At 53.2% G+C, this 57,671-nt stretch carries 49 protein-coding genes, 3 tRNA genes and 3 rRNA genes (2 of these 55 running past the window's edge); 26 read left to right on the plus strand and 29 right to left on the minus strand.

Annotated features, from left to right (window positions below):
• Window positions 1-290 carry the 3' portion of an insulinase family protein gene (locus IPH75_05065; protein ID MBK7141433.1) on the plus strand. The gene continues 1,162 nt to the left of window position 1, outside the view, so 290 of the gene's 1,452 nt are visible here — the last part of the coding sequence; its start codon lies beyond the left edge, outside the window; its stop codon occupies window positions 288-290.
• Window positions 291-342: 52 nt separating this feature from the next.
• On the opposite strand, the gene vanZ is transcribed toward IPH75_05065, so the two are convergent.
• Entirely contained in the window at window positions 343-1,305 is a 963-nt protein-coding gene (gene vanZ / locus IPH75_05070) for a VanZ family protein (GenBank protein MBK7141434.1), read from the minus strand.
• Window positions 1,306-1,647: 342 nt separating this feature from the next.
• Here vanZ and IPH75_05075 point away from each other — a divergent pair, with 342 nt between their 5' ends.
• Both IPH75_05075 and IPH75_05080 read left to right on the plus strand, forming a co-directional pair.
• Window positions 1,648-2,730, plus strand: a complete 1,083-nt coding sequence (locus IPH75_05075; protein ID MBK7141435.1) for an efflux RND transporter periplasmic adaptor subunit — start codon at window positions 1,648-1,650, stop codon at window positions 2,728-2,730.
• Entirely contained in the window at window positions 2,727-5,831 is a 3,105-nt protein-coding gene (locus IPH75_05080) for an efflux RND transporter permease subunit (GenBank protein MBK7141436.1), read from the plus strand. The genes IPH75_05075 and IPH75_05080 overlap by 4 nt, the downstream gene beginning before the upstream one ends.
• On the opposite strand, the gene IPH75_05085 is transcribed toward IPH75_05080, so the two are convergent.
• The gene (locus IPH75_05085) at window positions 5,828-6,505 is read right to left on the minus strand and encodes an SOS response-associated peptidase (GenBank protein MBK7141437.1); all 678 of its coding nucleotides are present in this window, start codon (window positions 6,503-6,505) and stop codon (window positions 5,828-5,830) included. The genes IPH75_05080 and IPH75_05085 overlap by 4 nt on opposite strands.
• 132 nt (window positions 6,506-6,637) lie before the next feature.
• Here IPH75_05085 and IPH75_05090 point away from each other — a divergent pair, with 132 nt between their 5' ends.
• The 11 genes from IPH75_05090 to IPH75_05140 all read left to right on the plus strand — a co-directional run bounded on the left by IPH75_05090 (window position 6,638) and on the right by IPH75_05140 (window position 20,003).
• Window positions 6,638-7,417, plus strand: coding sequence for a cytochrome c3 family protein (locus IPH75_05090; GenBank protein ID MBK7141438.1), 780 nt, complete (start codon window positions 6,638-6,640; stop codon window positions 7,415-7,417).
• 262 nt (window positions 7,418-7,679) lie between these two features.
• Window positions 7,680-8,270 (plus strand): hypothetical protein, encoded by a 591-nt coding sequence (locus IPH75_05095; GenBank protein MBK7141439.1) that lies wholly within the window; start codon window positions 7,680-7,682, stop codon window positions 8,268-8,270.
• 8 nt (window positions 8,271-8,278) lie between these two features.
• The gene (locus IPH75_05100; GenBank protein ID MBK7141440.1) at window positions 8,279-11,479 is read left to right on the plus strand and encodes a hypothetical protein; all 3,201 of its coding nucleotides are present in this window, start codon (window positions 8,279-8,281) and stop codon (window positions 11,477-11,479) included.
• 2 nt (window positions 11,480-11,481) lie between these two features.
• A complete protein-coding gene (locus IPH75_05105; GenBank protein ID MBK7141441.1) occupies window positions 11,482-12,393 on the plus strand; it encodes a hypothetical protein in 912 nt (303 codons plus the stop codon).
• A gap of 13 nt (window positions 12,394-12,406) precedes the next feature.
• Entirely contained in the window at window positions 12,407-13,369 is a 963-nt protein-coding gene (locus IPH75_05110; protein MBK7141442.1) for a hypothetical protein, read from the plus strand.
• Between the two features lie 8 nt (window positions 13,370-13,377).
• The gene (locus IPH75_05115; protein ID MBK7141443.1) at window positions 13,378-14,544 is read left to right on the plus strand and encodes a cytochrome c3 family protein; all 1,167 of its coding nucleotides are present in this window, start codon (window positions 13,378-13,380) and stop codon (window positions 14,542-14,544) included.
• On the plus strand, window positions 14,544-16,319 hold the full coding sequence (locus IPH75_05120) for a hypothetical protein (GenBank protein ID MBK7141444.1): 1,776 nt from the start codon (window positions 14,544-14,546) through the stop codon (window positions 16,317-16,319). Before IPH75_05115 ends, IPH75_05120 begins: the two co-directional genes overlap by 1 nt.
• Window positions 16,320-16,334: 15 nt before the next feature.
• Window positions 16,335-16,922, plus strand: coding sequence for a hypothetical protein (locus IPH75_05125; protein ID MBK7141445.1), 588 nt, complete (start codon window positions 16,335-16,337; stop codon window positions 16,920-16,922).
• Between the two features lie 10 nt (window positions 16,923-16,932).
• Window positions 16,933-17,511, plus strand: coding sequence for a hypothetical protein (locus tag IPH75_05130; protein ID MBK7141446.1), 579 nt, complete (start codon window positions 16,933-16,935; stop codon window positions 17,509-17,511).
• Window positions 17,508-18,479, plus strand: coding sequence for a hypothetical protein (locus IPH75_05135; GenBank protein ID MBK7141447.1), 972 nt, complete (start codon window positions 17,508-17,510; stop codon window positions 18,477-18,479). The genes IPH75_05130 and IPH75_05135 overlap by 4 nt, the downstream gene beginning before the upstream one ends.
• A 429-nt stretch (window positions 18,480-18,908) precedes the next feature.
• Entirely contained in the window at window positions 18,909-20,003 is a 1,095-nt protein-coding gene (locus IPH75_05140) for a hypothetical protein (GenBank protein MBK7141448.1), read from the plus strand.
• 158 nt (window positions 20,004-20,161) lie between these two features.
• On the opposite strand, the gene fusA is transcribed toward IPH75_05140, so the two are convergent.
• The 6 genes from fusA to IPH75_05170 form a co-directional block, all read right to left on the minus strand.
• Window positions 20,162-22,246: an elongation factor G gene (gene fusA / locus IPH75_05145; GenBank protein ID MBK7141449.1), complete on the minus strand. Its 2,085-nt coding sequence runs from the start codon at window positions 22,244-22,246 to the stop codon at window positions 20,162-20,164.
• A 191-nt stretch (window positions 22,247-22,437) separates the two neighbouring features.
• Window positions 22,438-23,043 (minus strand): YceI family protein, encoded by a 606-nt coding sequence (locus tag IPH75_05150; GenBank protein ID MBK7141450.1) that lies wholly within the window; start codon window positions 23,041-23,043, stop codon window positions 22,438-22,440.
• Window positions 23,044-23,199: 156 nt separating this feature from the next.
• Window positions 23,200-23,580, minus strand: coding sequence for a hypothetical protein (locus IPH75_05155; protein MBK7141451.1), 381 nt, complete (start codon window positions 23,578-23,580; stop codon window positions 23,200-23,202).
• A gap of 15 nt (window positions 23,581-23,595) precedes the next feature.
• Window positions 23,596-24,186, minus strand: a complete 591-nt coding sequence (gene rlmB, locus IPH75_05160; GenBank protein ID MBK7141452.1) for a 23S rRNA (guanosine(2251)-2'-O)-methyltransferase RlmB — start codon at window positions 24,184-24,186, stop codon at window positions 23,596-23,598.
• A gap of 53 nt (window positions 24,187-24,239) precedes the next feature.
• A complete protein-coding gene (locus IPH75_05165) occupies window positions 24,240-25,253 on the minus strand; it encodes a hypothetical protein (GenBank protein MBK7141453.1) in 1,014 nt (337 codons plus the stop codon).
• Between the two features lie 31 nt (window positions 25,254-25,284).
• Window positions 25,285-26,715 (minus strand): hypothetical protein, encoded by a 1,431-nt coding sequence (locus IPH75_05170; protein ID MBK7141454.1) that lies wholly within the window; start codon window positions 26,713-26,715, stop codon window positions 25,285-25,287.
• 259 nt (window positions 26,716-26,974) lie between these two features.
• Between IPH75_05170 and IPH75_05175 the strand changes: the two genes are divergently transcribed.
• The gene (locus IPH75_05175; GenBank protein ID MBK7141455.1) at window positions 26,975-28,072 is read left to right on the plus strand and encodes a T9SS type A sorting domain-containing protein; all 1,098 of its coding nucleotides are present in this window, start codon (window positions 26,975-26,977) and stop codon (window positions 28,070-28,072) included.
• Window positions 28,073-28,140: 68 nt separating this feature from the next.
• Here IPH75_05175 and IPH75_05180 read toward each other — a convergent pair whose 3' ends face one another.
• The 3 genes from IPH75_05180 to IPH75_05190 form a co-directional block, all read right to left on the minus strand.
• A complete protein-coding gene (locus IPH75_05180; GenBank protein MBK7141456.1) occupies window positions 28,141-29,334 on the minus strand; it encodes a hypothetical protein in 1,194 nt (397 codons plus the stop codon).
• A 105-nt stretch (window positions 29,335-29,439) separates the two neighbouring features.
• The gene (locus IPH75_05185; protein ID MBK7141457.1) at window positions 29,440-29,973 is read right to left on the minus strand and encodes a DinB family protein; all 534 of its coding nucleotides are present in this window, start codon (window positions 29,971-29,973) and stop codon (window positions 29,440-29,442) included.
• Window positions 29,974-30,062: 89 nt separating this feature from the next.
• Entirely contained in the window at window positions 30,063-30,626 is a 564-nt protein-coding gene (locus IPH75_05190; protein MBK7141458.1) for a PocR ligand-binding domain-containing protein, read from the minus strand.
• A 120-nt stretch (window positions 30,627-30,746) separates the two neighbouring features.
• Between IPH75_05190 and IPH75_05195 the strand changes: the two genes are divergently transcribed.
• Window positions 30,747-31,181 (plus strand): hypothetical protein, encoded by a 435-nt coding sequence (locus IPH75_05195; protein ID MBK7141459.1) that lies wholly within the window; start codon window positions 30,747-30,749, stop codon window positions 31,179-31,181.
• A gap of 52 nt (window positions 31,182-31,233) precedes the next feature.
• On the opposite strand, the gene IPH75_05200 is transcribed toward IPH75_05195, so the two are convergent.
• Window positions 31,234-32,121, minus strand: a complete 888-nt coding sequence (locus tag IPH75_05200) for a DUF4405 domain-containing protein (protein MBK7141460.1) — start codon at window positions 32,119-32,121, stop codon at window positions 31,234-31,236.
• A gap of 140 nt (window positions 32,122-32,261) precedes the next feature.
• A complete protein-coding gene (locus IPH75_05205; GenBank protein MBK7141461.1) occupies window positions 32,262-32,777 on the minus strand; it encodes a hypothetical protein in 516 nt (171 codons plus the stop codon).
• Between the two features lie 129 nt (window positions 32,778-32,906).
• Between IPH75_05205 and IPH75_05210 the strand changes: the two genes are divergently transcribed.
• Entirely contained in the window at window positions 32,907-33,527 is a 621-nt protein-coding gene (locus IPH75_05210; protein MBK7141462.1) for a LysE family transporter, read from the plus strand.
• Here the strand turns inward: IPH75_05210 and IPH75_05215 are convergent, their stop codons facing one another.
• From IPH75_05215 to IPH75_05245, 7 genes are all read right to left on the minus strand, one after another.
• Window positions 33,528-33,719: a hypothetical protein gene (locus IPH75_05215; protein ID MBK7141463.1), complete on the minus strand. Its 192-nt coding sequence runs from the start codon at window positions 33,717-33,719 to the stop codon at window positions 33,528-33,530.
• A gap of 92 nt (window positions 33,720-33,811) precedes the next feature.
• Window positions 33,812-34,174 (minus strand): hypothetical protein, encoded by a 363-nt coding sequence (locus IPH75_05220; GenBank protein MBK7141464.1) that lies wholly within the window; start codon window positions 34,172-34,174, stop codon window positions 33,812-33,814.
• A gap of 481 nt (window positions 34,175-34,655) precedes the next feature.
• A 5S ribosomal RNA gene (gene rrf, locus IPH75_05225) occupies window positions 34,656-34,772 on the minus strand.
• Window positions 34,773-35,015: 243 nt separating this feature from the next.
• Window positions 35,016-37,997: ribosomal RNA gene (locus tag IPH75_05230) — 23S ribosomal RNA — on the minus strand.
• Window positions 37,998-38,168: 171 nt separating this feature from the next.
• Window positions 38,169-38,241, minus strand: a tRNA-Ala gene (locus IPH75_05235).
• Between the two features lie 18 nt (window positions 38,242-38,259).
• Window positions 38,260-38,333: transfer RNA gene (locus tag IPH75_05240), tRNA-Ile, on the minus strand.
• A 151-nt stretch (window positions 38,334-38,484) separates the two neighbouring features.
• Window positions 38,485-40,036 (minus strand): 16S ribosomal RNA (locus IPH75_05245).
• Together the 16S, 23S and 5S rRNA genes with 2 tRNA genes alongside form the textbook arrangement of a ribosomal RNA operon.
• A gap of 1,046 nt (window positions 40,037-41,082) precedes the next feature.
• Here IPH75_05245 and IPH75_05250 point away from each other — a divergent pair.
• The 4 genes from IPH75_05250 (at window position 41,083) to IPH75_05265 (ending at window position 44,968) form a co-directional block, all read left to right on the plus strand.
• Window positions 41,083-41,757, plus strand: a complete 675-nt coding sequence (locus tag IPH75_05250; protein ID MBK7141465.1) for a hypothetical protein — start codon at window positions 41,083-41,085, stop codon at window positions 41,755-41,757.
• 162 nt (window positions 41,758-41,919) lie between these two features.
• Window positions 41,920-44,205: a hypothetical protein gene (locus tag IPH75_05255; GenBank protein MBK7141466.1), complete on the plus strand. Its 2,286-nt coding sequence runs from the start codon at window positions 41,920-41,922 to the stop codon at window positions 44,203-44,205.
• A 334-nt stretch (window positions 44,206-44,539) separates the two neighbouring features.
• Complete coding sequence (locus tag IPH75_05260; GenBank protein ID MBK7141467.1) at window positions 44,540-44,692, plus strand: hypothetical protein; 153 nt, start codon at window positions 44,540-44,542, stop codon at window positions 44,690-44,692.
• A gap of 202 nt (window positions 44,693-44,894) precedes the next feature.
• A tRNA-His gene (locus tag IPH75_05265) sits at window positions 44,895-44,968 on the plus strand.
• Between the two features lie 666 nt (window positions 44,969-45,634).
• On the opposite strand, the gene IPH75_05270 is transcribed toward IPH75_05265, so the two are convergent.
• The 9 genes from IPH75_05270 to IPH75_05310 form a co-directional block, all read right to left on the minus strand.
• Complete coding sequence (locus tag IPH75_05270) at window positions 45,635-45,991, minus strand: recombinase family protein (protein ID MBK7141468.1); 357 nt, start codon at window positions 45,989-45,991, stop codon at window positions 45,635-45,637.
• Window positions 45,961-46,464, minus strand: a complete 504-nt coding sequence (locus IPH75_05275) for a recombinase family protein (protein MBK7141469.1) — start codon at window positions 46,462-46,464, stop codon at window positions 45,961-45,963. Before IPH75_05275 ends, IPH75_05270 begins: the two co-directional genes overlap by 31 nt.
• Window positions 46,367-46,597 carry a recombinase family protein gene (locus IPH75_05280; protein ID MBK7141470.1) on the minus strand — a complete coding sequence of 77 codons (231 nt, stop codon included), beginning with the start codon at window positions 46,595-46,597 and terminating at the stop codon, window positions 46,367-46,369. The genes IPH75_05275 and IPH75_05280 overlap by 98 nt, the downstream gene beginning before the upstream one ends.
• A gap of 231 nt (window positions 46,598-46,828) precedes the next feature.
• Window positions 46,829-48,001: a hypothetical protein gene (locus tag IPH75_05285; protein MBK7141471.1), complete on the minus strand. Its 1,173-nt coding sequence runs from the start codon at window positions 47,999-48,001 to the stop codon at window positions 46,829-46,831.
• On the minus strand, window positions 47,934-48,296 hold the full coding sequence (locus IPH75_05290) for a hypothetical protein (GenBank protein ID MBK7141472.1): 363 nt from the start codon (window positions 48,294-48,296) through the stop codon (window positions 47,934-47,936). Before IPH75_05290 ends, IPH75_05285 begins: the two co-directional genes overlap by 68 nt.
• A 112-nt stretch (window positions 48,297-48,408) precedes the next feature.
• A complete protein-coding gene (locus tag IPH75_05295) occupies window positions 48,409-49,230 on the minus strand; it encodes a hypothetical protein (protein ID MBK7141473.1) in 822 nt (273 codons plus the stop codon).
• A gap of 538 nt (window positions 49,231-49,768) precedes the next feature.
• Window positions 49,769-50,662, minus strand: a complete 894-nt coding sequence (locus IPH75_05300) for a hypothetical protein (GenBank protein ID MBK7141474.1) — start codon at window positions 50,660-50,662, stop codon at window positions 49,769-49,771.
• Window positions 50,663-50,689: 27 nt separating this feature from the next.
• Window positions 50,690-51,109: a hypothetical protein gene (locus IPH75_05305; GenBank protein MBK7141475.1), complete on the minus strand. Its 420-nt coding sequence runs from the start codon at window positions 51,107-51,109 to the stop codon at window positions 50,690-50,692.
• Between the two features lie 21 nt (window positions 51,110-51,130).
• Window positions 51,131-52,564 (minus strand): AAA family ATPase, encoded by a 1,434-nt coding sequence (locus IPH75_05310; GenBank protein ID MBK7141476.1) that lies wholly within the window; start codon window positions 52,562-52,564, stop codon window positions 51,131-51,133.
• Between the two features lie 1,937 nt (window positions 52,565-54,501).
• On the opposite strand from IPH75_05310, the gene IPH75_05315 reads away from it, so the two are divergent.
• The 5 genes from IPH75_05315 to IPH75_05335 all read left to right on the plus strand — a co-directional run.
• Entirely contained in the window at window positions 54,502-54,705 is a 204-nt protein-coding gene (locus IPH75_05315) for a hypothetical protein (GenBank protein MBK7141477.1), read from the plus strand.
• 505 nt (window positions 54,706-55,210) lie between these two features.
• Window positions 55,211-55,609, plus strand: coding sequence for a hypothetical protein (locus IPH75_05320; protein ID MBK7141478.1), 399 nt, complete (start codon window positions 55,211-55,213; stop codon window positions 55,607-55,609).
• Between the two features lie 378 nt (window positions 55,610-55,987).
• Window positions 55,988-56,464 (plus strand): tyrosine-type recombinase/integrase, encoded by a 477-nt coding sequence (locus IPH75_05325; protein ID MBK7141479.1) that lies wholly within the window; start codon window positions 55,988-55,990, stop codon window positions 56,462-56,464.
• A 264-nt stretch (window positions 56,465-56,728) separates the two neighbouring features.
• Window positions 56,729-57,394 carry a site-specific integrase gene (locus IPH75_05330; GenBank protein ID MBK7141480.1) on the plus strand — a complete coding sequence of 222 codons (666 nt, stop codon included), beginning with the start codon at window positions 56,729-56,731 and terminating at the stop codon, window positions 57,392-57,394.
• Window positions 57,340-57,671: the 5' portion of a tyrosine-type recombinase/integrase gene (locus IPH75_05335; protein ID MBK7141481.1), read on the plus strand. 19 nt of this gene lie beyond the right edge of the window; 332 of the gene's 351 nt are visible here — the first part of the coding sequence; its start codon is at window positions 57,340-57,342; its stop codon lies off the right edge, out of view. The genes IPH75_05330 and IPH75_05335 overlap by 55 nt, the downstream gene beginning before the upstream one ends.

The following is a 57,671-nucleotide window of genomic DNA, read 5'->3' on the forward strand; positions in this document are numbered from 1 at the left end:
CCAAGAATGCGGCGATTAATCGCTTCGTTTTCAATTTCGACACCAGCGGAAAGATCGTGTCGAACCTGATGTCACTGGAATACAATGGCCTGCCGACTGATTTCTATGACAATTATCAGGCAAACGTCGCCAAGGTGACGCTTGACGATATCAAGGCGGTGGCGCAGAAGTATCTCAACCCGGATCAACTGACCCTTGTCGTGGTCGGGAAACCGGAGACATTTGACAAGCCACTTGACGAATTCGGTAAGGTTGAGACGATCGAATTGGTCGATCCAGTTCTGGAATAACCGAATGATGTCGTGATTATTCTTAGCCCGCTTTCGATCGAAGGCGGGTTTTTTATTGGAGTCGGATGCTGGAGAGATAGAGTGACAGGGAATCGGTCGGACGGTGCGCAAAAAGAACTATCGTCCCCATATCGGTAAGGTCCATAAATCTACCAGAAGCGGTTTTGCTGATCCGATCAAGCGGAAAAACGAGTTGATTCAGGCCGGGAGTGACTTTCAGGATGGTATTAAAGCGATCGTTGTATTTTTCATTGTGGTGCCGATCATTGACCCGAAATTCCATTACCAGAGTATCGGTTCGCGCGGAAAAGAGAGCAAAAGTCAGTTCGCGATAGCGGGACCAATCAGGAGACAGTTCTTTCAGGGTCAGTCCAGGGTAAACTCCGGCATAGAGCGTCAACATGGCGACTTTGGGCGGGGCGGCTGGCCAGTCGACGGGTGCAGGAACAATGTCAAGTCGGCCATTGGCGACGCGAGTGAATAGACGCATGACGCTTGAATTGAAGTCGAGAAGAACCGGCATTTGACGGTCGCGATAGATATAGGCTCCCCCCCATTTGATCGCCGGCCAGAAGATCAGGACGATCAGCACAGGCGCCAGAATACGAACGGTGTAACGCAGCCATTTCCCCGATCGGAAATCCCAGGTGATCTGGCGGTCAAAAGTCATGGCCAGGAAAAGAAAGGCAACGGCGCCCAGCATGTCGCGGTAGAGGTCGGATAGCTCGCCATCGCGTCCGACAAACGGCTGGATGATCTCGGTAGCGCCACCGACCAGGACGGCCAGGAAAAAGGCGATGATATAATGAGAGAGGCGAAAATGGATGCGTCCCCTGGCTACTAGCTGGCTCAGCCAGAGGCATGCCAGGGCACAGAGACCGAAAACCAGCGTGTGCCCAGCGGTGAATAGTTCAAACCAGAAGCGGGTGCGTTCGGGTATCTCCAGAAATATGACCAGCGCTGCCAGAAGCAGGATGGTGAGAGTGGCGAGAAGTAGCTGTGAGTATCGTCTCATTGCACGGTCCTGGCGGAAACTGTATCCAGAATAGCACCGCCGAATTGCCCTAACAAGTTAATAGTTCTTCAAATCGTATGGGCTAAATCAACTTCGTCGCAGCCATATGGTATAAAATAGTGGAAAGTGGAATTGCGGTTGGTGCTGGTTCGGAGCTATCTGCTCTCTCCCCTTCAGACTATACAGAGAGGTGCGGCCCATGGTTGCCCGGTTCCCGGTCAGGAACCAGCAATGGTGGTCCCGGTTACAGTAATAACGCAAAGCGGTTGCGTTTCAAGCGAGTATGCAGTATTGTCGGTGAGTTTATTATAGCCATTGATAAAGGGATGCCTTCGGCACGCCATGAAACTTCGCAATATCGTCCTGATAGCCATCGCCGTAGTCGCGATCGGCGGCCTGGTGGGTCGTCGCCTAATGTCCTCCAATTCAGTTCAGCCGGGTTCTCCCTCGGGCCAACGTGGCCAAGGGGCGCCACTGAATGTCAGCGCGTTGATCGTTGAACCACAGACGCTGAACACCCGCATCTCCTCGACCGGATCATTGCTGGCCAACGAAGAAGTGATCCTTCGACCAGAGACCTCCGGCAAGATCATCAAGATCTATTTCCAGGAAGGAAAAGTGGTCGAAAAGGGGGATCTGTTGGTCAAGATCAATGATGACGAATTGCAGGCCGGCCTCGATAAAGCGATTCACCGGAAAAAGCAGGTTGATGACCGGCTGAAACGAAATGAAGCGCTTTACAAGACTCAGGGAGTCAGCCAGGAAGATTACGAAGCGGCGGTGACAGAAGCAAACTCCCTTCAAGCCGAGGTAGATCTGCTCAAGGCTCAGATCGCCAAGACAGAGATCCATGCTCCTTTTCGCGGCGTGGTGGGGCTACGCAATGTTTCTGAAGGTGCGTATGTGACTTCGGAGACGCAGATCGCATCGTTTCAGGATATCAGCCGCCTCAAACTGGACTTCTCGGCGCCCGAGAGATACGGCCCGCTCCTCGCTGTGGGGACAGTAGTGACTTTCAAACTGGAGGGTCACCCGAGTGATCATAAGGCGACTATCTATGCGGTTGAGCCACGAATTGACCGGAATACCCGGACGATCCAAATCCGGGCACTGACCGAGCCCTCAGACAAGTCTATCCTTCCCGGAGCGTTTGCGAATGTCGATATCCCGTTGGAGCGCGTTGACAATGCGCTGATGGTCCCCACTCAGGCTCTCATTCCCGATTTGAAAAGTTACAAGTTGTTCGTCTATGAAGGGGGCAAAGCGGCTGTGCGCGTGGTACAGGCGGGAGCGCGGACCGAGCAGTCGGTTCAGATCTTAGAGGGATTACATCCGGGTGACACACTGATCACGTCGGGTCTGTTGCAGATCAGGCCGGGAGCCTCGATCCAGATATCCAATCTCCAGAGCGCGAGTAACGAATGAGCCTGTCAAACGTATCGATCCATCGTCCCGTGCTCGCGATCGTGATGTCGATCGCTATCGTCATTTTTGGAATGATCGGCCTTCGGTCGCTTGGCGTGCGCGAATATCCGAGCGTCGACCCGCCATTGGTGACGGTGACGACCAATTACACGGGTGCCAACGCCGATGTGATCGAGTCGCAGATCACTGAGCCACTGGAAACATCCATCAACGGTATCGCCGGGATACGATCGTTGACCTCGGCGAGCCGTGACGGTCGATCGTCCATAACAGTAGAGTTTAATCTCAATGCGGACCTTGAAGCGGCCGCCAATGATGTTCGCGATCGCGTGTCGCGGGCGACCGGTCAATTACCTGCGGACGCCGATCCGCCAATAGTTTCGAAAGCGGACGCAGATGCGAGCCCGATCGTCTTCCTCAGTCTCAAAAGCGACACCCGCGACCTGCTTTCGTTATCCGAAATAGCCAACAATCTGTTCAAGGAACGGATCCAGACGATCCCGGGCGTGTCGGAAGTTAGAATATGGGGCGAGCGGCGCTATTCCATGCGCCTCTGGATGGACCCTGCCAAACTGGCGGCATATGGTCTCACGGCGACGGATGTCCGAAATGCTGTCACGCGCGAGAATGTCGAACTTCCGACAGGGCGCATCGAAGGGGATGCAACTGAGTTAAGTATCCGAACCTCGGGACTCCTCTCCTCTGAGGATGAGTTCAATAATACGATCATCAAGGATCTTGACGGGCAACTTGTCCGCTTCAAGGATGTCGGGTATGCGATGCTCGGCTCAGAGAATGAGCGGACGATCCTTCGCCGCGATGGGATACCGATGGTCGGCATCGCCGTGACGCCGCAGCCGGGTTCGAATAATATTGCCATCGCCGATGAATTTTACCGCCGTATCGAACAGATAAAGAAGGATGTCCCTGCAGATATCGAGATGGGGTACGGATTCGATATTACGACATTCATTCGCAAGTCGATCACCGAGGTAGAGGAGACAATTCTTATCGCGTTCGCGCTGGTGATCATGATCATCTTTCTTTTCCTGCGTGACTGGCGGACCACGGTCATTCCGGCGGCGGCGATACCGATCTCCCTCATTGGCACGTTCTTCATCATGTACGTAGTGGGCTTCACGATCAACGTCCTGACTCTGCTTGGAATTGTGCTGGCGATCGGGATCGTGGTGGATGATGCCATTGTGGTGCTGGAAAATATCTACGCCAAAGTAGAGGCGGGGCGTTCTCCGATGGAGGCCGCGATCGTCGGCTCCAAAGAGATATTTTTCGCGATCGTATCGACGACGGCGGCATTGGCCGCAGTGTTTCTTCCGATCATATTCCTGCAGGGTTTGACCGGCCGATTATTCACTGAGTTTGGTGTGGTGTTGGCTGGGTCGGTCATTATTTCCGCGTTTGTCGCCCTGACGTTGACGCCGATGATGGCATCGCGCATCCTCAAACCACATGCGCAGCATAGTCGGTTCTATCGGGCGACCGAGCCGTTTTTTGTCCGGATGAATGCAAATTATGCGGCGAGCCTGGATTGGTTTCTGAAACATCGGTCGCTTGCCTTTGTGGTCATGGCCGTTACACTTGGATTGATCATTCTCGTCGGAGCAAATCTAAAGCGCGAGCTTTCGCCACTGGAGGATCGCAGTGCGATGCGCCTGCAGATAACCGGGCCGGAGGGCACTTCTTTTGAGGCAATGGACCAGATAGTTACTCAACTTGTGGATCTGGTTCGAGATACCGCGGGAGCAGAGGCGAAAGCGGTTGTATCAGTGACCTCTCCTGGTTTCGGCTCATCGACGGTCAACACCGGGTTCATTCGGTTGATGTTGGTTGACCCGGATCAGCGTTCGTTATCGCAACAGCAGATCGCCAACAAACTGGCTAGTGGCCTGACCAAGATGAATGATGCGCGTACGATCGTGGTGCAGGAACAGACGATCGGTGGCGGAGGGCGGGGCGGCGGCCTGCCAGTGCAGTATGTTATCCAGGCTCCTAATTTTGAACGGTTACGCGAGGTTCTCCCGAAGTTTCTCGAAGAGGCGCGCGCGGATGAGACATTTCAGTCGGTCGATGTAAACCTGAAGTTTAACAAACCTGAACTTCGGGTGGAGATCGATCGCGAGCGGGCGCGCGTGCTGGGGGTCAGTATGCTCGATGTTGCGCAGACACTGCAGTTTGCGCTCTCAGGCCAGCGTTTTGGTTACTTTATTCGCGATGGCAAGCAGTATCAGATCATCGGGCAGGTGCAGCGTTACAATCGGGATGAACCGCTCGACCTGAAGGCACTCTATGTCCGCAACTCACGCGGTGAACTGATTCAACTTGATAATATCGTGACGGTGACTGAGCAGTCGAATCCGCCGCAATTGTATCGTTTCAATCGATACGTTTCAGCGACAGTGTCGGCTGCATTGGCACCGGGACGGACCCTTGGCGAGGGGATCGCCGCGATGGATGCGGTGAAAGAAAAGGTGCTCGACGAAACTTTTCAGACGGCGCTTGATGGAACCTCCAAAGAGTTTGCCGAGAGTTCTTCCTCGCTTGAATTTGCCTTCATACTCGCTTTGATCCTGATCTACCTGATCCTGGCGGCGCAGTTCGAATCATTCAGGGACCCATTCGTGATCCTGTTAACAGTTCCGCTGGCGCTGGCCGGTGCCTTGATCTCGCTCTGGTATTTCAACCAGACGATCAACATTTTCAGCCAGATCGGCATGATCATGTTGATCGGCTTAGTGACGAAAAACGGCATCCTGATCGTCGAATTCGCCAATCAACGTCGTGAACAGGGGTTGACGAAATTTGAGGCGGTCAGGGAGGCCTCGATCGCGCGATTCCGGCCGATCCTGATGACCTCTCTGTCGACTACGCTGGGGACACTGCCGATCGCGCTGGCACTTGGCGCAGGAGCAGAGAGCCGCGTCTCGATGGGAATAGCGGTGGTCGGTGGATTGATCCTTTCGACTGTGATGACACTTTTTGTGATTCCCGCACTTTACACGTATGTGTCATCACATACGCTGAAGGCATCGGATCTGATAGAAGTCGAAGAACAAAGCGCGACAGCAGAACGGACAGCCTAAAGCAGGCTGGTCGGTTCGATGAGCGACGGTGAGTCATTGGCCGGAGAGTTGACCGCTTTTGAGACCTCAAAGGTGCGCATCTCCCCCGCGTACGGCGTCAGCAATGGCAGGAGCAGTTGCGGGTTGGTGATCTCCGGATCAAGCCAGATATCTTCGGACTTCCGGTCGAGGATCACCGGCATACGGTTATGCACTTTCGCAACTAGTTGATTGGGCTCGGTGGTGATGATCGTGTAGGTACGAAGCTCCGAGCCATCCGGCTGTTTCCAGCTATCCCATAATCCGGCAAACGCAAACAGATCACCCTGCCCGACGACAATCCGCATTGGGATTTTCGAGCGGCCATCGGGGAGCTTCTTCCACTCATAAAATCCGTCAGCAGGAATGAGGCATCGCTTTCGCTCAAGCGACTTGCGAAAGCTTGGTTTTTCGGCAAGGGTCTCTGCGCGCGCGTTGATCATCTTGTTGCCGATCGATGGATCTTTGGCCCAAAACGGTACCAAGCCCCAGCGCATCGTCTCAAGTCCCCTTCCATCGGAAGACTGTGTGATGACCAGCGCTGTCTGGGTTGGGCTTATGTTATAGCGTGGCGCAAACGCGGGAATCGAATTCTTGAGCAGAAATCGATCCTGGATAAGGTCAAGTTGAACTGCCAGGGTATAGCGACCGCACATTAGACATCACCTTCCTGAGTGTAGCTAATCTTACCCATTCGACTCCTCTTTTGTCAATCACAAAGAGGGGGCATCTGATAATGTGCAATTCTCGGACAGAACCGCAAGGCGGAGATTGCCGATAGACCAGATATGCGTAACTCCCGGGACAGGATCCGTTTTGAAATCGCAGGGATTCTATTAATAGTGGTTTTGGCGGCCACGTTTGTACGGGTCGGCAGGGCCGGTGATAGTCCACGCAAGGACCACTCGAAGATCGAGTGTAGTTACTGCCACGCGGCTGTGGCTGATATTGGGTCGGATGAGTTGCCGAATTTCGACCTTTCCCGGCAATGCCAGAGCTGCCACAAGGTCGGGTCGGGCAAGGAGTCCTCGCAGCTCTCATTCCACCGCACAAGTAACAAGCGGTGCGGTGAGTGCCACTCTTTCCATGAAACCGACCAGATATCTGCTTCCGGGCAGACGTTCCGATTCCGCTTTGACAAACATTCCTCGCAGATGGCGGTTTGTGCATCCTGTCATGGAGAGGGAGAGAATCCGACCATGTTGTCCGAGGGGCACAAACAGGCGGCGCAGTTGTATCATGCCGACTATGGTCGGTTTGCTGAGTTGAGCCCATCCCAAAGTTGTATGCTTTGCCACTCGGAAAGTGGTCCGGTAGGTGATCTGGCGGCGAGCCTGAAAGTCCCGCGTTTCCAGGATCACGGGGATCATCCCCTTGGCGTACAGGTAGTTGCTGGCTCCGGTGAACCTGGGAATCGAATCAAGGTCAGGATCGATTCACGGTTACGGCTGGTGGACGGAAAGATCGAGTGTCAGACCTGCCATACCCTCTCGGGGCAGACACATGCCCGCTTGCGCGATTTCACAAGTCTTACTGAACTCTGCAACGGCTGTCACTCGCTCGAGTAAGCAAACTTGCAGAACCCGTAGAACGCCAGATTCAGCACGCCCTCATATTATTCGACTTGGTCAGTCTCCATTCACGAAGTTAATCGACTGAAATGCGTACTGTTACGTAAAGTAATTTATATTTATCCTCTTTGCATTTTTTGTCGGAATCGGGACTGAAAGAGCGAGTGATTTGTCCAAATAGTGCTTGACAAGCAGACCGATTTTGTTATCTTTTTCACAATTTCGCACAACCTAAGTTGTGCCAATGTGTTGAGGTAACATGACAAAGCTCGCTCGATTCTACTTGCTGGTGTGGACAGTAGTCGCACTAATGGTCGTTCACTCTGCCGCCTTTGGGGAGTCAGATTCGACCAAATCCGACCCACATGCTCCGAAAATGCCGCCCGGCATGATGCCTTCGCATGGGAATGCTGGGATGCTTCAGCAGCCAGTACTACCGGACTCCCTTCGATTTCAGGATGGGCCGTTTGATTCGACCCTGTTAACGGCCACGTTTGTGATCGAAACCCGACATCGGCTCTACCCGAAGTTCTATCAACTGGACACTGTGCTGTTTGGTCAGAACTTTCCCCTGGGCGAGGATGAGGAGTTCTCGGCGAAGGTGACCCGTTTTAACCCGCACCTGATGATCACTACCAAAGGGGAGTACAAGAAGCTCTCCGATACGCTGTACAATCCATCGGTCAGGGTTCAGGTGATGCAGGGGGATTCGCTGGTGCAGGAGACCTGGGGGTTCTATTTCGTCGATGCCCCGCACTTCAGGGGGAACAATTACTTCGGATTCAAGCTGGTCAGCTTCATGGTAAATGACCAGAAGTATACCAAGGCCCCGGAACCCGTGAAAGAGTGACTAAAGCTATGCGACGTCTGCGTGATTCATGGATAGAGCATCTTGTCTGGGCAACATTTACTCTCGCGATAATGGCGGTCTCCCCTGTTGAGGCTGCCAAGAAGTGTTACGATTGCCATGACAAAGCGAAGGCTGAGTTCACTTCGAAAAAAGTGATGCATGACCCGCTCAAGTCGGAAAACTGCGAGGCGTGCCACAAAAGACATGGATTTGCCAATAATCTCGTTCTCAAGGAGAACGGGAACGAGCTGTGTTTCGGCTGTCACGCAGATCTGAAGGAGAAGTATGCGGTCGGGTCAGTGCACTTCCCGGTCGCCAACAGCAATTGCTGGGAGTGCCATGATCCTCACTCTTCTGACAAGAAGGCGTTACTCCGGAGCGGTCCGGCTGGCGCAGATGATCCGAATTTCTGCCTTGCCTGTCACGGTACCGATGTCCCCAAAGCAGGGACAGCATCGCACAAGCATGCTCCATATGAGAAGCAGGACTGCACGACCTGCCATTCAGCTCATAACAGCCCGCACAAGGGTTTACTCAAGACGGCCGCAACCGAACTTTGCCAGACCTGTCACGCGCTGGAGAGCAAGGCAGTCGCCGCGGCTCATGAAGGAAAGCATATCGCCGGGTTGGGCTGTGCCGATTGCCACTCCGGACATTCGAACAACAGTGCAGGGTTGATGTCGGAAAATGCGCACGCCCCGTTTGCAGAGGGGTCATGCGATGTCTGTCACTCGCTTCCGGATGAGGCCGGTAAGATAGCGTTTAGCGATGGAGTGACGGCTGGGAATGGGTGTCAGAATTGCCATGCCGACCAGGCCGCCGGTCCGACTCTGGCGCATCCACATGCGGCTGTTGAGGCAGACAACTGTGACAATTGCCATACGGCGCATTCCTCGACCCATGGCAAGCTCCTGAAGAAAAGCGAGAGCGAGATCTGCGGGGAGTGCCATACGGATCTGATCCATGACACGACAATCGTCGCCCATATGCCGGTGCTGATGGGTGAATGTTCGACCTGCCACGATGTCCATGGCTCCAACAACCCCAAGTTGGCCAAGGCGACCGACAACAGCCTCTGCCTCGGCTGCCATACCGAGTTTGTGGTGGCACGGGACTCCGCTACCACCGTGCACGCTGGAGCTGAGGATTGCAGCCAGTGCCATGCCCCACACCAAGGGGTCACTGATCATTTACTGAAAGATTCGCCGTCCAAATTGTGCAAGAGCTGCCATGATCTGGATTCCGCGGCATCCTCTTCCCTGTCGCAACATACGCCTTATATGGAGCAGGACTGCGCCGCGTGTCATGAGCCACACCATACCAAAACGAAACATCTGGTGCGCAAGGAAGGAACAGCCCTCTGCCTCAGTTGTCACGATGATGTCGCCCTTCGGCTGGCGATGCCGACGCAACATCCACCGGCACAGGATGGTTGCGAAGGATGTCATACTCCGCACTTCTCAGCCCAGACATCTTTGTTGACTGAAAAGACGGGACCGCTCTGTCTGAGCTGTCATGCCGCCGAAGATATCAATGCGAGCAAGTCGCATGTGCATACGCCGGTGGCGGATGGTGATTGCACCGGGTGCCACAACGCGCATGGCTCGGTCAAGGAAGGACTGATTGTCGGGCGGATGCGTCCGATCGCCACGCATGGCGTGATGATCATGCGCCCGCCGGCGTTGGGTGACCGGATCGCCGATCTCTGCTACACCTGCCATGAAACGCTGGAAGCAAAGTTCCGCGAAGGAACGATGCATACACCGGTGATCGCCGGCGAGTGCAACGCCTGCCATACTTCGCATGGTTCGGACCACCGGGGATTCATCGCGGACAAGCCATCGGCAGTCTGCGGTACCTGCCATGAACTGAATGCGGAATTGACGACCAAGCATAGCGGATACAACCTGACCGAGGCGGACTGCGCCGATTGTCATAACCCGCACAGCTCGAAGCGCCCCAGTTTGCTTCGAGAGAATGATCATCCGCCGTTTGCCGACAAGACCTGCGATGCCTGCCATACGCAAAACGCGGATGGTACGGTACAACTGGTCGGTGACATGAATACTATGTGCGGAACTTGCCACGATATGGTAGCGACGCAGAGTGCAATGCCAGTTCCCCACGCTCCCTTTGCGGCAGGTCAGTGCAATGACTGCCACATGGTCCATTCCTCAGATTTCACTCATTTGTTACGAGATGATGGCAACAAGCTGTGCCTGACCTGTCATGCCGACATGCGGGACATGAAGAAGTTGCCAGTACAGCACAAGCCGTTTGGCGACGGGAAGTGTCTCGATTGCCACAAGCCACATGCTTCGGAGTTTGCCTCGTTGACCAATAAACCGGCCGCCACCTTCTGTATCAGTTGTCACAAAGAGATGAAAGAGAAGATGGAAAAGGGGATCGTGCACGCACCAGCCCGTACGGGCGACTGCGGTTCGTGTCACGAAGCCCATGCCGGTTCGATCAAAGCACTTTTGACCAAAGAAAAACAGGCACTCTGTGGCGATTGCCACAATTCATCGAGTCCCGCGTTGGCGGCGGCACACCACGGCTTTGACATGACCAAGGCGGACTGTCAGAATTGCCATGAAGCGCATGCTTCCGCGAAGGGAGTTAAGTCGCTCCTGTTGCCGAAGGCGCATCAGCCGTTTGTCGGAAGAGACTGCAACCAGTGTCACCAGCCGACCGGTACACGTGAATTGACTGCACCGGGGAAACAACTCTGTCTCAGTTGTCACCAGGATTTCGAGAAGGAGATGATGCGAGCGGTGGTGCATGCACCGGTGGCCAGCGAAGATGGCTGCACGGGGTGCCACGGCGCGCATGTCGGCTATGGCAAATCGCTCCAGAAAAAAGATGGCGTGGAGACCTGCCTGACCTGTCACAATACTACCGAATTTACAGGTCAGTTCCAGCATGAGGTGGCGTTCCAGGATTGCGGCAACTGCCATGAGCCTCACTCTGGCAATTACAAGGGTCTGCTCAGTACTCCGGATATCATGGAACTCTGCATGAACTGCCACGATGATGTCAAGAAGACGCACTATCACCCGATGGGGAAAGAGGTGATCAATCCGCGCACGCAACAGCCGCTGGATTGTATTGGCTGTCATTCGCCGCATTCATCGAACTACAAGGCGATCCTGATCGCCGACAAAAACCGCAAGCTCTGTGTGAATTGTCATGATGTAAGCGAATCATAACGATGGGACGAACTACCAGATTATTGCGTTTGCTCGCGGCAACGCTGATTTTAGCCGGAACAATTTCTGTTCCGGCTCAGTCATCTCCTCCGGTGATGGAAGCATCACTGACGGGAGCCGGTCGTTATGCGTTTTCCCGGCTTTCCGCTCTGGCGGTCTCCCCTACCAGCGACCGGTTTGCGGTCGCCGATGAGAATCTGAATCGTGTCTTTGTTTTTCAGAGTTCCGGTCAACTGGCGTTTGTGATCGGGGAAACCGGATTCCTGAACGGACCATGCGCGCTCAACTTCGAAAATGATGCCTCCCTGTTAGTCGTCACCAAAGAGAAATTGGTGCTTCGGGTTAACGAGTCAACCCCGGAGCAGTGCGACACGCTGGCTGACCTGGCGGCAACGCTTAAGCCAAGTCAGATTCGCAAGATCTCCCACTTGGTTTTGGATAAAAGCGGGTATCTGCTCCTTGACCCGGAACTCGGGCAGGTGGTGCTATTAGACTCTACCTGGGGATACACAAAGGTCATAGTCGCACATGGGCATGGAGCGCGCGGCAAGGTCTGGGAACCAAGTGATCTGGAGCGCGATCTCTCCGGACGGCTGATCATTTCAGATCGAGGAGATTATCCGCTGCAGGTCTTTTCGACGAGCGGATCATTGCTGTTTACGGCCGACTGGAATATGCCCGACCGTCAGCGGACATGGGAGGCCGCGGCGGTGGCGATCACTCGGCAGGAGATGATCTGGGTGGTGGATGCCTCAAATCGCAAATGGCGAGTATACGACCAGACGGGAACAGCGGTTGATGAGTACGACCTCACTCCCCCAGGGATTGTTCCGCTGGCGGCCTCGGTGACGGTCGACAACAAACTGATCCTGGTGGATGAACGCGGCACCGTCTCCATCTGGAGCATCCTGTAAGGCGAGGTAGGATATGCGCAGAAGGCTTGCACTTGTTTCGATCCTGAGTCTGTTTCTTGCGGGGACAGTCGGGGCGGGACAATGGCACATTGCCGGGTCGCTCAAATGCGGAGATTGCCACCTGCAACATGCAAGCAGTCAACTTGAGCAGCCGGAAGGGGCATTCAGTTATCTGCTCAAGAAGAACTCGGTCAACGAGCTCTGCCTTTCCTGTCATGATGGGTCAGATCCAACCGCTCCGGATGTAGTGCAACCGATTACGATGTACAATAGTACGCTTTCCCTGCAGAGCAGTGCGGGTCATTTTGGGCTGATGGGGGTTGAGAATGCGAACGGCCATGCGATCGGAATTCCAGTCGTCATGCCCCTCCAGGGAATGGCCCAGTCTGTGGAGCTGAATTGCGCCAGTTGTCATGCTGTCCACGGAAATAACAATTTCCGGAATCTAAGCCATGACCCGGCGGGAGTTGGAGCGGATATTCAGGTGATCGAGGATCTGGATGTCATGACTGAGCAGAAACCGAGTGTGCCACCGAGCGCGGGAATCACCCCGATCGCATACGAGCGCGAAAACTCCGCTTACATCACCCAGCAGATGACTGCCTGGTGTGTTGCCTGTCACGACCAGCTCAGTCAGAATACGACCGGCGCCTTGCCGGCTCACTTCAACGGTCATCCGAGCAATACAGCGTTGAACGAATATGGATACGAACCGCACGCAGATGCATCTCACTGGGTAGGTGGTGTTGGCGAGGGCTTCACGCCCGGCTCGGGGGATGGCATAATGCGCGTCCCCTATCTGGCGCCCCAGGCGACATCATATATCACCGCCCGGATACCGCAGGTTACCAATCAGGTCGGATGCGTCAGTTGTCACAAATCCCACGGATCGGATTATCAGCGTGGGATGCTGTGGCCCTATATCGAAGGCGGGCTCGGATACATTGCCGGTTGCCAACAGTGCCACAATAAGTGAGTGAGATCATGAGACCAGGCAAAGAATACAGTCGTTTGAGAACCACCGGGATTGCGGCATGGTCATTAGTTACTGTGCTGGCGACAGTGGGTATGGCTGTGGCACAGGGGAGTTTCCGCGAGTCACCCCACGGTTCATCACTGAACGGCGTACAGCGTCTGGCGGCATTTCCGAAAGGGAGCTGCGTACAGTGCCATTCAGGACATGATGCAGGAATGGCGCGACCTTACGGGCTCTTTCAGGAGAACTCCAACGAACTCTGCATGGCACAGTCAGAGGGGGGCTGTCACGCAGATCAACCATCGGGTGGAACGACCGGTTATCCGGCGACCGAGATCAATCGGCTCCCGTTGGGCTCGACGGACCCCGGGTACTTTGAATACAATTCGGCTGGGACTCGGATACCGGGAGTAAACAATCTGGTGCGGTGGCCGGGACGCGTCGTGTGGCAGAATCCGATCTATTCACCGCATTACATTGACGTTGATATGCCGATCAGAGATGCATTCGGCAATGGCTCCTGCGATAATTGTCATGATGTGCACGGCGGCAGCTCGAGCCGCGATATGCTGGACAAAACATTCAACGGGATAGTTGGGTCACAGATAGGCGCGCGGGCCTCGAATTACGAACTTTGCCTGTCATGCCACGATATCAATGGCCCGCTCGGCATGGACGAATCATCAAAGCATATCGCTGATTACTATGATCGCTCAATCAATCCGGATGAACGAAGCGGACATGGTGTATCCGATGGAAATGGCTATGTTCCAAGCGGTGGCCGTCTCCCCTGCTATGATTGCCACAATCCGCATGGCTCGCAGGGATATGCAAATGGCGGAGCCAATGGTTTTCTCCTTTCGGATGAACGACCCGGCTGGTATGGCCTTACTGATATACAGAATGATAACGTTCAGGTCAGACGGTTCTGTTTCGGCTGTCATGTTTCCTCCGATGGTCAGGGCGGCAGTCCGGTGGAGGGAATCACCTTACAGCCACTTTCCGCCAACCCGATGCCCCATGCATACAGCCATCCTAAGCATTGCTATGATTGTCACGGTAGTGACTACAGTTCACCGACCTCGTACAATGTGCACCATCCAGATCCGGGGAATAACGCAGGGACGGTGATCGAGTCACCTGCCGCCGGGAAGATCGGGAGAGGGCGCCGCTAATGAGGCGAGTACTGCCTATACTCTTCCTGATCGGATTCTGCGCAATAGACGCTGAGGCAGGGCGGATCTATGGCACCGGCACGCTCTCCTGGCAGCATGTTGAGCAGATCGGAGATCGGCTGACGCTGGTGCAACGTCCGGGGACTGAGGAGTACGATGAAGTGATTCTGCCGGTGAACAGCTCGGATGACCTGAATAGTGAGACATTCCTGCTGAATTATGAGGATGTCCTCTGGTACAAAAACCGTCTACGTCTCTCCGCTTATCTCAATCGACGGGAGCTTGGCCTGACCGATGATCGGGAGTTTCGTCCGACATATTCGGCGGAACTTCGGTCGTTCGGCTATTTCCTCTCCAGCAGTTATAGCCCATATACGCAGATCGCGGTCACGCAGACCGGCGAAGGGCTGCGCCGAGTTGACATTATTCATCGCGAGTGGCGCAATACCCTGGCGTTGTCGTACCCAAAAGTACCATCGCTGGCTTTTGTGTACAATCGAAACGAATCGTGGGATAAAGAGCGAACCGGGCGGATCGATGGCGAGACGCGCAATTTTCTGGTGGAATCGAATTACACCATGAACCTGGTGTCGGCGCGCGTCAACTATGCGAACCTTCGGCAAGAAAGCCGACAAGCGTTTCCATTCACTAACGTGCAGCGCAGTTACACCGGCACGCTCAGTTCCAGCAAGCAGGTTGGCAACCTGGGATTTTATTCCGGAAACTACACCTACTACAATACCCGGAACAGCCGCGAGAATGGCGGAATCGAAGCGATCACCCGGAGCAACAATCATTCGGTAGCAGCAATGCTGGGGACTCAGGAGTGGAACCATCTAGTTGCATCTACTTCCTACAGCGGTCGTTTTGCCGAAAGTAAGATCGACCGGAGCAAATTTGAGTCGCAGAATCAGTCGTACGCAGGCCAGGTGAGTTACCGTCCACTCGGGTATCTTTCATTCGATGCCACCAAGTCATACCAGATCAATCGTGAACGTGATATCAATGAAGTGAATGAAAATCTGTCGCTCGCCGCGACGGTAACGAGAGGATTGCGCCGCGGAATCGACACGCGGATGACGGTTTCCCGGATCTGGGTGCAGCAGTCTCCGCAAGTTACTCTCTCGGGAGACGAAAAGTATACGCTTGATACCTACTACGCATCGCTCGGTTTCGAACCATATGGATTCATCCGTACGCTGGTCGATGCCTCGCTGGTTCATAATTCGGAGCCCTCGCTCCCTGAACAGCGCTACCAGATGAACAGCTCGATCAATTCACGTTTTTATTTTACGCGAACGCTTGAAGGGCGGATCAACATGACCGCGCTGTACCAGGGAGCCGAGCTGGCACTGGGGCACAGCTACTCGCAGAATATCAATATAGGCGCAAGCTATATGCCGCGAGCGAATCTCTCGTTCAATATCAGCTACCTGTATACTGTCTTGAACGCATCTTTCCGGAGCGACTCAGTCAATCAGGCGTTGGATATTGAATCCGGCACCTGGATCGGGTATGCTAGTTACTCATTCCGGCGGGCGTTTACGATCAGCCTGTCGGCAAACCGCCAGGAGCAGGAAGCGCTCACGACCGGTACAGCGGGACTTCCAGGGACAGTCAGTCTCGTACCGTACACGATCAATGGTCAGATACTGATGAATTTGTCAGCGCGGACGACATTAACGACCGCGTATTTATATACCGAGACGCCGACTCGTCAGGGGCTCAAGACGATCGACCGCTCGGTCCAGGTGATTTTTAACGTTCAATTATAAAAGGACCTGCAGATTATGAAACGGCTCTACCTGTTACTCCTCGCACTGTCGACCATGCTGGTCGTGTACTCCTGCGGAGGGCCGAGAACGTACGTGAACAGCGAAGCGGATTTCGGCTTTTATGAAAAGGTCGGCGTCCTGCCGTTCTCCAACCTGAGTGGTGACCGCAACGCATCCGAAAAGGTGACGGCCAGTTTTGTGACTGAACTGCTCATCGGCGGTGAGGTCGAGATGGCCAATATGGGTGACCTGCTCAAGTCATTCAAGACGACGGTCAAAGATGACCGCGCCAATCTCCCGGAGCAATTGACGATCGAGGAAGGGATGACGATCGGCCGCGATGCCGGGGTTCAGGGACTGTTTGTCGGAGCGGTTCGCGAGTACGGCATGGTCCGGGTGGGGACGGAAGAATTCCCGCTCGTGTCGCTCAACATACGGTTTATCGACTGTCAGACGGGCAAGGTTGCATGGACATACGAAACGACGAAACGAGGAGGTCCAAAATTCCCGATCTTTTCGTTTGGCGAAACCCATACGCTCGGCGAGATGACCTCGAAAGTCTGTCGCAGCGCGGCCGGCGATTTCCTGGGAAAGGTGAAGTGAGGGTAGCGTTATGCGTCGGAATCTCCTGATCGGGCTGGCGTTCCTCATGTTGCTGACCGGCTGTGCATCGCACATGGTCGCACGCAAAGGGAAAGCGGCCGAATTACGACAGAGTTCTCGGGTCGCGATCCTCCCGTTCGAAAACCTGAGCGGCAAAGAGCAGGTCGCCACTAAACTGACGGAATACTTTTATGTGCTGATGGCCGACGAGAAGAAATTCACGCTGGTCGAAAGCGGCAGTATTTTCGAGATCCTCCGGATGCATCGGATCCGCTCCTCTTCCCTGCTGACGGATTCACAGATCGACAGTCTGGCATCGACACTCAACGTTGACTACCTGATCACGGGCGCGGTGCTGGAGTTCGATGAATATGATGACAATTTCCTGGGGAAGGTCCCCCGCGTTTCATTCAACACTAAGGTGATCGACTGCCAGACGCATAGCACAGTCTGGGCTTCTGTGTCGCATGGCAGTGGAGATAATGCGGAGTTGTTGTTCGGGATCGGGGCGATCCGCTCTGCCGAGCAGTTGGCCGAAAAGATGGTGATGGACGTAACAGGCACCATTTCGGGGTTGTTTACGAAATGATCTGGCGCACTCTGGTCATGGCCCTGCTCTTTTCCCTAATGGTTGGGACAGGGGATTCGTTCGCCGAAGAAACCAAGACGTTGGCGGATTCTGTCTATTTTACCGGCTATACGTTTGAAAATGGTGTTGGCGGGAGACTACGGGCACCGCTTGGGATCTACTGCGACCCGCGGACTGACGAAGTTTTTGTGGCGGCCGGCCCACGGCTGATAATCTACGACCGGAATCTGAATGTCAAATTCACAGTAAGCCACTTTGTGACGGACCCGTTGACCGGACGGACTATTCCGGGTGAACCGAAGTCGATTGCTGTCACCCGGGATGGGAATATCTACCTGACAGACAATCTGGTCGATTACGTGGATTTCCTCGATTTTCGGGGTGAGCCGATCAGCCGGATCTACCCGAATCGAGTTTTGGCAGATACAACCCTGAAGCTGAAGGCGGAGGCGCTGGCGATCGACGAACTGGATCGGCTGTATATTTCAGTCTCCGGCGATATGCAGACTATTCTCCTCCTCGATCAGGACCACAAGTTGATCAGGAAGATCGGGGAAAAGGGGGAACGTCCAGAGAACTTCACCAACCAGGTTGGGATAGGGGTGGGCGAAGGTCTCGTATGTGTTTCTGACCTGTATGCGATGCCGGCAATTAAGGTATTTGACACTCTCGGGAATTTCAAGACAGGTTGGGGTGGGCATAATGTCGACCGGGAAGACTTCTCTCTCCCCTCCGGAGTGGTAGTGCATCGAGACAGTTATGGACGATTAAGGATATGGGTATCCGATGCCCTGCGGCATGTGATAAAGGTCTTTTCGGATGATGGAGAGTTTGTATCTAATATTGGGGGGTACGGGGAAAGATTGGGGGAATTCACCTATCCGATCGGTCTAAGTGTTGGGACAAAAAATACCTTCTTTATCTCCGAAAAAGTGCTCGGGCGAATCCAGCGGTGTGAAATCCGGTAAGTTGAGTTAGAATCAAATCATTACATACCAGTCGGTTAAATCAAACCAAAAATTGATTAAAAAGTCTAAAATATCCCTTGACATTTTTTTCCGTATTGCTATCTTTTTCACAAAACAGTTAAACCGGATTTAGGACTGTTTCAGTCCGCCACCCCCCGGGGTGGGAAGAGGATGGGTTGACGATTAAATGCTGGCTTGTGAAGTAAATCACAAAACTACTGGTTTAGCCGGATGCGGCTCTTCCTTACTTTATGTCAGCATGGCCCTTCTTCCCTGTCGTATCGCACCAACACGAATTGCTGATAGAGTCACTTATTGGCCAGTGAAAGGAGGCGGCACCGGCAGGAATTGAAGTCTCTTACGAAAACGAAAACTAACTTGGTATTTGTTTTTAGAAACACTTTTAAGGTAACGTTAAAGGTAACACGTATGAAGAAGCTAATCACTCTCGGAATCGCTTTCATGGCGTTCCTGGCGATCAACGCGACGGCTGGTGACTATCACTCCGGCACGACGTTGAACTGCGCTGAGTGCCACGTCATGCACTTCAGCGAAGCACACAACCTGACGGACGATGGCGTCTCCGGTCATGGTAATGTTGAACTCGGCGCTGGTGGCCCGTTCCACTATTTGCTGCGTAACCACGTGAACGAACTCTGCCTGACTTGCCACGATGGTAACTTCTGGGCTCCGGACGTTCTCGGCGCTCCGTCTGGTTCCGTCACCAACCGTTTGGGTGGTGCATTGAACAAGGCTGGTGAGGCTGTCACTGGTTATCACGAGTCCGATGGTCACTCTCTCGGCTTTATGGGCGTAGCTCCGGGTCAGACCGGCGCTTCCTCGACAGGCGCATGGACCAACGAAGACGGTCTGGATTGCACGGATTGCCACACCCAGCATGGCCGTAAGGCTGGCTCGGGCGCCACGGCGACCTCGATCTATCGTAACCTTTCATGGCCGGGCAGCAGCGCTGCCGCTGGTTACATGAGCTATGCCGTTGGAACCAACGACCTGACCAAAGACGTATTTGAGCGTTTCCCGGCTTCCTACAACAACGACGACGTTGATTTCAACGAGCCGGTCGCGACTGCGTCCGACTACGCCGCGTTCTGCTCCAAGTGCCACGGTGACTTCCATGGCAATGCCGCTTCCGCCAATATGCGGAATCAGGCTTCCACTTCCACTCTTGCTGAGTGGCTGCGTCACCCGGTCTCCAATGCTGACATAGGTGCTGCCGGCGGTGGCGGTTCCCGTATGTCCGCGTGGGGCGCTCGCACTTATCGCGTGAAAGCCATGTCTGCCTCCGGTAACTGGGGCACGCAGGGTACGGCTCTTGGCACGACCACTGGCGTCGGCGACTTTACGCCGAGCTGCATGACTTGCCACAAAGCCCACGGCACGCAGAATGCCTATGGTTTGATTTTCCCGAACTATGATTACAATACGGCCGTGACCCAGCCCATCACCGAAAACGGTGGCGGCACTGATTACATGGGCCTGTGCAGACAGTGCCACGGTCAGTGAGACCTTGACACGATCTGACTTCTTTGAGGAGAGCCCAACGGCTCTCCTCTTTTTTTGCGTATATATTGATGGAGGCCTAGTTGGGAAGGTCTCTGTGAGCAAAGAAAAACGGCGGGTACGGATACCCGCCGTTCTGATATACGCTCTGTGATATTGGTTTAGGCGTCGGCGGCAGCATCAGCCTTGGCTTCGGCGATGATCTTCTCTGCCGTATCACGCGGTACATCTTCGTAATGCGAGAACTCGACCGTATAGAGTCCCTGCCCTTGAGTCATTGACCGGAGGTCCACAGAATACTGGTAGAGCTCAGCCTGCGGAACCTGGGCGCGGATCTTCTGGTTGGGACCATCCGGATCCATCCCCTGTACCTTCCCGCGACGGGACGACAGATCACCCATCACATCGCCAGTGAACTCATTCGGCACGAGAACTTCGAGGTTGTAGATTGGCTCCATGAGGACCGGTTTGCACTCAAGGAAGCCTTCTTTGAAGGCCATCGAACCGGCGATCTTGAAGGCCATATCCGACGAGTCGACATCGTGGTACGAACCGAAATAGAGCGCGACTTTGACATCCACGACCGGAGCGCCGGCGAGACCGCCGTGGGCCATCTGCTCGACCACTCCCTTTTCGACTGCGGGGATAAACTTGCCGGGAATAACGCCACCGGTGATCTCGTTGAGGAATTCGAAACCGGCACCGCGGGTGTTTGGTTCAATACGGATGTAGACATCACCGTATTGACCACGACCACCTGATTGTTTCTTATGCTTGTACTGCTTCTCTACTTTGCCGCGAACGGTCTCGCGGTAAGCGATCTTTGGTTTCGCCAGTTCGACATCAGCGCCAAAGCGTTTTTGGAGCTTCTCCATCAGCACTTCAATATGAGTTGAGCCCTGTGCATACAGGACCAGTTGGTGGAGGGCGCCATCGTTATGGACGCGGAAGGTCGGGTCTTCCTCATGCAGTTTATTCAGACCAGTTCCGATCTTTTCTTCTTCGCCTTTGGCCTTCGGTCTGACAGCGACATCCATGACCGGGTTCGGATAATTGACCGGAAGGATACTGACTGAAAAGTCTTTTTCGGAAAGCGTATTGCCGGTATGGGTGTCTCTCAACTTGACCAGAGCACCGATATCACCGGCGACAGCGCCGTCGATATCAACGCGGTTCTTTCCCTGGAACGTATAGATGTGGCCGATGCGCTCCGAGGATGAGGTCTTCTGATTGACCAGTTCTGAGCCGGGATGAAGTTTCCCTGAGTAAACCCGGAAGAAGGACATATCCCCCATGTGACTCTCAGAAATGGTCTTAAAGACAAATCCAAGCGTCTTGCCGTTGGGGTCACACTTAACCATTACTTTGTCCGTGCCACCAGTCTTGACCGCTTCGACAGGCGGCGTCTGCATCGGCGACGGCAGATATTCGACTATGAAATCGAGAATCATGCGGGCACCGATATTTTTGGACATCGAGCCAAAGAGAACCGGGAAAAGCTGTCCATTAAGGATTCCGTTGCGGAGACCGGTGAGCACTTCAGCTTCAGAAAGAGTACCATCGGCGAAGAATTTCTCCATGAGAGCATCGTCGGTCTCGGCGGCGGTCTCAACGAGGGCCTCCCGCTGCGCCTCAGCATCGGCTTTAAGGTCGGCCGGGATGTCGATATCCTGGCGTTTCCCCTGAGCATCGAAGGTGTAAGCCTTCATATGCAGCAAGTCGATGATCCCTTTGAAAGACTCGGCTTCGCCAATCGGGATCTGAATAGCGACGGCATGTTTGCCGATGACGGTCTGAATGGAGTCGAGGGCGGCGCGCCATTTGACGTTTTCGCGATCCATCTTATTGACAAAAAAGAAGCGGGCCAATCCTTCATTCGGCATCGCCCGCCATTGAATCCGTGTCCCGATCTCCATGCCCGCGAGGGCATCCACGACAATCCCGACGGTTTCGCACACTTTCATGGCGGAGTACAACTCGCCCATGAATTCGATGTGGCCGGGACAATCGATCAGGTTGATCTTGGTCTCCTGGTGGACGGCGGCAAGGAGTTTCAGCGAGAGCGAGGTTTTGCGAGAGATCTCGGCCTCGGTGTAGTCGAAGAGTGACGAGCCTTCATCGACGCGTCCGACGCGGTTATTGGCTCCTGCCAGGAATGCCAGGGTGTCGGTCAGGCTGGTTTTCCCCGAGCCACGAGAGCCAGCCAGGCAGACATTTCTGATCTTGTCCGATGCAAATTCTTTCACCAGCTATCCTCCGTTATGTATGCCGCCAAACGGCGCTGTAATAGTCTATCATCTCCTCGAAAACTCTCATGATATAGCAGAACGGGGATTTTGTCAAACGGATTTGACCGGAGATAAGGCTTTGCGGGACAAAAAGAAGACCCGTTCCGAGGGGAACGGGTCAGAGGTTCATGCGGAGGCGCGAAAGCGGATTAGCCCTTGGCTTCCGGTTTCGGCTTCACAATCTGGAGTTCGACTGTGATCAGAACATCGTTACTGACCACCAAGCCGCCGCCATCAAGCGTCTTGTCCCACTTAACACCGTAGTCCATGCGATTGATCGTGGTCGTGGCAGTAAAGCCGGACCGTTCGGCCTGCGGAGTGTCGACGTATCCGTTATTGGTGCAGTCAAAGGTAACTTCTTTGGTGACACCGCGAATAGTCAAGTTTCCCACCAGTTTGTACTTTGAGTCAGAGACCGGGATCACCTGGGTAGAGCTGAAGGTGATATCCGGGAAGGAATCGGCCAGGAAAAAGTCACCGCTACGCAAGTGACCGTCGCGTCGCTCGTTGTCGGTATTGATCGAGGCGGTCTTAATCGTGAAATTTACGGTAGTTTTGGACATATCCCCACGATCGAGGTTGACCGCACCGTCAAAATCGGTGAACTGACCGTTCACTTTAGAGACCATCATATGCTTGACGGTGAAATTGACTGACGAATGGACTCTATCAACTTTCCATTCTTCGGCCTGAATACCGATAGCAGAGAGAGCAAGAAGCGCGAATGCGGCCGCAATTGAGCGGGCAGATTTCATGGGTCCTCCGAAACACTGTTTGGTTTGCTGTAAGTTTTGGTACTTGTTGAACTTAAACAGAACTTCGACTAATTGGTTCCAGAGAGAGGCCCTCGGACGCCGTACACCGCAAGGACTACTCTAACGACACCGCGTATGCTATTAGGAATCAGTCGCTTAGTCGACAAACAGAACCAGTGATGCCCCGGTGATGTAGGCGGCTACCCACCAGAGATAAGCGTAGCGGGAATACAAGTGGAGCGGGCGAGGCACCAGCTCCTCTCCATTTCGCAACCAGTGGCGCCAGATGAATACAGTGTCCACGGTCATAGCGGCCAGTGACGAGTAGCCGAGTATTCCGTGAAGCGTGAACGGTGAATTGGTCGAGCCGATTATCATGCAGGCTGTGGCCGTGATATCAAGGATGACGCCCGCGGTCAGGAAAGTCCGGACACGGGGAGTCACCCGGTGTTGGCGCTGTTCGGTGATTATCGCGATGCTGTAGGAGATCAGGGCGAGGTTGACTATCGTCGTACCGGCGATCAGGATCGGTTTCATGGAAGCCCGCAGTACTTACTTGCTGGAAGGAGACTGGCCGAGACGTTGGCGGACAGCTTCAAAGAGGCAGACGCCTGTGGCGACTGAGACATTGAGGCTCTCCATTGTCCCAAGCATAGGGATTTGCACCAGAAAGTCGCACTTTTCGCGCGTCAACCGACGCAGACCGGAGCCTTCAAAGCCGATTACTACTGCCAAGGGACCGGAGAGATCCGTGGTGTAGAGAGATTCGGTAGCTTCAGAGGCGGCCCCGACTATCCAAATGCCCCGTTCCTTAAGCTGATCGAGGGTACGAGCCAAGTTGGTTACCTGGACGAAGGGGAGCTTTTCGGCTGCACCCACGGCGATACGACTGACTGTTTCGGTGAGCGATACGGCTCGGTCACGCGGGGCAATCAGGGCATGAACACCGGCGGCCTCGGCAGTCCGCATACAGGCCCCCAAATTATGGGGGTCCTGGACGCCATCGAGTACCAAAAGGAAGGCCGGTCCTTTGATCCGTTCAATCAGTTCAAAGAGACCATTTTCGTCGAGGGTACGCCCTCTCCCCTTCGGAGCGGAGTGGGTGTGGCGACGTTGCTGAAGCGAGCGCGGATTTTGTCCCATGGGACTGAAGGTAGGGAGCCGACGACGAATTGCCAAGCTAATTTGCTATGAGGTCAGGGCATGAGCATGGAGATGAGAAACCTGACATCATCGTCGGTCGCCGGTCCGCGGATCAGGTCTTTGGGTTGCTTAAAGAGCGATTCGGGAAGCGGATCAAAATCGTAGCTCTGCAGGCGGATTGTGGTTATCTCCTCGGACCGCATCTCCTGAGGATGGATCTTTGACTTCTTGTCAATATACTCCAATTGATAGCGATCTCGCCTCACTACCGAACAGTAATTGAGGCTCGGGTTGTTCAGCGAATCTGCAATGAGCAAAGAAGTAAAGTTGCCGGGGATTCTGAACCAAAGCGGCAACACGCTGGTATCGCGCAGACCAGCATACTGGCAGTTCAGGCAGGAGCTCTCAAAGATGCTATCTTCCAAAAAGTTCAGATAGGCTTCCAACGTGTCGAGCAACGGAGAAGTATTGGACCATTGAGCGGTCCAGCGCAAGGACATGGAGTCCTGCCGTTCTTTACCATAGCGGCAGGAGAACGATCTCCACGAGGTATTACAACTATCTCCAAGCATAACCTGATCCGGTTGTTCTCCCCAATTCCACCAATACTGAAAGTCCTTTTGATCGGCGGGATCGAGCGTATCAGCTACGTTCTCTCCGCTAAAAAAAGCCAGGTGAGCGGTAATGGCCCGATTGTATTTTCTCAGGCTCTTCTTCAACTTCTTGTAGTCGATCCAGTGGAGTTTTCCGTTGTTTGGCTTAGCGAGCCATGCCTGCTTTTTGTCAAATCTGAGGACGGCGACGTACTTATCCGGCAAGTAATAAAACTTCTTGTCATAGGTGACCTCAGCGCGAATACCGACTGGGCTTACATACGTCACCATCTGCCCACTCAACGTGTACTTTGTCTCTCCATACGTAGCCTGTGAAAGGAACTCGCTGCGAACCGTAAAATCTGCTCGGACAATCGGAGCGAGACAGACACCGATCATCAAGGAAAGATAGAATATGCGCTGGATGAGAGCAAAGCATTGCATGCCGCGTGGCCCGGTACCAGATTTCCCCATGTCAATAAGATAGCATTTACCCCGCTGTTAGTCAAGCGATCGGAGGGCGTTGCAGTCGCATGATGGCGCGCACGTAGCCGGCGCAAAGGATTTGTATCAACACTTGAACCGGAAGCAATCCCCACCAGATCGGCTGAATGGCTCCATCCGAATATGTGCATTTCCACCAGACAAAAAGATCCCAATAAGCAAAGAGAATCAGGAGCGACGGATTGGCTGCCAGTGTACGGACTGTCGCGGCGAAGCGTGAACTGTTTTGATTCGAGGCAAGATCGAAAGAACCGATTCCAAGTCTGTTCTCCATCGCCTTCTCGCGAATCCCTGACGCCAGACGGTAATAGAGCGGATAAAACAGCAGGGGAATCACCAACAGAATGCTGTGCCGGGTGAGTCCGAGAGATGTCGCGGGCGCTGGCTCTCGTTCGATGTTTTCATGGAGCGATCCCAGCCATTTGAATAGCGAGTAGGCGGATGTAATCGAAATGACTGCCAGGACCTGAGCGGCAAATCCAGACTGTGATAGCAAGGATCTTTTGTCGATGCTCCATCCGTCGAGGAGTCTATCTAGGAAAACTCGCACACTTGAGTCAAGCGGAGGTAGCAACAGCCATGCGGCGATAGCCGTCATCGAAGAGATAGCGAGCATAGCTCGGATGACCCCGCCGGCCAAGTCGCGGGAATCACCACGGTCTGCGATCACCTCTTCCCTGTTCCGGTGGAAAACGCGGGCGGGTGTCGACTCAGGAGTAGCCTCGGATTCGGATGGCTCAGGTGCGGGTTGCGGTTCAGTTGGATCAGGTTCGGTGATCTCGTCCTGCTGCACCCCGAGGTAGACGGGCTTGTTGCCGCCGAGAAAATCCATATGATTAAATGGCTGGTAGAGCGGTTTGCTCGCGCGAGCTTGGTCGAAGGAAGTGATCAATTGATCGACAGTCACGCCCCGGAGGGCCAGTCGGCAGATGATCCGGTCGCTGGTTGCACGATTCAGTCCCGGGCCAGCCTCACTCAGGACAGAAAGAAGCTCCTGGTCAGAGAGTGAATCCGGAAGGGTCTGCCAATCAATAAGTGCATCATCGAATTCAGTGAGGATTCGTTCGTTCAATCGCTGAAGATTCTCAAAATCTGATCTCGGTTCGAGGTAGGCATATGGAATGGGCTGCTCAGTGCGACAATCGGGGCAGGTAAAATGCCCGGAATTGAGTTCGGCTTGATCGAGAGTCAGTTCGGAGTCGCATTTGGCACAGTGACAGTCCGCGTATTCAGCTTGAAGGAACCACCGTCGCCATTCGACCAGCAGATTCTCGGAAAGATCATGGGCATGCATCTGGCGCTGCAGGTCGGTCAGTTTATCCGGAAGGAAATCCGCCTGACAAAAGGCAAGCGTGTTGGCCAACTCGGCGCGAGCCAGTTCTCTTTCAGTCAGAACAAGGCGCAAGGTGCCGGCATTGGTGATGTGCTGCACGACAGATCCTCTCCCTTCTGGAGGTTACTCCATGTGAAGAAAATATGCCAAATGAGGCATTGAGGCAAACGAGAAGTGGCCCGATGCAATATAACCGACAGACTAATATTCCAAAATGCAAAAAACCGGGAATAATAGACGATTTTAGTCAACTCTCTGGCCGGAGTCACGTATATCTGCACAAATAACAGCTCTGGCTCTGCGGACCGGGCGGCGGAGCAGAGCAACCCTTATTCATTAGACTTTCGAGGAGAGACTGATGCGCATCTTGTTACTGACCGTTCTGACCCTGGTACTTCTGATCTCCAGTCAGGCTTCGGCCCAAATGATCTTACTGACCAATGGTTTCCAACCTGAGCCGGGGACACAGTTAGTCACCAAGGCGGACAACGCGATGGATAACGACTACTTCAATACGCTGCTGGATGGTGCCGGCGGTCCGATGACCTGGGATTTCTCGGACCGGACATATGCCACCGAAACGGTTTCAGAGATTGTCAATCCGGTTTCGACACCCCAAATCGGGATGTTCCCGGATGCGAATCTGGTAATGCGGGCTACATTCGCCAATGATACCAGTTGGACGGTATTCAGTTCTGAGTCGAGCCATTTCTGGCAGTTGGGCGAAGTGTCGCACTCGGCGGGTTCTGGCGAGGAAGTCATCATCTATCAGGATTCCACTCCGAACTATGTCTTCCCTATCGCTTTTGGCGATCAGTGGAGTTCTCACCGGTACTTTGAGCAAGGGGATGACCCTGACCTGTATATGGAGATATATGACACGACGTTTTACAATGTCGATGCCTGGGGGACGGTGGTGTACGGCAACAAGTCACTCCCGGCACTGCGAATCGTCTCAGAGCAACGAATAACCTACGTACAGGTTGAAAACGGCACACCTACGCCGATGTATACCTCGGAAAACACTACCGTTAGTTTTGTCACTGCAGGATTCAAGACCGCGGTGAGTGCATACAAAGCGAGCAGTCTTTTCATAGTGCAATTCGGCGGCGGCGCGAGCAGTGAGTTCCTTGATCAGTTGACGGATGTGGATCCTTCGGACGGATATCCGTTGCCGAAGTGGTACGCAATTGAGCAGAATTATCCCAATCCGTTCAATCCGCAGACCGAGATCAGATTCTCGGTGCCATCACGGTCGGATGTCCGATTGACGGTTTACAATGTGGCCGGTCAGCTTGTTCGTGAACTGATGAATGAAGAAGTTCCGGCGGGGACATTTGTTGCAAGCTGGAACGGTACCAACGAGCAGAACCAACCGGTCGGTTCAGGAGTCTATTTCTACCGACTCGAAGCGGGTGCGTTCAGTTCGACAAAAAAGATGGTGTTGCTGAAATAGAAGTAAATCCACAAGACAACCAACTGCCGGAACTGTAAGGTCCCGGCAGTTTTTTTGTGCTCGAAATACTACCACGTAACAGTTACGCCTCGACTTTGCAGAGCGGGGATGTGAACGCTCTTTGAGGAGTCCGAAAGTGGGTTGCCGGTGAGAGAGACCTCATCTCCATCTCCGATGCCCGAGTTGTCGACCAGCGGGCGGATATCGACAATGAGATTTGCGGCAAGAGAGAGCGAGCTGAGCGACGGCAGGTCTTTCAATACAGTGATATCAGAGAGATTGCAGTTGACCAGCACGAGCGCACTCAATTTGGTCGCTCCAGCGAGAACAGAGAGATCACTGACATCGTTGTGCGCCATGCCCAGCCGCTCCAGATTGGTAAGGCTCTGCAGAACCGTGAAGTCATCCAGGGGCAACTGATACATGGTCAAGTTGGTCAGGGAAGTCATTGACGCGAGTGGTGCCAGATCGGAAAGTGGATTGTAGCCGATATCGAGCCAGGTCAGTTCAGTGTGACCTTCCAGAGGCTCAAGCGATGTTAACTGGTTTGAATAGACGATAAGAGTGCGCAACGAATCGAGATGGCGCAATGGCTCCAGAGTGGTGATCGCGTTGCCCGGGATAGTGAGATCGGCAAGTCGCGGACAGTACTGTAATCCCGTCAGGTCGGAGACGCCGCTGTTGGCCGAGGTTACCGATCTGAGGGATTCTAAGTAGGATCGTCGAATGGGACCATCGGGCCTCTGAATTGCCAGTCGGACTGCCTGTTCCAGCATCGAGTCCGGAAAGTACACGATCGAATCAATGAGGCATTGGACGCGGATGCAGTCCGAGAGGTCGCTCCAGTTGTTGGCCTCATCGCGCGCGCGAAGAGCGACGTAATAGCTCAGTTCGCCATCAAGGCTCAACAGCTCAACACACTGCTCTTCTCCGGCCTCAATGGGGTTGCCGACCCAAACCAAACTAGCCGAATCAAAGTTGGCAGTGGTAAGGCTGTCATGGGACATCCGCATATCGTACGCCGTGGCGGTACCAGAATCACCGTCATCGCCCGGTGCAGACCAACAAACGGTGGCGCGCGCTATGCCGAACGTATCCAGATGAAGGTCGGCAATGACGCTCGGTTTGACGGTGTCAACCGGATCGGGGTCATCGTTATCGTTGCCGGTGATGTCGTGCGGTTTTTTCGGACAAGCCACGAGCAGACAGAGTGCGGCCAATCCGACCACAAGAAAGAGCGGGAAAATCGACCATCGATGCATAAAGCCCCACTTTACTCAGAGACAAACGACAGACATGACGAGTTATGATCTGCCGGCAAAATAGTCAATATGGACTTTTCTGTCAATTGTCTCGTGGGACGTCAATCAACCTTTCAAATATCGCTCGCGGATGATCTTGAGGTGATGGTCAAGGTGGCCGGCGATGATCCAGGCCATCGCTCGGACCGAAACCGGGTGTCCACTGGCGGTACCTTTTCGAAGCCAGGCGGTTTCATCGAAACTGGCGAATAGATCAAGACTCGAGGTACGTAGGTGATCGAATTCGAGCGCAATGCTCTCCAGCGTGCGGGCTGCATGTCCGCCGGATGCGGCAAACTTGTTTTCATCGAAACCGGGCAGCGGGGTCTCGTCTCCCCTGGCGATCCGGAGCGCACGATAGGCAAAAACGCGCTCACCATCGGTGACATGGCCGAGCACTTCCTTGATCGACCATTTTCCGGGAGCGTAGGCGAAGTCCGCCTCGGACTCGGAAATAGTCGAGATGAGTTGCAGTGCGGCGGCCTGCTGTTGGGACATGGTTTTCAGGATGTCCCCGGCAGGGACAAGGGCGGTGTACGTTCGGTAGTAGGCGGCGAACTCAGTGTCGGCCGGCGGGAGAGCGCGGAAAGATGTGGTCATAGATTGTCTCTCTCTATTTTGGGTCTGGACAATAAACAAACAAAGAGAGGTACTACTGGCAAGAAAAAATCAGATGGCGAAATGGCGGCTTAGGCTCGGCGAGACAGGGAGTGAGTGACCAGAAGATGCAGGAAATCGAGGATCTGCTCGAAGCGGGTGACGGAGACAGACGGCATGCGGTCATAGGCGGCAAGCATGGCGATGATGTCGGCGCCAATGATCTGGGCATGCAGGGCGATATCCTCGCGGTCGACGCCGAGGGCGTTACATTGTCCGACAAGCCAATAGCCGAGGCGCTCGCCATCGACAATCAATGGGACCGAACCATCGAGAAAGCCGCAGCATTGGCACATGTGATAGACGGGTTCATCGGTCTCGGCGGCGCGCTGGGAGCGTTCAAGGTTGCTGCGGTCGCAGGCATCTCTTCCCTGCTGGGTCTGACCGACCAGCCGGCAGACCTCGCTGAAATGGCTCGGTTTGGTGACGAGGCGGCCCTCCATATCAATGATGACGGTAGCAAGACCAACGACTGAGGCAAAGCTATCCTGCAGTTGCTGGAGTTTTTCCAGGTCAAGTCCGGCAAATTGAGTGATGATGTGGTTATCGAGATGGCCCGGCATGCTGAATTCGCACCTCTCCGTATCGTCGAGCATGTTATCCAGTTATCGGCAGAAAGGTCTGGGGCTTGAGATATCTGATTGAAGACCACATCGACCCAGTTACAAATGTTCTGTTTGGAAAAAATATCACCTCTCAGGTATAATTGGGGTGCAATGCGAATAGTCTATACGGTTGCAGCAATAATGGGGGTCGTCTGGAGTGGGATAGTCCTCGCCATCATGGGGGCTCGGGGGGTTGAGTGGTACTCCCTCTCCTGGTACCTTGCCGGGGGAATTGCGGGGATGACCGCGGGAAAGTTCACTGTCTGGTCGCGGATTCGGACTGACGGCGAAGAACGGTTCTGGCCCGGGTTGGCGACATTTTATGTGGGGATGGTTACGTTTTGGGGGAGTTGGGTCATAGTCGAGCGGAGCGCGATCTGTATTCGGCATGGCGGGTGGAGCGATTCTAATCTACAGGACCATCTTGGCCTGATCATCTGGTTTGTCGTGTACGGGACGCTGGTCTGGGGGGTTCTTTTGATTCCATTGACATTTGCAACCCGGTGGGTGGTCTGGCGAGTTTATCTGAGGTATGCAGACTACTGACAGCGAGTGACCCATTTTGAGGCGATGGGTCACTCGGGAGTCATCAGTTCGATCACCGAGTGATCTTCGGCAGGTAGCCGTCGATGAGCATAACTTTCATCAGTTCAAGCGCCTCAGTGCGGTTCGCGTTAGCGGCCTCGCGCATTGGCTGATCCAGAGTGACTTCAAGTCCGGCAGTGGCAATGCGCTGTTTGGCAAGCAGAGTGTCGAGACCGACTCGCTCGCACATCGAGGCGACAGATTTCATGCCAAAACCGGAGCCGGCAAATTCGAGCTCGATTGATTCCGGAGTGTAGGTCTTGAGTTCGGCTGGTGCGGGAGCGGGCTCGAATTTCTTGATGAAAACATAGATATCCATCGGCGAGACGCGATTGGCCAGGGCGATCTCCTCCAGAGTCTGTTCGGGCGCCGTGAATTTGATGCCGTTGGCAGTCAGTTCTTCGGTCGCTTTGGTCAAGTCGATATCCATCTTCTGGCAGAAGACTTTAAGAGAAAGCATCTCGGCGTGGCCGAAAGGTGGTTCGTATTGAGCTTCAACTACCCAGACAGTCTTGATCCAGGCGTTAAAATCGAGCAGGTATGATAAGGGTGGAAACGGCCAGATCGCGCTGACGACAACCCAGACAGTGACAATCGATGAGATGGCCAGCTCGCGGCGGAGATTGAGTCCCTGGCGCAGTTTGTCCCTGAAATAATTCATCAGCGGCTTCCAGTTGAGCCACGTATGAATCACACCGGCGACAATGAAAAGCAGGCTGGAGAGAATATGGATGCTATCCCAACTGGTTTTGGAGAGTCCGACGAAATCCCAGATGGTCCAATAAGCGACTCGTCCGGCGGGGGCCATATAGAGAACGAGGCCGGTGATGGACATGATAATGAAACCGAAGAGGGTGAAAAATGAGGTGAGTCCTCGGGTATGGATGCGCGATGTGGACATCGAAATATGGTCCTTTCCCTTCCACAATGATATTCAGTCTGGCCAGTATACACGAGAACCGAACGGGGGCAAGCGATAAGATGTAACAAGATAGCGGGTTAGGTTAAGGGGACTAACCGAAGGAGCGGAAGGCAAACTTGTCAGAGTTGGTATTTGTCGATAGTGGCGCGGATGGCGGCCCTGAACTCCTCGAGACCGAAAGGGGCTTTGAAGTAGAACTCTACACCTGCGGCACGCACGGCGGGTTCGTAACCTTCGAAGCCGGAATAGACAATGACCGGGATACCGAGCTTGGTGCGGATCTCGGCGATCACCTGTATGACGCCTTCGATGCGGTGGTTGAATTGGTATTTGTCGGTGTAAAAGAGGATGTTGTTCAAGAAAATGAACACGATCTTGGGCTGAGTGGATTCGGCTAACTCAAATAGACGGTCGCCAGTTTTGGTGGTAACGGAATTGACCACATTATATGGGCCGACTATTTCTGAGACTATGTCAGTGACGACTTCGGAAACAACCTGTTCGGAATCGCCAAACAGAATAGTGAAGTCTTTCTTGTCGGTGGACCGGGAGCAAAGGGAGTACTGCGGATCGAGAGCGACGGATGTGGTGGATGTTTCCTGGCGGTTGGTCGTGATTGTCAGTAGGGTGTCCATGGCATTCCTCTCCCCTCTTTTATCGGAAGGTTGGGGTCGGAACAATAGCGCAGTATGCATTCGAAGAGCGCGACTTATCTTGAAATCTTTTTGATTTCGGTCTGGACGAAAACAGGCTTAGCTTGTCGCATGATCACAAATATTCTCTTTGGAAGCGGGCTGGCGTTCAGTGCGGCGATTCAGCCGGGCCCATTGCAGGCATTTCTCTTTTCCAAGGTGGCCTCGGTCGGGTGGCGGCGGACTTTGCCAGCTGCGCTCGCTCCGGTTCTGAGTGACGGTCCGATCGCGGTAGTCATGCTCCTGGTGCTTGGTCAACTCTCCGTCACAATGCAGGTGATTCTGCGTGCGGCCGGGGGGCTGCTTCTTCTCTATTTCGCATACCGGTCCTTTATGCAGTGGCGGGCTGGCGAGGTTGTGGAATCTTCGGCCACCGACAAGTTGCCGCGGACGCTTTTTGAGGCGACGCTCGTGAATCTGCTGAATCCCAATCCATATATCGGCTGGGGGTTGATACTTGGGCCGGCAGTAGTGGCGGCCTGGCGCGAGGCGCCATCGGAAGGGGTCGCGCTGGTTGGGGCGTTTTATGCGACGATGGTGGTCACCCAGGGTCTGCTTATCTATATTTTTGGGGCGACTCGGTGGTTATCGCCGAAGATCCGTCGGGGGTTGTTGCTGGTGTCGGCGGTGATATTGGCGGGATTTGGGGTGTACCAGTTGGTGGTAGCGGGAGGGGGGCTGGTTGGAGGGTGATCAGAAGGATTCAAGTAGCCACATGATGGCCGCGAGGATCCCGGCCAAACCGAGCGGAATTCCAGAGTACTTCACCTGCGGAAAGAAACCAGTGACCTCATTATAGCGCCAGTCTCGATAGCCACGGTAGATCATCCAGACGCCGAGGAGAATCACGAAAAATGCGGTGAGGATTTTGGAGGCGATCAGCATAGGACAATCAAGCGAGAACGTGGCGTGGGTTCAGGAGGAATATCGCGATTCGAGGAATCGCGGGTTTACTCCAGCGCCGGTCGTGCGTGTGGTTAGTTGCATCGGTTCCAGACATAGGGGCCGGGCCTCTTCTCACTGAAGCGGAACATATGGAATGCAAACGGCTTCTTTTCGACTATGCCGGCCTCTTTGCTGTGCAGTCTTGCGTCAAAGCTGACCTGAATCTCATTTATCTCTGGCGGAATGAGAATCGAAGAGAACGGAAAGTGCGTCCCCAACCTGTAACCTCCGGGGTATTTGCTGAGCAAGGTAGTATCGACAACCACAACTGATCGGAAATTACTTGAGTCGGACGTAAGGACCAGCGAATCGACTTCTATCCATACATCGAGAATAGTATCGACGGCAAGCCCACCGTTCCAGTAATCGGGATACAGGGAGTCACGTGTATTCACCGCCCAGATCTCGGCCCTATACTTGTTCTTGCCCACGCCCTGACCTCGAAAGTGCTGGCGCATCGACCACAAGGAGATTGAAATTTCCCAACCGTCGAACGCGTTCGTAATCCGATTCAGTTCCTGGTAATCGCCGGGCAACGACAAATTCTCGTGAAACCTGAATGACTCCGTATTTACAGTAGAACGGCATGAGAGAACGGGCATCAAGAGGACTAGCAGTCCAAGCAGTGTGAAAACTCGCATCGATTTATTGAACCCTTCCAGTTCGAATGATAGCGCCTCTCCCCTATTTGTCGCAAGGTACTTTCGGATGTGTTAATAGGCGGCCAGGGAAAGTCGGGCAGACGGGGACGACTGCCGCGCAAAACATCTGGATCCCCGCCTGCGCGGGATGATGCACGCGTCTGTACCAGGTTGACCGCAAAGTTTTCGGGCAAACAAAAACCCCCAACCATTGCTGGTCGGGGGTTCTTAATTACCCCGGCGGCTTTCTACTCTCCCACACCCTCTCAGATGCAGTACCATCGACGCTGTGAGGCTTAACTTCTGTGTTCGGAATGGGAACAGGTGTGACCCTATCGCTATCGCCACCGAGAATATCTTTTGACTTGTACTGGATCCTCGCCTTCGCGGGATGATGTACTCTTCAGGCACTTAAAGTGGTAGTCAAGGAGTGTCTGAGGAGATCATCGCCGGCCGAGGGCGTGAGCAGTACAGTTGTGTACTCTCATAGTGAGTTAGTAAAGCGCCGAGGAATCTCTCAATTGGCCGCGCAGTGAGCGTCACTCTTCAGGAGTGTTCACTGAGCAAGAAGGTTTGCGATAAATGTAGTAATTTATCGATTAAGCCGCACGAGCAATTAGTATCACTCGACTGAACGCATTACTGCGCTTACATCTGTGACCTATCAACCTGGTCATCTTCCAGGGCTCTTTAGAGACTTTACAGTCTGGGAAACGTAATCTTGGAATGGGCTTGGTACTTAGATGCTTTCAGCACTTATCCCTTCCCAACGCAGCTACCCTACGATACAACTGGCGTCATAATAGGTGCACTGGAGGTTGGTTCAACCCGGTCCTCTCGTACTAAGGTCAAATTTCCGCACGTTTCCTGCGCCCGTATCAGATAGGGACCGAACTGTCTCACGACGTTCTAAACCCAGCTCACGTACCACTTTAATTGGCGAACAGCCGAACCCTTGGGACCTTCTCCAGCCCCAGGATGTGATGAGCCGACATCGAGGTGCCAAACCCCCTCGTCGATGTGAACTCTCGGAGGAGATAAGCCTGTTATCCCCAGAGTACCTTTTATCCGTTGAGCGACGGCCATTCCATACAGAGCCGCCGGATCACTAACACCTGCTTTCGCACCTGCTCGACTTGTAGGTCTCGCAGTTAAGCTCCCTTGTGCGTTTACACTCTATAGCCGATTACCACCCGGCCTGAGGGAACCATTGCGCGCCTCCGTTACATTTTGGGAGGCAACCGCCCCAGTTAAACTACCCGCCTGACACTGTCCCTGAGCCAGATTCATGGCTCCAGGTTAGAAGCTCGATAACATGAGGGTGGTATTTCACCGATGACTCCACCGACCCTAGCGGGCCAGCTTCAACGTCTCCCACCTATGCTACACACACGGTACCAAACACCAATGTCAGGTTATAGTAAAGGTTCACGGGGTCTTTCCGTCCCGATACGGGAAAGCGGCATCTTCACCGCTGCTACAGTTTCGCCGGGCCACATGTTGAGACAGTGCCGCAATTGTTATACCATTCGTGCAGGACGGAATTTACCCGACAAGGAATTTCGCTACCTTAGGACCGTTAGAGTTACGGCCGCCGTTTACTGGGGCTTCAATTCAAAGCTTCACCTTGCGGCTGACCTCTCCTTTTAACCTTCCAGCACCGGGCAGGTATCGGTCCCTATACGTCGTCTTATTAGACTTAGCAGAGACATATGTTTTTAGTAAACAGTCATCGCGGCCATTTCTCTGCGGCCGGACCGGAGTCCGGCGCTCCTTGTTCCGAAGTTACGGAGCCAATTTGCCTAGTTCCTTAACATGTGTACGCCCGAGCACCTTAGGATATTCTCCTCGCCTACCTGTGGCGGATTGCGGTACGGATTGCAGGATAACTCACATAGAGGTTTTTCTTGGCAGTATGATTAGGGTCAATTCCGGTCCGAAGACCACTTCATAACCTTTCAATGTTAGACGTGCGGATTTGCCTACACATCCCATCTACGGGTTTAAACCAGTACAACCAATGACTGGCTGACCTTTCACTCCTGCGTCACCCCTTAGTTGATAACGCGATCCTACAAGTACAGGAATTTTAACCTGTTTGCCATCATCTACGCCTGTCGACCTCGACTTAGGTTCCGACTCACCCTGGGAGGTTTAACCTTGCCCAGGAAACCTTAGGCTTACGGTGAGCAAGTTTATGGTCTTGCTTTATCGCTACTCGTTCCGACATAATCTCTTGTCTATCGTCCAGCACCGCTACCGCGATACCTTCGCCCGAAAGACAATGCTCCCCTACCGCGCGCCCTTGCGGACGCACCCACAGCTTCGGTGTCATGCATAGTCCCTTGAATTATCGGCGCAGAGTCACTAGACTAGTGATCTGTTACGAACTCTTTAAATGATGGCTGCTTCTAAGCCAACATCCTAGCTGTTTAAGTAACTCCACATCCTTTACCACTTAGCATGACTTGGGGACCTTAGCTGATGGTCTGGGTTGTTTCCCTTTTGGCAACGAAGCTTATCCCCCGCTGCCTGACTCCCGGAGACCATTTTACGGCATTCGGAGTTTGATTGGGTTTGGTAGTCTTGTGGGACCCCTAGCCCATTCAGTGCTCTACCTCCGTAAAATTAATTCCGAGGCTAGCCCTAAAGCTATTTCGAGGAGAACCAGCTATTTCCAAGTTTGATTGGCCTTTCACCCCTAGGTACAGTTCATCCCCCAGCTTTTCAACACTGGTGAGTTCGGACCTCCAGCTCGTTTTACCGGGCTTTCATCCTGACCATACCTAGATCACATGGCTTCGGGTCTACTCCCAGCTACTAGTCGCCCTATTCAGACTCGCTTTCGCTACGGGTGCGTGAGTGTTTCACTTACCCTTGCAACTGAGAAGTAACTCGCCGGATCATTATTCAATAGGCACGCCGTCACTAGGAAGAATCCGAGGACTCTTCTTCGCTCCGACCGCTTGTAAGCACACGGTTTCAGGTACTATTTCACTCCCCTCTCGGGGTACTTTTCACCTTTCCCTCACGGTACTAGTTCACTATCGGTCACAGGTGAGTATTTAGCCTTACCAGATGGTCCTGGCAGATTCGAACAGGATTCCACGTGTCCCGCCCTACTTGGGAAATCCGCTGAAGCCAGATACATTTCGGTTACAGGACTGTCACCCTCTATGGTGTCGCTTTCCAGCAACTTCACCTATATATCTGGTTTGTAACTTCATGAGTGGTACGACGCCCACTCGCGCGGCTCCCGCGACCCCGGAGGCACAACGCCGTCATGCTTTAACGTGCCGACCGGTTTAGGCTGATCCCCGTTCGCTCGCCGCTACTGAGGGAATCACTATTGTTTTTTATTCCTGCAGGTACTTAGATGTTTCAGTTCCCTGCGTTGGCATCCAGCACCTATGTATTCAGTGCAGAATAACCAGGTATGAACCTGGTTGGGTTGCCCCATTCGGAGATCTCCGTTTCAAAGGCTGTTTGCGCCTCCACGAAGCTTATCGCAGCTTACCACGTCCTTCATCGCCTACCTGTGCCAAGGCATCCACCGAGTGCTCTTAGTAGCTTAATCGAAAAACCTACTTGCTCTAAGAACATCCTTCCAAGTGCCGCGCACTGTGCGCAGCCAATTGGAAGATACCCTTGACGCTTTACTAACTACTATGAAGTTGTCAAAGATCATTGTCTCACAAGTGAGACGGGAGGACCACAAGGATCCGCCTAAATTTTTTATCCCATTTTTTGGAGATGACCGGGATCGAACCGGTGACCTGTGGCTTGCAAAGCCACCGCTCTCCCAACTGAGCTACATCCCCTGGAGGGCCAGTTTACACTGGGCCTAAGTGGAGTTGAACCACTGACCTCGCGCTTATCAGGCGCGCGCTCTAACCATCTGAGCTATAGGCCCAAAGAGGTACTGCTCGCCTGACGGCGACCGTAATTTATAATAAATAGCCAGCCAAAGACAGAGTTTGGTCGAACTTGCGTTCGAGATCATGTCGCTTCGACCTATGATGTGTGTCCAACGGTGGTTGGACAGATACACCGTAACTCCTTAGAAAGGAGGTGATCCAGCCACAGCTTCCGCTACGGCTACCTTGTTACGACTTAGCCCCAGTCGTCAGTATCACCTTAGGCGTCGCCATCCTTGCGGTTAGGCAAACGACTTCGGGTGCTCCCAACTTCCGTGGCTTGACGGGCGGTGTGTACAAGGCCCGGGAACGTATTCACCGCTGCCTGCTGATCAGCGATTACTAGCGATTCCGCCTTCATGGAGTCGAGTTGCAGACTCCAATCTGAACTGAGGCCGGTTTTTGGGATTGGCTCCACCTTGCGGTCTTGCAACCTTCTGTACCGGCCATTGTAGTACGTGTGTAGCCCTGGATGTAAGGGCCATGAGGACTTGACGTCATCCCCACCTTCCTCCGGCTTGTCACCGGCAGTCTCTATAGAGTGCCCAGCATAACCTGATGGCAACTATAGACGAGGGTTGCGCTCGTTGCGGGACTTAACCCAACACCTCACGGCACGAGCTGACGACAGCCATGCAGCACCTGTGCACGAATCTCCGAAGAGAAGGGCGACTCTCACCGCCTGTCTCGTGCATGTCAAACCCAGGTAAGGTTCTGCGCGTTGCTTCGAATTAAACCACATACTCCACCGCTTGTGCGGGCCCCCGTCAATTTCTTTGAGTTTCAATCTTGCGATCGTACTCCCCAGGCGGGGTACTTACTGCGTTAGCTGCGACACCGGGGGGGTCGATACCCCCGACATCTAGTACCCATAGTTTACCGCTTGGACTACCAGGGTATCTAATCCTGTTTGCTCCCCAAGCCTTCGCGCTTGAGCGTCAGTATCGGTCCAGAGAGCCGCCTTCGCTACTGGTGTTCTTCCAGATATCTACGCATTTCACCGCTACACCTGGAATTCCACTCTCCTCTCCCGTACTCAAGATCAACAGTATCAAATGCAGGCTACCAGTTAAGCTGATAGTTTTCACATCCGACTTGAAGACCCGCCTACGCGCCCTTTACGCCCAGTAAATCCGAACAACGCTCGTCCCCCCCGTATTACCGCGGCTGCTGGCACGGAGTTAGCCGGGACTTCCTCTGTGGGTACCGTCAAGCCTGGAGCAGTTACTCACCAGACGTTTCTTCCCCACCGACAGGATTTTACACACCGAAATGCTTCATCATCCACGCGGCGTTGCTGCGTCAGACTTTCGTCCATTGCGCAATATTCCCTACTGCTGCCTCCCGTAGGAGTCTGGGCCGTATCTCAGTCCCAGTGTGGCCGATCACCCTCTCAGGCCGGCTATCCATCGGAGCCTTGGTGGGCTTTTACCCCGCCAACTAGCTAATGGAGCGCGGATTCATCTATACACAACAGGTTGCCCCGTCTTTGACATTCCGGTGATGCCACCAGAGTGTGTCATCCGGTATTAGACCTCCTTTCGAAGGATTATCCCAGATGTATAGGCAGATTATCCACGTGTTACTCACCCGTTCGCCACTTTACTTACCCAACCGAAGCCGGGCTTTCTCGTTCGACTTGCATGTATTAGGCACGCCGCCAGCGTTCGTTCTGAGCCAGAATCAAACTCTCCATAAGTATTTTTAACGTATTTATGCTGAGTTGATATGCTCTATCAAAACGCTAATCGTTTTGTTCAAGATTTACAAAGATCCTCATGCGACCCGGGTCGGGTCGCGGACCCGCGACACGATGCGCCAAACATCGTGTCTCTAGCGTGGCTATTTAGATGTCAAAGAACACTATTTCGAAAAAAAACTGCCTGACCAAATTGCCTGGCAGATTCACAAGTTATCTGCTCGACTAAGCCCTGTCAAGAGCTTTTATAAACTTTTTTTCTGGAGGGGAGGTTTTACCTTCCAAACGACAAACGGTTACCTGCTCCATCAAGTAGCGGCCATCGTTGACCGCCTCGTCCGTTTATCGGCCGCCCAGTATAGTTACTGGACAATAGCCTGTCAAGAATCTTCGTGACTATTTTTTAACCGACTCCTCACGCTAACCACTTTTTGCTTCAACCGGTTCCCCGCGCTCTAGAGAATTACTCGCCAATCCCTCTGTATGCCATGACGGGCCAAACCGAGCACCCCCGCAATCCACTACAAATCAACGCGTTAGCCTCGTCATTCGGCGCTACTAATCAAAGGTAACGTGGGCAGACTTGGTTGGACTTCCCTTTCCTGGACGTCTTCTTTCCACATGTGCATGTGCGATCAGAATCTGTCACACGCCCGACTATATAAGTAAGACGTCGACAATTCTCCCCTGTTGGTGGGTCCAGCCAGCATCTTTTTGGGGCAGAATGTGCGGGGTTGTTTTGGATCGAAATACCGCAGTTTGGCGGTTCTCGTATTCCAGAACGCAATATGTACGACAATGTCCATACTCACACTGGGACCAAAGCGGCCAGCACTGCGGACCTGTATGGGACTCCAGGTGAGAAGCATTTCGACTATCAATCTGAGATGTTCTACCTGGGACGTGCGCTCTGAGTCGTTCGTATGGTACAGTCGGCGGCTGAGGGGGGGGACCTGCCAGAAGAGAGCCTTATCCTGCTGAACAAATGTCTTGACGTTAATTGAGAAAACGGTACTTTACTGGAAAGTCGATAAGGGAAATCCATTATGCAAAGATTCATCCTCACTCTCACTCTGGCGCTCGCCCTTGTCTTGAGCCTGTTATTGCCGGTGGCGGCCGAAAAACAGACAGAAGACCGGGACAGCAAAGTTACCAAACCGAAGGCCACCAGCCCGGCCAAACGTGATGTCGCTCCTGCTCCTGTCACTAAACCGGCGGAGAAGGACGCGACGGTAGTCTCCCCCCAGCAAACGCAGTCAACGACCCCGGAAGTGGTGAAACCGACCGCTCCAGCGCAGACTGCCACTGCTCAACCGATGGCGGGAGAGCAGATCAAATGGCAGGTACTCTCCGGCGGCGGCACGGAGTCGTCATCGGCAAGCTACAAACTGAGCGCGACGGTCGGCCAGACGGCTGCAGGCATGGTGAGCTCCGGCTCTTTTAAGCTGCAGCAGGGGTACTGGCAGGATTTCAGCGCGCCGACCAGTTGCTGTATCGGGACTACAGGGAATGTCAACAAGTCTGTGGCGGAAACGCCGGACCTCTCCGACCTTTCGCTGTTGATCTCGTTCCTGACAGTCACTCCGAAACCGACTCTCCCCTGCCTGCAGGAAGCTAATGTGAACGGTTCTGTCGCGCAGACGCCGGATCTTTCAGATCTGTCGTTGCTGATCTCGTTCCTGACAGTAACGCCGAAACCGGTGCTTCCGATCTGCTCGTAAGCTGTCTCTGAGAATGCGAATTTGAAGGCCGCTCTGATGCGGCCTTTTTTCTTGCATAGACTGTCCACTCCGCTTTATTATTGTATTGGTACGACACTCGGTCCGGTAAGCGGATCTTCCCCCTCACCTCCTTACCGAAATATTCTGTCAAAGAGGTATCTCATGCGACGTTTCTGCTATTGGAGCCTTCTGCTGGTGGCTGTTGCAGCGGTCGGAGGGTCGGCCTGGAGCACGAGTCAGCTCCCCCCTCCCGCAAACATCAGAGTCACTACCATTCCTCAGCTCAACAATGAGGAGCAGGTCTTTATCTGCCCCACCGACTCGAATATCATAATTGCCAATTGGAGAGATTTCCGAACAGGCTACCGTCAGATCGGAGTTGGCAGATCGACGGATGGTGGCCAGACATGGGTTGATTCACTGATCCCGCCGACGATGCAGTATTTCGGATTTAGCGCCTGGCAGTCCGATCCCACCATGGCGGTCGACCGATTGGGGAACTTCTATATGTCGGTGCTGGATTTCCTGTCCGCGGGAGGACCCGGATCATCGGTGATCTCTTTCTATCGCTCCCTGGATAAAGGGGTATCGTGGGAAGGGCCATACGTGCCTGATGCTCCCCCCGGTTCATCCTTTGAGGACAAGCAATTCATTACGGTTGACCGGACAGGTGGGCCGTATGACGGCAATCTCTACTGTGCATGGGCGCGGTTTTACGACGGACCGAACAGGATCATGTTTGTGCGTTCAACGGATGGCGGTGTGACCTTTGACGATTCAGTGACCGTCGGACCGGTGCAGAGCTCGGCCAGTTGCGGCACCGGATGGGATGCCGGGCAGTTCGCAATCCCTATTGTTGGGGCTGATGGAGCTGTTCACGTATTCTGGATGGGAACATCTCTCGATTCGGGAATAGCATGCGCCACGAGCACGCAGATCAAGCATCGGATATCCGACGATGGTGGCTTGCTTTTTGGACCAGAGATGCTGGTGACAGAGGTGACCGGATACATGAGCGCGGCAGGAGCGATCAATATCTACTCCATGCCGGTTGGTGATGCCGACATTTCGGGTGGACCACATCATGGGAATCTCTACCTGGCATTTGCGGATATCGGTCCTGAAGGAGGGTTGAGTGATGTTGATTTCATACGGTCTACTGATGGCGGCCTTACCTGGTCGAACCGCATTCAGATCAATGATGATGAGCAGGCCAATCTGAACTGGCAGTTTCATCCCTGGATGATCGTTAACGAAGATGGTGTGATCATTTGTGTGTTCTATGATGAGCGGTTTGACGTCAATAATTACAATTTTGATCTGTTGGCGGCGTATTCGTTTGACGGCGGCAAGACATTCACCTCGAATCATCGGATCTCTTCGGTATCATCGTCGCCGAATAATGCGAAGGAGATTCCGAACAATGAGCCGGTAGTACAACCGACCGACAGGACTCAGCCGGCGCTGGTGATGAGCCCGCAGGCAGGTAAGATCGGCGAGTATATTGGAGTGACTGCGTATTATGACAAGATCAACGCGGTCTGGACCGATACTCGAGACGGAAATCAGGAAGTCTATACCGCCAATTGGCAGATGCCAATGCTGGAGCCACGACTTCAGTCCCCGGTCAATGGAGCATTGGTGAAAGCTTCAGTTGGGCTCGGCGTACTTCCTCCGAAACTTGAATGGTCAACGAGTTGGAAAGAGAATGATGACCGTTATCAGATCGAGTGGACTGGGTTGGCCGGTGGCAGTGGTACTTGGACCTCGACCACAAACAGCTTTACGGCCTGGGCCGGTGACCCGCCGATGCCTATGGTCTACGCGGAAGGTTGGTATCTGTGGAGAGTGCGGACATTAAACACGGCTGGTACCGATAGTTCGGCGTGGTCCGAGTATTGGATGTTCTATCTGGACGCCACGCCACCGGCCCAGCCGTCGCTACTAAGTCCATCGAATGGTGCAACTCTGAGTGATCGTACTCCGCTTCTGGATTGGTCGATTGCAATGGATAACCTGGCCGTGACCTACGATATGTACCTTTCGACAGACCCGGCGTTTGCCGCAGGTCCTGCAACGACAGTCTATACTGCTCTGACAGATACGCAGTATCAGATCGCGACCGATCTTGCGCTCTCGCCATATTATTGGAAAGTAACGGCGACTGATGCGGTCGGGTGGACATCAAGTTCTACGGTAGGGAGTTTTGTGGTGGATACTTCCTGTTGTAGTGGATCGACGGGCAATGTTAATGATGGCGTGATTGAGCAGCCCGACCTTTCAGACCTTTCGCTTTTGATCTCTTATCTGATACAGACGCCGCGGCCAGCTCTTCCCTGCCTGGCGGAGGCGAATATTGACGCGACCGGTAGTATTGACTTGACCGATCTTTCGATGCTGATCAGTCGGCTAACCGGAGTGCTGTTAACTTTACCAAATTGTCCGTGATTTTAAGTGGTTGTACGACAGAGCGGTAAAAACAAATAGTCGCGGATCGGGCGAAAGAAGGTCATTCGGAATTGTTGGCTGGAACATTTGGCGAATCTTTTGTATTTGTGTATACTGTAGTTATTAACGATGGACTTTTTGACCGACAATTAGAGGTACGATGCTTACTGTCACCGATCTGGCGAGTCAGGAATTGCAGGCGGTTTTCGCCGGCGAAAAAGGAAAAGGTCACCACTTGGTCATCTATTTCCAAGGGGCTGGCTGAAGCGGTCCCTCATTGGGTTTGGCTCTGGATGAGTCAGTAGAAGGATTAACGAAGTTAGAAGCAAACGGCGTGGCGGCATATATTGACCCGGGATTAAAAGACTTCCTGGCGCAGTATGGCGGCATTAATATCGATTATGTGAAGCGGCAGTCCGGGGGCGGGTATGTGGTTTCGGCGGGGAAGCCGGGAGGAAACTGCGGCTCTGGCTGTAGCTGCGGATAGCGGTTCGCTTGAAAGACGAAAGCCGGCATCGCTGCCGGCTTTTTTTTGCGAATTTCGATATATCAGGCGGAGAAATTGGGAAATGGGGAGCGTAGGATCGCTTCAGGTAAAACATTGTGGCGCAAGCTCGGTTGAGAGGGGCGCTATTGAAACCGCTTGACTAATGAATCGATTGGGCGTAGTATTTCGGTTCTTCGGATATGCCGGGGTAGCTCAGTTGGTTAGAGCGCCAGTCTGTGGAACTGGATGTCGGCAGTTCAAATCTGCCCCCCGGTATTTTAGCTCTTGGAGATCCTTCCCTTTCGCTCCGAACGCAATCAGAAGCATCTCAGAGATATTCGCCACTCCTCGAGACCGCAGATATTTTACTCCGTCGATCATTTCCGGCTCCAGTGAGAACTCGCCAATTAGTGACATCAGTTGTGCCTTCGCTCCCATGACATCCTCCCTCAGCTTCTCGTTCAGGCGGATCAGCCATCCAGCGACAAACTCTTCATCCACTTTCAAATTGTCGAAGTTCATCCGACTGTCGAGAAGTTCAGATTGAGCGTCTATTTGGCTGATCCTGGACTCATACTCAGTCAAGCGTTGCTGCAATGCGGGCGAAAACGTGCCGTTTTCAATCGCGCTCAGGATATTAGACAGCTTTTTAGACAGTGAACGCCTTTCCTCTATAATTGCCGAGGACTTGCTGCGAAGGCCCGAAATCTTCGCTTTGAGTTTGCGATTGACTGCCTTCACTATGGCGGACAGTAGCGCTGGATTGAGAAGCTTTCGTTGGATGTCGTTCAGGATGACCGTTTCGAGTTCGAGCTTCGAAACGCGGAAGCCATTCGTGCAAGCAGCCTTCCCTCGTTGCCAATTGGTGCAGCATCCAAACAGTGGGTGAGGTCGGTCTACGCCGATGACCTATGACATAGCGGCCGCAAACGTGACAGCGCATCATTCCAGAAAGAGGAAACTGGATCGGTGTGCGGGCCGGCGTACTGAGTCTCGTCGCTTTCCAGCTTGAATTCGCGCTTGTGCCGCAGACCACGTCGTTGAATCAACGATGGCAAGATGAGGTTGTAAATTTTGTTGCCATTCGCTTTTGTCCTTCATAACGCGTTTTCTCTGGCCAGTCTCCGGATTGGTGACCCATCCAGCTTTGTTGAATGACCAATCGCCGATGTACTTGGAATTTTGGAGAAGGTTTTTGATGGTGCCAGGAATCCAAGCTGGCTTGTGACCTGTTCGCTCGACGATCGTTAAATGGGGTGCGTAGCACTTCAGATTGAGTTGATGGGTAATGTCACGCATACTGAGCCCAGCGACAAATGAAATATCTCACAGGGGCTGGATCTGGGACGGCGGGACCCAATAACTCGAGTAAAGCCTGTCTTGCGATCAATTGAGCCGGCAGGGTCGAATTCTTTAGTGTAGGAAAAGCCATAGGCTCTTCCCCCTGCGTTGTAGCCCTTGAGTGCTTGTCCTTCCATCCCTCTAAGAGTCTTCGAAGCGAGGTCTCGACGGTACTGTGAGTCAATCAGACTATTCACGCCGACTGTCAGATGGGATTGATTGTCGCGACTGTCAATCCCCTGGCTGACGAAAAAGACGCTGACACCGTAAAAGCGGAGCTTCCCAATAATGCTTTCAACTTCTCCCATGCGCCTGGAGAGCCGGCTGGTGTCGTCAATCAGGACGTACTCGAATGGTCGAGGATTTTGAGTAACGGCAAGGAGGAGTTGGGCCAGCGAAGTTCTGCCGCGGACAGAGACACCTGGCGCGATCTGAAAAGATGCATTCCTTTAGGACCGTCCAGCCTCGCTGGTCGGCTAAGTGCTGGCAATTACGGATTTGATCTACAATTGATCTGTCCTGTTGAAGATCGCTGCTATAGCGAGCATAGATTGCACACCGCATAATACTCATAAGTTACTGTGCTCTCACCTGGTACGCAGCAAAAAAAAATCAGCTGCTCAACTTCTTCTTGAAACCCACACTTTGCTCACCGAGTAGTTGATCCCCGAACTTCACTGAACCGCTTATCAGCAGACACATAATTAGATTAGTGGATTCTGTTTCCAAGCGGCTATCGGCCGCGTGTTCACACTTGGGCGGTTCAAGGGCGACTCGCCTCTCCCCATTTTTGGTCTACTCACCTTCCGTCGCCTTCCACCAATTATGATAGTTGGTGCCGAGAGCCTTCAGTCTCCTATCTATCTCCGGCAATCGTTCATCTGCAACTCGGTTTCGGAGGCGTCTCATAATAGCATCAGAACCGATAGGTACCTCCGGGCGATGTTCGTTCCAGTCCATTACTTCGTTGAATATTCCTTCAGAGAACTCTGCGTCGCCGGACAGTACTTTCAAGAGCCGCATGGATGTTCGGTCAAGAATTTCGTCGCGTTCGCTGGCGATCTCGCTGAATCCGTCCAGGACCAATTGACTGACTGCCTCTTCAGTTGTTCTGAAACCTCCAGCTTTTAGAAGAACGTCGCCGAGATCGGCCTTGAATTTGAGCTTTCCGTCTGCTGAGTGAAATTCATATTCGCCCTTATCAAGCTTGATTGCCCAAGTACGCATAGCATTTATGAACTTAAGGCTCGGCACCTTCTCTGTGAGCGCGGCAACACCGCGTTTCCACGGATTGTCCTCAACTCCCTTCGACAGTACGCTCTGCCACGCGTGCCTGCTGAAGCAAGGGGCGGGAGTAGCAGCCCCTACGACCTCCTGAGGGCTGTTACCGTATGGCATCGAGACCATCTGGAATGAATAGCTCATGTCCAGCCCTACTAATCCAGGGAGCCCGTACATTACGCCATCAGCAACTGTCTCACCATACTCGTCCTTGATCGACTGGTAGGCCGCATATGTGACAAATCCTGCTCCGATTACCTTCGGATCGACGACCGCCTTGGCGCCACCGAGCAACAATTTGGCACCTAACCACTTTGCTACGCCTGGGTAGTTTCGATCGGCAAACAAATCTATGCCCAGTTCAACATCCTTGATCGCAAAACGCTTGAACTGAAATACAGACGAACCGACTGGCCCACGCATGATTAATGGAGTATCGGAGCGAATAGCCAGGAACTGCGAATAGATATTGCCCTGGAGCACCGCATATCGATTAGCTTCCACGTCTGATAACCCACGCTTCTTTCCTTTCTCAAAGAATGTCGACCAGACGATTTCCTGATTCGACGTCTCAGGAGCCAACGAACGCATCTTTTCCCTGGTGGTAGCCCAACTTACATCAGTCGGTATAGTGCCGAGGCGTGGCTGCAACCCCTCGATCGTCTTTCCTCCGGTCAGGAACTTCACCGAATTCCTTGAGCTTTTTCTTCCCTTCGGCGGATGCGTAGAATTTCCGGCCCGCAATGGACTCTTTCACCGCCATTAATGGCTCAGTGGTCTGAAAACGCTGAAGACGATTTAGCGCATGGAAGCGCGGGGAGTACTTCAGGAACAAGTCGACAGTGCGCCGCTTGATAAATCCGGCTGCTCGCTCGAGTAGCATCGGTCTGACAACATCCCGAATGCCAGGTACTTGTTGAATCGTGTTGTCGAGAAGGAGCGATGCCTTGCTTGGCTGAGGCCCCCAAATGTGATCCATCATGCTCTGCACATAATCGGCAGTCTCAGGTCTGCCTTCCTGCCGAATCTTGTCGACAAGAGGCTGAATGGTAGCATTTAGATCAGAGAGGTACTTCCACCGAACAAATTGCTGATTATACAACCCAGAATGCGTGGCAGATCTTTCGAGAATCCTGCAACACCTTTGCGCTTCTGGAGGAAGCGGATTTCTGCTTTGCCTCTTTGGTGCCAATCTCTCCGGAAAGAAACTGTGCGACTTGCTCCTTGGTGACAGATCCTTCCGCGGCGTCTGCGATTTCATTGACGATTTTGTGGAAGCGCGGTCTACCAATCCTGACTACATCCCCTCCCCTAAAGGCTCGACCTCGAATCGAATATGACTCCGGTGATACTTCAGGATGGTTTGCATAATCTTCAATTGCTCTTAGCATGGCATCGAAAGCAGTGTGTGCCGAACCGACGTGCTGCCCGTCTCTCACAATTTCCCATGAACCGGGGTGCAATTGAGGAAGGTAATTCACGACACCCCAATCAGCCGGAACCTTCTCGGACAATGCTAACTCCACTTTGTCGGCCAATTCAGCCCGCTGAAGATCGCTCAGCTTCTTACCCTCCAGACTGTTTTCCTGTCGATACGTTTTCTCAGCAATAGCTGTAACAGCCTTGCGCAACTTCTCCCGCTTAATACTGATGATTTCTTTTCGATCATTCTCCATGAACTTCCGGATTTCTTGTACTGCTTCAAGGCTGCCGGGCTGTAAACTGACATCACTTCCGGGATCAATGATATGGTCATACAGTTTGTCGCCATTTGTCCCCCAGTCGCGCTTGTCCACCTTTTTGAGTGATGCTTCAAGCTTCTCGGCACGGCGCCCTGATTCCACCATGATCTCGGTTTCGGCGAACAAGATTTCTTCACCGGCTCGTTTCGCGACATTGCCATAACGAGCTGGCAAGTCAGGGGCCGCACCAAGCACTCCCTGTGGAGTTCGTATAGCCGAAGTGATCCAATATCTTTAGGGTCGTGAAGCACGCGAATGGTTGGCTGCTGGATAGTACCTTCAATTTCCCCTGCTCAGATACTTGCCTCTGAGCGGGACGCCTTTCGCTTGGCCTCTGCCTTTCTCAACGCGCGAGCAGAGATCCCAGATAGTAGCTGTTCGGGACTTACACCTGCACCCAACAAAATTTCCGCTCTAACTTCTTCTACCTGACTAGTAGGACCTCCCTCGCCGTCTTTTGCATTTGCATTCTGTACTTGTTCATATCCCGTAGCAGGCGTAGCAGGTTTAGTTTCTGCTGTTTTGCAGGTTCAGTGACAGTTTTTCGGCTGGCTTGTCAGGTTCGCGCAGCCTATCGCCCTGCTTGAGCGTGTGCTCGTCAGGTATGGGCTTGCCGACAGCCTCTTCGCCAACGGTCGGCTTCTGGATCTCTTCGAGTGTAGCACTGACATCTTTACGGGTAGGCTCCAGACTTACGGGCCCTGGACGCGGCTCAGAGCGATCGCAGTGGCGCCGTCACTTGCTCGGGTGTCATTGGCGCTTTGGCATCCTTCTGCATATCCATTATCTCGTTGACCAAAGTAACACGGTCAGCGGCTTGGATGCGCTGGACCTCGCCAAGGCTCTGCTCTTCAATGGAGACAGGGACTTTCTTTTCCCGGACGGCTTTCTCGATAGTCTGCTGCGCCTGATCGCGTTCTTTCTCGGCGGTAGTTGCTCGCTCCTTTTCGATCCGTAGCTCTTCCTGGAACCTGGCAATATCCTGATCCATCTTCGCCTTGGTGTCGATCGCTCGCTTGACCTCGGTTTCGGCTTTCGGGTTCAGGTCCGCAGCCTCTTTCGCCTTGTTGATGATACTCGCCTTGCCCTTAATCATCTGAGCGGCGAACAGTAGGTTCTCGGGATGCTCGTAGAAATGGTTGATCGCTTCGGTGCGAAGATCCTCGAGCGTCTTACTTGTCGTCAACAGGGTCGGAGCATTGAGTACGGCGGAGATCCCTTCAGTTAGTTTGGTGATCGGATTGTTCCGGGTACCGAACATGACCTCTGCTACGTGGCCGGTCTGATCCGGCGATTCCCGGATAATATCAATCAGGCCCGTTGCAATCTCTTCAATCTTGCGATGCGGAGAAGAAGATCCCTCTGGTGACCCCGGTTTCGGCGGCGCGGGATTGACAATATCGTCAAGCGTACCTGTAAAGAATCCAACGAGCCCACCGATGGCCCCGGTTGTGATGTGAGTCGCCAGGGCGCCGGCACGGTCCCAAGCTCCAGAATTTTTGTATTGAGTGGCGAGCTGCTCTTCTCGGGGAGTGAGTGGCTGCTTCTTCAAGTCGCGATACGGAGAAATCGGCATCGGCGTATCGGCCCCGATGAATTCCATCATTTGAACGACCGGATCGCCGAGCTCTTTTTAAGACGGCCGCGCCGATACGCAAACCCCTACGCCGCCGCACCGGGCATTGCGGTTGACCGTTTCCGCTTCTGCCTTTTTGATCTTCGCCTTCAAGCGGGCCCACGGCTTGGTTGGCTCTAAGGCTTGGGGGTCGATTATCTTATGGTTGACCGCGGATTCCACGCTACGGCGCTCGTCGGCTGTCAGGGCGTCCATGCCCTGCTCTTGAGCCTTCTTCACTACCTGCATGAACTCATACGAGCTGGAGTATGGGCCAAGCGGATTGATCGCTATGGGGTCAGGCGGGCCCACTTGCTCCGTTCCGACCTGGGCGACGATCTCTTTTGCGTTAGCGTTGTCGATCTTTTCGACCAACAAACCGCGGCGCCGTTTCCGCAACTCTTCCTGACGATCGAGCGTATCGAGTAATCTACCCATATACCTTTGCTATCTCCTTTCTCAGCGCGCTTCGGAGTAAAACCGCATTCGCACTGCATCGCGACGGCACTCCACCACTGCCTTCTCGCCGTCCTTTTGTTTGCCAACAATCATGTATGCCAAGGTCGTCAGGTCCTTACCTCCGTTCTTGACCGGATAGGCCCTTAATGCATCCTGGTAATAACTACTTTGTTCACCATAATTGACCTTCAGGAGCTCAATGGGCACAACCGGAAATAGAATCTGACTTGCGTCTTGCTCAAGAGAACCGGATTCGCGTAGCATCCCCATATTTGGAAAGTTCCAGTTATTTGACTCCCAGTCGATCTTTTGCTGGAAGCGATTCCGATTGAGCTGACTGAGAATCACCATGGCCACATCCAGATCCTTTGCAGTCGCGGTTAAGATCCTCGATATTTCAGTTATTTCTTGATGTCGATTGTCTAGTCGGCCGTGCGGGGGAATCTTCTGCACATAGTCAATGACTACTATATCGAGCCCAAATTGTCGTTTGATTCGACGTGCTTCTGAACGAATATCCAGCACCGTCATATTGGGGTCATCATCTATCAAAAAGTTGTCATGGCGTGCCAGTTCGGCGCCATACCGACCAATTTGATCTTTCTCTTCCAGGCTCATTTGACCGCTATAAAGCCGATTCTTAGGGGTCCAGTGAGCGAGGTCAGGCAGTAACAACAGCATCTTTCGCTGGTCAAGGCTTACGAAGTAGATCTTGCGTCCCCAATTGAGATTGAAAAGACAAGTGTCCAGAGCAAAACTTGTCTTCCCCGAAGATGGTTCACCTGCTATGAAAGTTGACTCGCCACGATAGAGGCCCCGGATCACTCGGTTGAGATCCGCAATACGAGTTTCGAATATATCATGCTGGTTGCTTGGGTCGATCTTGAGCAGTTTATCCGCGACGATCGGCGTCAATGCTGACAGCGAAACCAACTTGCTTTTGGCACCAGTCTCTGCAATTGAGAATATCTTCGCTTCAGCAGTATTTAGTTGTTCGCGGGCAGGTTTCGTTGCCTCGAAAGCATCTCGATCTATTTCCCTGGCAGCCTCGGAAAGCTGTCGAAGCGTTGCCTTCTCCCTTACGATCTCAGCATGGGCGACAACGTTTACCGTAGTTGCCACTCCTTCGCACAATTCGACCAGGTAGGATCGCCCTCCAACAGATTCGAGGTCGCCGTTTTGCGTTAACCTCTCTGATACCGTGGTGATGTCTATTGGCTCCGACACCATATAGAGTTGCATGGCCGCGCGAAAGATGCGCCTGTGCCGCTGTGAGTAGAATACCTGTTCGTGCTTCAGGATGGTCAAGACCAGATCGAATGCCTTGTCATCCTTTAGAATTGAGCCAAGCACGGACTGTTCGGCCTCCAGTGACTGTGGCGGAACAAGCTCCGTCTCTTTCGAGCTCCTTCCAGCAATTGGTTTAGTACCCATTTGGACCTGCTGCCGGGCTCGGTTTGTCTCTTAAACCGCCCGTGTTGACGGGCGTTTCTTCTTCGTTCGGCTTAGAATTAGTATTAGTATGAGAATTAGTATTAATATAGGCGGAATGGGATGGCTCCGAGTCAGAGATGGGTATCACTATTTTGTATTTAGCTGCATAGAGTTGCGTGAAGGCATTCGCGAAGTCTCCACCTGTTTCTCTATGAAATATTCCTGAGTGATGCCACTTTGCCACCAACTTGACTACGTTTTGCATCTGGTTTGAAGTATAGTTGCCCTTAAAAAGCCTGTGATATGACCCCGATTTCCACCAGATATGTGTCCAGTCGTCTGATGGAAGGCACTTCCCGATGATCGCAAATCGGAGGAGCGACTTCTTGACCTTGGCCGGACTCGTGCGGCAACTGGAAGCTACGTATCTCAACCTGATCGGGCAGATCCCAGCATTATCCATGTGCGTTATGAGGTAAATGACAATCAGCAACTCAGCGGCGTCCTTATATTCAGGCTCTTCGAAAATTGACTGAGATATCCCTTGGTAGCTAGACACGGGAGCCTCACAATCTGACAAGCGCAACTGCCCATTTGCAGTGCTTTTCAATGGTGTTTGGGTCGAGGTCGCCTCGCTCCTCAACCTTCCTCTTTATTCGGCCGTATTCGGTCGATCGGGCCGACTCGCCCGTCGGATATGCGCAGAAGCCCGCGGTTGCAAGCTGCTCGAAGAATTGTTCCTTTGTCATACTACTGGTCAATGCCGGCTGCTCCTCTTTCTTCCGTTCCCAGGATCTGCCTTATTCGGTCCTCTGCTATTTTGTCAGCCAGCCAGTCGATGAAATTCCCCATTTCTGCGGGAACCTCTTCAGACTGTTTCTGCGGCTTTGCTTGCACCAGAACCAACTCGCTTTCAAACAACAGAAGGCCCTCTGCTCCGGCCTGGCAAGGGTAGAAGAGTCAAAGGGCCAACTGCGATGCCCAACGGGCGATGTTTCGTGAACTGCCTTGCCAGCGCGTCGTTATTGCATTAAATCAAGCGACTCATGCAATTTTGTCAGGGGTGCGAAGAGTGGGAATTTCTCGGGAATGGGGTTGAGTGGAATTTGCCCATGGGGGGGGGACAATTATGGCGAACAGTGACTGACAAAGGTAGACCCACGTAATTACCTCAAAAAGTGACATATCATTGTTGCCTTTGTCCGCTAAATTGTGCCGAAAAGTATAATACTGCCGTGTGACTATCAAAGTTGCCATTCTGTCGGATTTCACTTTATAGCAGCCCTTAGGGGGTTCTTTCGTCATATGCGCCAAACAGTGAAATCCATATCTTTGGAAAGATTCTCGTGCTTCCAAATCCGCTACGCGTATTGACCTGAATTGACTGAATTGCAGTCGATTATGAGCACCCGACACGTGAATTGGCGCCAAAATGCATGTCTTGACGCGTCGAGTGCTGCTATTCGACTGCTACGCTCACACTTAGATGGTGCAGATAACGCCTGAAAATGCGAATTGTCGCGACAACGCCAACATCCACCAAGGGTGCATGCTCACTAACATGTGGTGAAGAGTCTTCGATCGGGTGTGGAGATCGGGTCAGTTCGGCGAAATCAGGGATTGCAGCGTATTCGCTGGCATTATCCATCTGCCAACGCCAGATTTTGGCATGAGAGGGCGGACACGTGAACTTGTTTCCCACGCATTGAAAGTATTCCTACTTAGCGGCGCCGGGATCCTTCTCTATGTCGCGATCGAGTGGGTGCGACACCTGCTTGGCTTCAAGCCATTCTGATCACGTCCATCGTCCGAGTTTGACGTGATGGGGAGACTTGGGGCTGTTGGCGACCCGGCTCCTCGCGAGCTGAAGGGGAGCGGAGACGCGATAGATCAGTTGATGGTCCTATTCATGCCAGCCAAAACGAAGGAGGCGGATCGTGAACAAAATATTGGAACCACTCAAAGTAGTCTTTCTCGTTGTGATCGCGGCTCTGCTGCTCACTGACATCATGCTACGATGGAACGAGCAATCGTATTCAATGGGCACCGTGACCGGTAAAGAAGGAATAATCATCTTGAACGGTAGAACCGGCGAGGCAAAAGCTGTACAGTGTGGGCGGGGATCTCCTCAATACGTTTAATTCTGCTGAATGAGAAGGGGGCCAGCCGCGAGGATAATTTTTTTCTGAGATTCCGACACCAATCAACCTCCCCGGGGGAGCTATGGGGGTGACTCGTTTTCAATAGGATGGCTGTCGCCCCAACAACTCAATGAAAATCCCCTCTCTTACTCTGAGTACTCAGGACTCTCGAAACAGCCGAGCAAAGGCTATCACTGCATCCGCAATACCGTCGCTATCCTGCATGCGTGACCTTCGGTCGTGGAGAAAGCCTTCGATCGCGCGCTGGCACTAAATATGTCGTCTCGAAATCTTTCTCTCGCGATTCAAGATTCGACTACCCTTCGAAGTTATGACATAGACCACCGACTTTCTGAGTCAAACTAAATTTTACATTGACAGATTGTCGGTTCGAGTCTATCATAGCAACATCCCAAGCAAAATGTCCCAAACATTGGCCCAAGGGGAACTCACTTAATTCAATTTCAAACTCCGCTTGATGATCGGCGGGGAAAGTGAGTTCTCTATGAAACCTGAACTTTCGCTCAGGCAAGCTATCAGCTCCACATCCATCGATTCGGCGTTGCTCGTTCGGTTCGAGCGACACTACGCAATGAAGCGTGTGAGCGCCAGGGCAATCGCGGACTGCTCCAAGCATCTGGAAGGTCTACTAACTTACTTGCATGCTCGGAGTCTCAGGATTTCTACTTTAGCTATTGGTGACTTGACAGAGCATATTATTGATCTCGAATACCAGGGGGTCCCAACCCCTTTGATTAATATCAAACTGCTCGTCTACGGTCTCTTCTTCCAGTATCTGTACGAAAACGGATATATAGCGACTAACCCGGCAGCGGCCCTTCGTCTGCTCGATGCTGAATCCGGCCCAAACTTTATTCGGGAGGTCGTCTATGTCCAAGACTAAACCTGTCGCCAATGCAGAATCCGCTCATACTGACGAGCGACTACTTCAGGAATTCTACCTGAACTGTCAGGTAAAAGACTTGAGCAAAGCTACGCTAAAATGCTACCGGGACAGACTTGAGTTTCTGTCGAAAGTTGCGAAACAGTCAAACAAAAAGCATGCTGGAATTGACCAGAGCGACTTGAGAGTTACCTACTCTCGATTGTTGGCACCGTCTCTGCATCAACCGTTAATGGTCGAATCCGCGTCTTCCGTGTGTTTTATAATTGGCTCGAAGACGAGGACTATCGAGGTATTAATCCTGTTAAAAAGATCAAGTTTGTTCGTGGAGAAAAGCGGTTAATCAAGGTGCTTCGGCCCGACGAGGTTGCTCGCCTCTTGAAAGTTTTCAACAAGTCCTTTGTGGGGAAACGCAACTACCTATTGGTTGTGCTTGCATTTGACGCTTGGCTTCGCCTGGGCGAACTGCTTCGACTATCACTCTCGGACATTGATATCGAGCATCGAATGATCTACATCCGAAAGGCGAAAAGTCGTAAGCCTCGCGTTGCACCAATCGGACCTTGGACCGCAAAGCTCCTGCTGTCATATATCGAGCGGTACCGGAAGGGATTGCCAGGAGATCTGCTCTTTTGTAAAGGTCGCGGACAGGCGCTCAATCCGCAGGCTATTCGGTCTATGCTTCGTCGAGCGGGCAAAAAGCAGGTTTCGATTTGGAGGAACGATCAATCTACCCCATTTGATGCGACACTCAGGAACTACCGAATATTTTCGACAAGACGGCCAGGGGCGCTTCGCCACCGCGATTCTTGGCCATGCGAGCGAAGCTACCGGCAGGCTATGCTCATCTCGTAGCGTCTGACCTGGTAGAAGCACATGGTCGCCGTAGTCCGGCAAGTGCGGTCCAGCCCTTGGTTGAGAAGTTCTGAAGTCGCTCGCACCAATCGGGTTGTATGCAAACACTTGCGCACTCACGACGTCGCTAAGCGGTTGCAGCAGTGGTGCCGATGTTAGATTGGAGCATGATATGTCCGTAAATGCCGCATTGCGGACATATTATTGCTTGACGTCAACACGCACCACCTGCAAATTGCGGTAGGCATACTTGAAAGGGCAACTATGGACGACATTACAACACCAATTTCCACAGATTCGCTAACAGTCTCTCTCAGGCTTGATCATCTGGCGAGCCGGTTCCTGGCTGACCAAGATGTCTCTGCCTCGTCTCGCGGAACCTACGGAAAGGGCTTACAGCGCTTCCTGGAGCACGCACGCGCGCTGGGGCAGTTTGCACCGGCTCGCGAAGAGGTACTCGCCTACAAGCGATCGCTGGAGGCTGAAGGGCTGTCCGCGTTGACAATCTCGAACTATCTTGTAGCAGTGCGAAAGTTCTTTGAGTGGCTGGAAGCGTCGAAGATCTATCCAAACGTCGCTCGCGGAATCAAGGGCTCGAAACGGGTCAAGGGCTTTCGCAAGGATTGCCTCACCATTGGCCAAGTGTGCGATCTCTTCCAATCTTTGGACCGCTCAGACTTGTCCGGGAAACGGGACTATGCCCTACTTAACCTGCTCGTTACGACAGGCCTCCGGACTGTTGAGGTGACCCGAGCCGATATCGGGGACATCCGCCAGGAAGGTGGCGAAGCGGTACTTTGGATCCAGGGAAAAGGGCATGCGGCAAAGGATGATTTTGTCCTGGTGCCATTCGAGACTCTGCGACCAATTCGGGAATACCTTTCGGCTCGAGGCGCACTGAGGACGATGAACCACTCTTCGCGTCTGTGAGTTATCGAAACAGTCGTCAACGCCTGTCGACGAGATCGATCAGACGCATTGTGAAGGTGGCTCTTCGGCAGTGTGGACTTGACAGCGCTCGTTTGTCGGCGCACAGCCTGAGGCATACAGCAGTCACTCTTTCGCTACAGGGTGGTGCATCGCCGCAGGAGGCACAGGCGATGGCCAGGCATTCAAGTATTGAAACGACCATGATTTACGCCCACAATATTGACAGAATAGCTCACGCACCGGAGCGGCGTATCGCCGCCCTCCTGAAAGGACACGG

The organism is bacterium (assembly GCA_016708025.1).
Taxonomy (GTDB): Bacteria; Zixibacteria; MSB-5A5; order GN15; family FEB-12; genus FEB-12.

What these genes read in the sequence shown, in the direction of transcription:
- vanZ (MBK7141434.1), bottom strand. Translation starts at nt 1,305, where the DNA reads ATGAGACGATACTCACAGCTACTTCTCGCCACTCTCACCATCCTGCTT.
- IPH75_05075 (MBK7141435.1), top strand. Translation starts at nt 1,648, where the DNA reads ATGAAACTTCGCAATATCGTCCTGATAGCCATCGCCGTAGTCGCGATC.
- IPH75_05080 (MBK7141436.1), top strand. Translation starts at nt 2,727, where the DNA reads ATGAGCCTGTCAAACGTATCGATCCATCGTCCCGTGCTCGCGATCGTG.
- IPH75_05085 (MBK7141437.1), bottom strand. Translation starts at nt 6,505, where the DNA reads ATGTGCGGTCGCTATACCCTGGCAGTTCAACTTGACCTTATCCAGGAT.
- IPH75_05090 (MBK7141438.1), top strand. Translation starts at nt 6,638, where the DNA reads ATGCGTAACTCCCGGGACAGGATCCGTTTTGAAATCGCAGGGATTCTA.
- IPH75_05095 (MBK7141439.1), top strand. Translation starts at nt 7,680, where the DNA reads ATGACAAAGCTCGCTCGATTCTACTTGCTGGTGTGGACAGTAGTCGCA.
- IPH75_05100 (MBK7141440.1), top strand. Translation starts at nt 8,279, where the DNA reads ATGCGACGTCTGCGTGATTCATGGATAGAGCATCTTGTCTGGGCAACA.
- IPH75_05105 (MBK7141441.1), top strand. Translation starts at nt 11,482, where the DNA reads ATGGGACGAACTACCAGATTATTGCGTTTGCTCGCGGCAACGCTGATT.
- IPH75_05110 (MBK7141442.1), top strand. Translation starts at nt 12,407, where the DNA reads ATGCGCAGAAGGCTTGCACTTGTTTCGATCCTGAGTCTGTTTCTTGCG.
- IPH75_05115 (MBK7141443.1), top strand. Translation starts at nt 13,378, where the DNA reads ATGAGACCAGGCAAAGAATACAGTCGTTTGAGAACCACCGGGATTGCG.
- IPH75_05120 (MBK7141444.1), top strand. Translation starts at nt 14,544, where the DNA reads ATGAGGCGAGTACTGCCTATACTCTTCCTGATCGGATTCTGCGCAATA.
- IPH75_05125 (MBK7141445.1), top strand. Translation starts at nt 16,335, where the DNA reads ATGAAACGGCTCTACCTGTTACTCCTCGCACTGTCGACCATGCTGGTC.
- IPH75_05130 (MBK7141446.1), top strand. Translation starts at nt 16,933, where the DNA reads ATGCGTCGGAATCTCCTGATCGGGCTGGCGTTCCTCATGTTGCTGACC.
- IPH75_05135 (MBK7141447.1), top strand. Translation starts at nt 17,508, where the DNA reads ATGATCTGGCGCACTCTGGTCATGGCCCTGCTCTTTTCCCTAATGGTT.
- IPH75_05140 (MBK7141448.1), top strand. Translation starts at nt 18,909, where the DNA reads ATGAAGAAGCTAATCACTCTCGGAATCGCTTTCATGGCGTTCCTGGCG.
- IPH75_05150 (MBK7141450.1), bottom strand. Translation starts at nt 23,043, where the DNA reads ATGAAATCTGCCCGCTCAATTGCGGCCGCATTCGCGCTTCTTGCTCTC.
- IPH75_05155 (MBK7141451.1), bottom strand. Translation starts at nt 23,580, where the DNA reads ATGAAACCGATCCTGATCGCCGGTACGACGATAGTCAACCTCGCCCTG.
- rlmB (MBK7141452.1), bottom strand. Translation starts at nt 24,186, where the DNA reads ATGGGACAAAATCCGCGCTCGCTTCAGCAACGTCGCCACACCCACTCC.
- IPH75_05165 (MBK7141453.1), bottom strand. Translation starts at nt 25,253, where the DNA reads ATGGGGAAATCTGGTACCGGGCCACGCGGCATGCAATGCTTTGCTCTC.
- IPH75_05175 (MBK7141455.1), top strand. Translation starts at nt 26,975, where the DNA reads ATGCGCATCTTGTTACTGACCGTTCTGACCCTGGTACTTCTGATCTCC.
- IPH75_05180 (MBK7141456.1), bottom strand. Translation starts at nt 29,334, where the DNA reads ATGCATCGATGGTCGATTTTCCCGCTCTTTCTTGTGGTCGGATTGGCC.
- IPH75_05185 (MBK7141457.1), bottom strand. Translation starts at nt 29,973, where the DNA reads ATGACCACATCTTTCCGCGCTCTCCCGCCGGCCGACACTGAGTTCGCC.
- IPH75_05190 (MBK7141458.1), bottom strand. Translation starts at nt 30,626, where the DNA reads ATGCTCGACGATACGGAGAGGTGCGAATTCAGCATGCCGGGCCATCTC.
- IPH75_05195 (MBK7141459.1), top strand. Translation starts at nt 30,747, where the DNA reads ATGCGAATAGTCTATACGGTTGCAGCAATAATGGGGGTCGTCTGGAGT.
- IPH75_05200 (MBK7141460.1), bottom strand. Translation starts at nt 32,121, where the DNA reads ATGTCCACATCGCGCATCCATACCCGAGGACTCACCTCATTTTTCACC.
- IPH75_05205 (MBK7141461.1), bottom strand. Translation starts at nt 32,777, where the DNA reads ATGGACACCCTACTGACAATCACGACCAACCGCCAGGAAACATCCACC.
- IPH75_05210 (MBK7141462.1), top strand. Translation starts at nt 32,907, where the DNA reads ATGATCACAAATATTCTCTTTGGAAGCGGGCTGGCGTTCAGTGCGGCG.
- IPH75_05215 (MBK7141463.1), bottom strand. Translation starts at nt 33,719, where the DNA reads ATGCTGATCGCCTCCAAAATCCTCACCGCATTTTTCGTGATTCTCCTC.
- IPH75_05250 (MBK7141465.1), top strand. Translation starts at nt 41,083, where the DNA reads ATGCAAAGATTCATCCTCACTCTCACTCTGGCGCTCGCCCTTGTCTTG.
- IPH75_05255 (MBK7141466.1), top strand. Translation starts at nt 41,920, where the DNA reads ATGCGACGTTTCTGCTATTGGAGCCTTCTGCTGGTGGCTGTTGCAGCG.
- IPH75_05270 (MBK7141468.1), bottom strand. Translation starts at nt 45,991, where the DNA reads ATGCGTGACATTACCCATCAACTCAATCTGAAGTGCTACGCACCCCAT.
- IPH75_05280 (MBK7141470.1), bottom strand. Translation starts at nt 46,597, where the DNA reads ATGCGGTGTGCAATCTATGCTCGCTATAGCAGCGATCTTCAACAGGAC.
- IPH75_05290 (MBK7141472.1), bottom strand. Translation starts at nt 48,296, where the DNA reads ATGATGGATCACATTTGGGGGCCTCAGCCAAGCAAGGCATCGCTCCTT.
- IPH75_05300 (MBK7141474.1), bottom strand. Translation starts at nt 50,662, where the DNA reads ATGATGGAATTCATCGGGGCCGATACGCCGATGCCGATTTCTCCGTAT.
- IPH75_05305 (MBK7141475.1), bottom strand. Translation starts at nt 51,109, where the DNA reads ATGGGTAGATTACTCGATACGCTCGATCGTCAGGAAGAGTTGCGGAAA.
- IPH75_05310 (MBK7141476.1), bottom strand. Translation starts at nt 52,564, where the DNA reads ATGGGTACTAAACCAATTGCTGGAAGGAGCTCGAAAGAGACGGAGCTT.
- IPH75_05320 (MBK7141478.1), top strand. Translation starts at nt 55,211, where the DNA reads ATGAAACCTGAACTTTCGCTCAGGCAAGCTATCAGCTCCACATCCATC.
- IPH75_05330 (MBK7141480.1), top strand. Translation starts at nt 56,729, where the DNA reads ATGGACGACATTACAACACCAATTTCCACAGATTCGCTAACAGTCTCT.